The sequence below is a fragment of the Methyloceanibacter sp. genome, from assembly GCF_058506495.1.
In genome coordinates, this window is sequence record NZ_JBZMXT010000007.1 from 1 (window position 1) to 56,449 (window position 56,449).

Sequence of the window (56,449 nt, forward strand, 5' to 3'; positions counted from 1 at the left end):
AGCTCTTGGGCGCGCCACACGAGGAGGGCCAGGAACCAGAAGATAACGATCGGGACGAGAATAGCCGCTGTCGACGATAGAACCGCTGCCGCCGTGCTGCTCGAGTCGGAAATCACGCCGAAGGCGAAGAAGCCTCCGAGAATGAACCAAGCGATTGAAGCACCCAGCGCGATCAGAAACGGCGTGCGCGCAGGACGCTGCTGGAGCGCAAAAATCAGACCGCCTATGGACGGGATGTCGTCGTTCGCAGGTGCTGAAAGCCGACGCTGCGGCGGAGGACCCGCGGGACGCCGCGTCCGAGAGAGATGCTTAGGCGAGGGGGCGGCGCTTGCACCCTTCGTTGCGTCTGCGGTGCCTTCGTCCGATTGAGGTGCCTTGAGCGGCAGCGTCTTCGCCTCTGCTGCGGCCTGCTCCTTATCTTCCGACTCAGGCTCTTCCCGCTTCTTGGCTGCATCGTCTCGCGGCTCATCCCCGCGACGCTGTTCGGCTTTGAGCCGGTCGGCCAGCGAAGAACGGCGGGGCAGTGTCGGCGTATCTTTCTCGTCTTCTTCCGGCACGCCCCCCATCATGGCCTCGAGGGGTTCCGTTGCCTTTTCATTCTCGTCGGTTGTTTCCTTTTCCGGGGCCGACTTCGCTTGTTCCTGCGCCATTACGCGTTCCTCGCAGCACTTGATACTCAAATTAGGAGAAGTTTATGCCTTCCGACACAAAGCACGCCACGTGGCGGGGCATCGCATTCAAGGGAGACTACCTTTCGTCCGGCCTAACCTAACCGCAGGGTCCCCAATGCTTTTTCCCCCTCATGTCAACATCGTTAACGAATTCTTAGCAATAAACAAAGCTGAATCGATTGCTTGGGTTAACGGCCGATAACTCATTATAAAGAAAGAATATTCCGTAGGCCAGCACCGCGAATCGCCTATAGTTAACCCGTGGCCTAATGTTAATGACGCAGACCTCAGTTGCGCAGGGGACACACAGAGTAGCCTTGAAGCAACGAATTTGCGCCAAAAGCTCAACGTTGCTGACGATTTTTGGCAAGTTTCGGTCGTGAGCCACTAGTCAAATGGAGTGTCGCTATGGCGGCTGAGCGTGCGCGATGTGTCTCCTCTGAGGGGTCAGATGCTATTGGCGAGGTCACGCCGGTCGATATGGCGCATCTAGCGCTCTACACGCTGGGGGATGCAGCGCTTGAGCGCGAGGTGCTCGAGTTGTTTTGCACCCAGTCCGTTTCCTATCTCGACCAGCTTCGCGCGGCTACGTCGCACAAGGCATGGTATCAGGCAGCTCATGCGCTGAAGGGATCGGCACGCGCGGTGGGCGCTTGGCGGCTGGCTCGAGCCGCTGAATATATCGAGGCGCTGAGGGAAGATAGTCCGCCAGAGCTGCGCGCGGCGCAGATCCAGGAGCTGGAAGCCTCACTCCAGGAAGCGGCGGCTTTCGTGGCTAGCCTGAGCGATGCAGGCCGCAAATAGCGGACCGGTGCCTTCTTGTCGCAAGTCTCTGGTATCGACAGAACAATTGCCCTATAGAGCACCGTCCGATTACGGGAAGGATATCCCGGGTCGGACAATCTGCCGGGCACAGTGACAATCGACGCCACAGGCCCGAATTCCGAAATGCGACGTCGTCTCCAAGCCCTCCTAACTCATGGCCAAGATTACCTTCATTCAACCGGATGGAACCGAAAACACGGTCGAGGCCGAACCTGGCATGACCTTGATGGAAGCTGCGGTGAAGAATTCGGTGCGGGGAATTGCGGCCGAGTGCGGCGGCGCCTGTTCTTGCGCAACATGCCACGTTTACGTGGAAGAGGCATGGCGTGAGGCGACAGGTGAGCCCGATGCAATGGAAGAAGATATGCTCGATTTCGCATTCGACGTCCGTCCTTCGAGCCGGCTGTCTTGTCAAATCAAGCTGACCGAAAAGCTAGACGGGCTCGCGGTTCGGATTCCAGAAAAGCAATTCTGAGGCATTATGTCAGTAGACGTCATTAAGACCGATGTTGTCATTATCGGTGCGGGGCCAGTCGGGCTCTTCGCCGTGTTCGAGCTTGGACTGCTCGACGTTAAGTGTCACGTTATCGATATTCTCGATCGCCCAGGTGGTCAGTGTGCGGAGCTTTATCCCGAGAAGCCAATATACGATATCCCTGCTATTCCGGTCGTGACTGGCCAGCAGCTCACGGATCAGCTCATGGAGCAAATTGAGCCATTCGGTCCCGAGTTTCACTTTAGCGAGCGAGTCGACGTTATCGAGAAGACCGGAGACGGCTTTCGGCTCGTCACTGACGCCGGAACGCCATTCGAGTGTAAAGTGATCGTTATCGCTGCAGGCGGTGGTTCATTCACACCGAAGCGGCCACCGCTGCCAGGTATAGAAGCCTACGAAGACACATCGGTTTTTTACTCCGTCCGCAAAATGGATGCGTTCAGGAACAAGGACGTTCTCATTGTGGGCGGTGGAGATTCTGCTCTCGACTGGACACTAAACCTACAACCCGTGGCCAAGTCTTTGACGTTGTTGCATCGGCGGTCGGATTTTCGCGCGGCGCCGGCCTCCGTTCAGAAGATGATGGAGCTCGTTGACGGCGGAGATATTTCTTTCAAGCTGGGTCAGGTCACCACGCTCCATGGCGACAACGGCCAATTGACGGGCGTTACGGTGAAATCACCCGACGGTTCCACGTTCGAGCAAGAGACCGAGGTCATGTTGCCATTCTTTGGGCTGACGATGAAACTTGGGCCGGTCGCGAACTGGGGGCTCAATCTCGAAGAGAACCTTATCCCGGTGGACACGGAAAAGTTCGAGACGAGCGAGCAGGGCATCTTCGCCATTGGGGACATCAATACCTACCCAGGTAAGCTAAAGCTGATTTTATCAGGCTTTCACGAGGGAGCGCTGATGGCGCAGGCCGCACATCGCATTATTTTCCCCGACAAGAAGCTCATCTTCCAATACACGACGTCGTCGTCGAGCCTGCAGAAGAAACTTGGTGTGAAATAGAGCCGCTCGGTCGCTTGGAAAGCAGAAAGCCGCTACGCCAAGGACCGGTAAACAGCCACGGTGTGCAGACTCAAAACGCTCAGCTTGATCACATCAACTTGTGTTGGTTCAACCCGCGCGAAAACGCCGCTGGCATCGACTAGGTCGATCGCGATCGGATCGATCAGCACAAGGTAGAGCCGACGGGGCTTCATCCGATAGGCCCTCACGATGTTTTTGAGCACCTCGGCGAAGACTTCACGGTCGAATGGGTTGAAGAAGTAGTGCACCGAAGCTCCTTCAGGCGGACCGACCTGCACAGCGTCGTCCAAAATGCACTCAACATTGCGACATCGCATTTTCGAACGCGGATACTGCGCTATGTTCATCTCCGCATTGTCGTGAAGTTCCTCGGCGAACTCGACACCGGCCACCGCCGCGAAGGGACGCTCTGCAGCCAGTAGCATGGCGCGGCCTTTACCAGCGCCGTAGTCCACAAAGGTGAAACCCGACAGGTCCTCAGGAATCTGATTAAGAGCCCAGTCGAAAACCTGGCAGGGGACTGGACGATAGTCGTGCCCATACGTACGGTTCGGGCTCGCAATCGTCAGAGTTGACAGGGCTTCGGGGTTTTTCGTCGATACAAAGAAAAGTTGTTCCCGTGGAGCGTCGAAGACGCGTTCGTGGAGCTTGCGCAGTAGCGACTGGTGCTCCGCTTTGAGCCTGTCAAATAATTCACTGGCAGTCGGGATCTTTTGCTCAGCTTTGGATTTTGGGGCTGCGGGTGTTGCAGTCTTCTCCACCGGCGCAGAAGGGTTTGGAGGTGTCGCAGCCCTTACCGCGTCATTCGTTGTCGACTGATCCGCATGAGCTGGTTGCGCGGAGCTCGGTATCGGAGGTGGCACTTGAGTCGAGGCTGACACTGGGGGCTGATATCCAGACTTCTGGGCAATTTCCGCCATGCGCTCCGCGAGCCGTCCGCGGATTGTACCTTTCGTAGTGTCGGCAGCCGCAGCTGTTGCTCGCCTCCCGACGGCCGCTGAGTCGACGGTCGTCGCCGCGCCCTGCTCTTGAACAGGCTCAGCAACGCCCCGCTCCGCCGGTTGTGAACCGCGGGTTACGGCCGTCATCAGAAGGACCCCCCTTTCGCGCAAAGATTGGGCAGAGCCGTTTTACAAGCAAGTATTCATGCGGAGTCAAGGTTAACGGTACCCGTCCAAGTTGCCAAAGAAATATGGTATCCTATTGATTCGTTGGGAAGACTCCGGCGCGGCGCTATTTCGAACCGAGGCGTTGAGGATTAAGTCGTGCAGACCGAAGATTTCTATGACTCCATCAAACTCGGCCTTGTTGCGATGGTACCGAGGCTTCAGCGATTCGCCGATGTGCTCGCTGGGGGACGCGATGCAGGGCACGGCCTATTGCGACGGTCCCTGCATCACATGCTTGCGCAGCAACATCGCTATCAGCGCGGGACCTCGCTCGATGTATGGGCCTTTGGTGAGATTTACCATCAATGGCGGCAAGAGCTGAGCGGCGAGTCTGATCCCATGTCGTTAGCCAAGATCGACGACGTCGCATTCGGTGCGCTGTTCGATGACGCCGAAACAGGTTATCGCGACGAACCCATTGTCACCTTTCTCGTTGCATTGCCGCCTCAACAGCGGCTCACACTGCTGCTCGTCTATGGCGAAGGCTTGGAGCATGAGGACGCGGGCCGGATCCTCGATGTTTCGCCGGAGATGATCGCCGCGCGGCTCATTCGTATGAGTACATCCTTGGCGGATCGACTTAGCGATCGCCCGCCAGCACAGGCCGCCGCGATTGTCGAAACGCTATATCCCGAGGGGCATAGAGCTACATCATGACCGAACTCAGCGACGAACTTTTGGTGGCGTACGTGGACGGCCAGCTTGCACGCAAGCAAACACGTGCCATCGACAGGGTTCTTGAAGAGGATGATGTCTTAAACGCGCGTGTGATAGCTTTGAAGCATGCGCACGCGCGGCTCGAAGCGGCGTTTGAGGCTATTCTTGCCGGAGAGGAGGCGGAGATCTCAACGATCGTGGCCGAACCGCTGGATGATGGCTTTTGGGTGCCATGGAGGACATTCAAAATAGCCGCCGCCACGGCTGGGGTCTTGATTGCGCTGGCGCTCGCGGTCCTCGGCTTTGGATGGCCTTTGACGGTACCGAGCATAGGAAGTGCCCCTGGTGTCGGTGCCGTGCCAAGCGTGGCATCGGTTCCTGATCAGGTGGAGATTCAGGTTTCTCCGAAACCAGCGACAAGTCCCTGAGCTTTTGGTCTCTCTGTTGCTACTTAGAACGTCCGGAAATCTCCTGCGAGAAACCGGTTCAATTCTGGACGTATTTCGTCGACGCGTTCTTTTGTGCAGTAGTTGGCGTTTTCCTTGGCGCGGGCGGTCGTCGACTCGAATGAGTAGTCATAAGCCCTCTGGATGTCGTCCATCCTTTTTCGGTTCGCCCCGTAGGATTGCTCGAACAGAAAATAGCTCGCGCGCAATTGCGTTGGATTGAACACAAATCCGCATTGTGAGGCGCGCGCCGAAACCCAGGCAACGCGGGTAGGACGATCGTTCGGACCAGGCTTTTTCGTGAAGCCTGGAAAGCCGTTTTCTTTGCGTCCGCCGCTCCAAAGCCCGCCCATGTTCGTGTCAGTGCCTGCTTCAGGGCCACTATTGCTGCTGCCACCCCCAATGGAACTCGTCGTGCCGCAGCCAGCAAGCGCGCCAAGGATCAACAGGGCCGCGGCCACCCCGGTGAGGCGTCGGGATTGTTTCTTGAACCTCAGATGCATGACGGCGCGATCTTATCGACGGCATGCGAGCAGCTAAAGGGGAGAAAACGAGAGCAGAAACAAGGAAAGGCGGAGCTTTGTCGGCCCCGCCTCCCTGTTGCGATGTCGAACCACCCGCCCGTTCGGGAGGTCTGGTCGGCGCCGCGGGACCTTTCGGCCCCTCGGACACGTTCTCGGCAGCAAGGTTTCCCACGAATGGGCTCCCTTAGAGCCGATGCCGTGCCCTGACCACGGCCCTTATTTATCGTCGCGTTGCTACGACGCGGCTCCCGCTTCGGCCAAGCTAGAGCCATTCAGCGGTGGGATCAGTGGCGCGAAACACTCTGCCGGTATCACCTCACGGTACTGCGGTGACCCCGCCAGACCGTAGAATTTCGCGTCTACCTTTCCCGCCGCCTTCAGCCACCCATGGCCTGGATGACCTCGGGCTTGCCTTGCCCTAACGAGTGTGCCGCCGTTTCCCGGCGCCTTTGGATTTCTCCATCGGCCCCTTCCACAACCGGCCAACCCGCCATATCGAGACTAAACGATTGTTTCCTTGTTGCAGCAGGTCTGAGCGGCTTTTCCCCGCAATCCACTGAGGTTGCCTTAAGCCTTATTGAATCAGCGCTTTAGCAATGCACAGGGAGACCGAGTGTTGCAGCGCTGTCGCTGCTCGCAAAAAATGCTCGCGACCTGTGTACTGCGCCGTTTTTCTGACCTGGTCGCGCCCTTATGCTAGGCTTAAGGCAGGGGGACGTACTAGCGTATGCAGCGGGCTAAGGATAATGCGTTTGCCGAGGCATCGTGCGGGGAAGCTTCGTTCGCGTTCGCAGCGGACCGATCTAAACCTCGGAGTGCGGCAGATCTCAAATGGGCCGAGCGATCGCGAAGGCTGAAACTTCGTGTCAGAATCCTTGGGCTTCGCGCGACAGGTTTAATGCTCCGCTTTATCGGCTTCGCGCTCCGCGCGGTACGGCTTGCGCTCCGAGCTGTCTGGCTTAGCGCCGAAGCCGCGCATTTGCCGCGTATTGCTCCCCGCCTCGTTGCCGCAAGCGCGGTTGTAGTGCTCATGTTGCTCACGCTGTCGCTGCCACGCGGGGACGATGCCCGCATGTTGGCCTCGATAGAGTTGAACCTCGGACATCGCAATGCAGGTGTTACCGCCGACGCAAGTGCAGAAAAGATTCTGATCGAGCGTGCGGTGCCGGCCGTTCCACCGTTAGCTGATGTTGCCGCAGCTACTCCGCTTGTGGAGTCGCCTGAGCCGGAAGCAGCCAAAACAGAACAGCAGGAGGAAGAGCCGAATCTAGCCGGCCTTGCCGATATTCCCGAAAACCTCATTGCAGAGCGGCCCAAGCGAAACGGCGACCGCGATCGCCGCAAACCATCCTTCGCAGCATACTCGGAGACACGTGAGAACCTTCCTTGGAACGCTGTCGAGCCGGTTGTTTTTACCCCGATGGGTCCAGGTCAGCAGCAAAAGGCAGGGAGCCCAGCACCGCAGGCCGTGGTCTCCGCTTCGCCTCAGCCCGCAGTCGCTGATATCGGCAACTGGATGAAGGGAAAGGCAACCAAGATCATGGGGGCGTCACGTACAAAGCCGCTCTACCATTTTGTTGTCTGGGTTGAACCGCCCAAAGCAATGCAAGCGCATGTGGCGGGGGTATCCTATGACTTTAGTTCACCAGCGGTGATGCCTCAGTCTCAAGCATCCAGCGATCGTGACAGCGGGTTCAAGATTAATGCAGCGGGCCTCGCTTGCGCCGATCAGATCACCGTAACGCTGCGCTTCAAGGACGGCCGCGTTGAGAAAACGAGTATCGACGGCTGCGAACTCTTCAATAAGGCATAAGCGTCTAGCTGAGCCCAGCGACTTCGGCGACCAGTTCGCGAAAACGTGGGCGCTGCTGTTCGAGATAGGGCAGAGGACGGCATACGTCGATCGTAGCAATGCCGATCCTTGTCGTCAGTGCTCCGTTGAAAACGCCCTCCCCAAGTTTGCTCGAAAGCCGAGCCGTTAGTCCGTGCCCCACTAGCTGCTGGATGACATCGTCGCCTAGTGCGATTCCGCCAGTCAGTACGATATGGGTCACGACCATGCGCGCAAGTTTCATGAGCGAAAAGAAGCCCGGCCGCGCCCCGTAAAGCGTGGCGAGCTTGCGCAGCATGCGCAAGTTCTGCGCCGCTACGAACAGCATGTCGACGAGCGCATTGGGACTGATCGCGGTAACGACAGAGACACGTTTGGCAGACGAGGCGACGATGCTGCGCGCAACTGGATCGAGTGGCGCGATTAGCGAGCGCTCGCTTAAACGCAAGAGTTCTTCTGCGTCCATGATGTCGTGCTCGTGCCCGGCCAGACGCTGCATGCCCCAAGCCAGATCTTCCCGGCCGCGATAGAATCGCTTGAGGCGCCGTGTCACATCGACAGCAAGCGGTTTGTCGTTTTGACGGGCTGCGCTGTCCGCCTCGTGGCGAATTTTGTCGAGGCGCCCAAGCCGCATGAGACCGACAAGTTCGCGCAGGATGATCATGAGCAGTGCAAGGAGGACCAGGCCCAGCAGGACCACGGCAGCCCAGCCGATCCAATCGTCTCGCGCGATCAAAGCGAGGACATAGTCGTAGAGCCAGATCGATGCGAGGAGGCCTATCAGGCCACCTAAAGCGCTAAGAAAGATGCTACCCCAGCGCAAGCCGCGCTCCAGGCCAGGCAGGCTCGAAATCTCGGCGTCTGTCTTCGTCGCTTTGGGAACATTCTCGGGCTCGGGCGGCATCGCGATCTCGACGTCTTCCACCCGAAACGACGCAGGCTTGCGCCCAGACTCCTTGACTGTCGTCGATGCAGCTTTCGTCATGCCAAACGGTCTCCCAGCAGAACCTGCATGGCGCGGTCTAGTCTGATGTTAGGAAAAGGCGCAAAGCCTCCCGAGGGCAGAGGTTGCGGATCAGGCGGCCGAAACCGAATGAAGCGCACATCGGCGTCTCCGGTCTTCCAGCCGGTCATTGCCATTTCTGGATCCTCGGGCAGGTCGCCTGGAAAAATGGCAAAGGCCTCGGTTCCGTCGAACTTGCGACGCCCCACTTTTTCGCCGGGCAGCGGATAGCCGACAATACAAGGCAGGGTTTCGCCATCCTTCTTAGCTTCGGCCTCACGGGTCGCACGAATGGCGGCCATCGCCAGCACCTTGACGTCGGATCCGCCTCGTTGTGCCGTCTTTAGGGCGTCGTCGGCGAGTAGGGAAAGGATCGCCTCAAGCCGGTCATGACTTTCGTGATGGAGCCGGTCGGCCTTAGTTGCTGCGAGCACGATACGGTCAATGCGCGGATAGAATAGGTTCGACCAGAGGCTGTTTGAGCCGGTTCGGTAGCACTCCAAAATCTCTCGCATGGCCCGCTCCAGCTCCGTCATCGCGGTCGGTCCTCCATTGAGCGCAGAGAGGACGTCCACCAATACGATCTGCCGGTCGAGCCGTGCAAAATGATCGCGAAAGAACGGGCGGATAACGTGCCGCTTGTAGGCTTCGTACCGGCGCTCCATGAGCGACCAAAGTGTATCTCTTCCAAATCCATCTTCTGTCTTCGTATCCAGCGGCGCGAATGTAAGTGCCGGAGAACCTTCCAAGTCGCCGGGCATCAGAAAGCGCCCCGGCGGCATAGTTGACAGGGCGTACTGATCGGCGCGAGCCCCATGAAGATAGGCTTTGAACAACTCCGACAGGGTCGCCGCTTGGCCCTCGTCTGCCGGTCCTGCAGGATCGGCCTGCGACAGAGCTAATTGCCAGTCCTTGGCTGCAGGGTTTCTCTTTACGTCATGTGCGTGTGCCACCGCATCTCTAGACCATTCCGCATAGGAGAGATCGAGCAGCGGCAGATCGAGCAACCACTCCCCAGGGTAGTCGACAATGTCGATATGCAGGCGTTCACGGCCGAATTGACGCTTCCAGAACTTCGTCGACTCATACTCAATTGTAAGCCGCAATTGACTGATGCGGCGCGTACTTTCGGGCCAGGTAGGCGGCGTCGAAGCGAGGTCGGCCAGGTGCTTCTCATATTCGAAGCGAGGAACGATCTCGTCTGGTTGCGGCTCGAGATACGCGCGCAGCAGGCGGCCCTCCGCCGCTGCGTCGAAGAAGGGAAGCCGCCCCCCCGAGATGAGGTTGTGCACGAGTGCGGCTATGAAGACCGTCTTGCCGGATCGCGCCAAGCCGGTTACCCCCAGCCGAATGGTTGGCGTAACGAGGCCGGATGCGTAGTCCCCAAGGTTGCGGACGGCATCGCCAGCGGCATCTGTATAGTTCCAAAGGGGCACGCTTCGGGTTTATCCCTTTATTGCGGTGTCTAGAGCGGCTTGAAGTAACGGGCAACCGGCCATTGTCGATACCCGTGCGACCTATAGATTTGGCGGGCCGGCTCGTGTCCAGCGTCACCGACCGTCTCAACCATGACCATCTTCATCCCACAATCACGAACCTTACACTCTCCGAAAGTCATCAGCATACGTCCAATACCTTGTCGCTGTCGCTGGGGCGATACCGCCAGGATATGGATTTCGCCCATTTCGTCTTCAGGATGAATTCGGATTCCGATAAAGCCAGCAATGTTCTCATGTTGATGCGCCAGCCAGACCGTTTCGGGCTCGTCGTCGAGCAGCGCTTTCACGTCCGCAGTCTGCCGCGCCTTCCACCCACGGGGGTAAAAGGCGTCGTACATGAACCGCGGAACCTCATTTTCCGTTTTTTCGAATACCGGGGCCCACGCGGCGATTGAAAGCCCCACCACCGCATGCCGAAATTCCGGGCGGTAAGCGATGATGTCAAGTTCGCTCATATGTCGGACTCGCTTGGCTGCGCTTTCATCTTTACAGCAGTTGTACAAATCCCGCTAACCACCGTGAGCAGCAAGCCGTCACTGCTCAACAAATGGGCCGGTCATGCATGCGACAGGATTTGTTCGCTCAACGACCGGGTAAGAGCGTCTGCGGCATCAAATTCTGCATCTGTCAACAGCGAGTCCGTCTTGACTTGCCAACGCGGTTCCGTAAATACGGGGCTGTCTGATCGGGGGGTCGACATGATGAGCGAGCGTCAGCTCGAAGACGAAGCCAATTAGAACGGAATGCGCTTGGAATGACTCTAATGGCAGCTGCGAATAAGACTAAGTCCCTCCCGGAAGGCTACGCCCCGTCTGAAGACGAACCGTTCATGAACGATTCGCAGCGGGCCTATTTTCGCCGGAAGCTTCTCGATTGGCGCGATGAAATTATGCGATCGACCAAAGAGACGTTGGAGCATCTCCAGAACGATTCGGAACAGCACGCCGACATAGCAGACAGAGCGACGTCCGAGTCGGAACGCGCATTGGAGCTGCGCGCGCGCGACCGCCAGCGCAAGTTGATCGCGAAGATCGACGAAGCGCTTGGGCGCATTGACGAGGGGACCTACGGCTATTGTGAAGAGACCGGCGAGCCTATCAGCCTCAAACGCCTCGCTGCGCGACCGATCGCGACCCTCAGCGTCGAGGCGCAAGAGCGGCATGAGCGGCGCGAGCGGGTCTACCGCGACGAGTAGGCTTTCACACGGCTGATAGCGGCTTTGTGACACTTTCGAGCGCCTTTCGTTCAGCATCCACGCCGTAGCGCGCCACGACCAACGCCGCCGCCAGCATCAATGCCGCTCCGAACAGATAGCCCCCGAAGAGGCTGAAGCGAGACCCTGTGTCGATCAGGGCACCGAACAGGAAGGGCGCGCTTACACCGCCAATTCCGGTCCCCACCGCATAGAAGAAGGCGATCGCGAGCGCACGAACCTCTAGCGGAAAGGTCTCGCTGACGGTGAGATACGCGGAGCTCGCGGCAGCGGAACCGAAGAAGAAGATCACGGTCCAGGCGAATGTCTGCCACGCGGCAGACAAGATACCTGCGGCGAAGAGTGCGCCCGTCAAGGCAAGCAGCAGGCCAGAAATCGCATAGGTGCCGGCGATCATGGGGCGGCGTCCCACCGTGTCGAATAGGCGCCCTAAGAGCAAGGGACCGAGAAAGTTGCCTGCCGCAAATGGAAGCAGGTACCACCCAACCTGACTTGCTTCGATCCCATAGAAGTCCGTCAGCACCAGTGCATAGGTGAAGAAAATTGCATTGTAGAAGAATGCCTGCGAGGCCATTAGCGTAAGTCCCACAAGCGTCCGCTGCCTGTGCAGGTCAAACAGGGCATGCCAGACTTCGCGAAGCGGGGTATGGCTCCGCGTCTGAATACGAATAGCGGGCTCTTCACCATCCGGGACATTGTGTCCATGACTGCGGTGATGGTCTTCGATCTTGTCGAGGATCGCGTGTGCTTCGTCCGCGCGTCCATGGGTCATCAGCCAACGCGGGGACTCCGGGATCCATCTTCGCATGATGACGATGCCAAGACCGAGAACAGAACCGATAAAGAAGGCCGCGCGCCAGCCTATGTCCGGCGGTAGAAAGTCGGGATCCAGCAAGATGATCGAACCGGCCGCGCCAGCGCCAGCGCCGAGCCAGAAGCTGCCATTGATGGCGAGATCCGTATGGCCTCGATAGCGTGCGGGAATGAATTCTTGGATTGCGGAGGCAATGGCCGTGTACTCGCCGCCGATCCCGGCTCCGGTCAAGAAGCGAAAGAGTGCGAAGCTCCAAAAGTTCCAGGAGAAGGCGGTAGCGGCGGTTGCAACGAGATAGACACCAAGCGTGATCACGAAAAGTCGCTTGCGGCCGAGCCGGTCGGTTAGCCAGCCAAACAAAAGAGCCCCCATTACAGCACCGGCCAGATAGAAGCTGGAGGCAAGGCCGACCTCCGCGTTGCTGAGTTGAAGAACCGGGCTTTCCTTAAGCGCACCGGCCACGGCCCCAGCGACGGTAACCTCTAGCCCGTCGAGGACCCAGGTAATGCCAAGGGCGAGGACAATCAGCGTATGAAAACGGCCCCAGCGCAAGCGGTCGAGCCGTCCGGGTATGGATGTCTCGACAACGCCGTTCTTGGGGCCAGAGCTCATGAATCTTCCGTTGGCTCTGAACTGTTTCCTGGGCGCGGCAGGATCGGAAAGTCGAAATAGGTATCGGGGTAGGGCTCGGGCTGGAACGTGAAGTGCCAGAACTCCTTTGGATAGTTTTGGAAACTATGACGGGCCATCACGTCCAGGAGAAGCTGCCGATTCTGCGCCTCCAGTGGGGTCAGTCCCATCGTGATCGTGTTGGCCTTGAGGTCGAAACAGTCGAATGCTGTACCCATGTCGACGCTGTTGTCGGATGGATCGCTCTCGGTACAAGGCTCAGCTTTGCTGGAGCCATCCGTAACCGGCGAGGGTTCGGAACCGATCGGAATAATGGTCAAGTCCATCGTGGCTCCACGCGAGTGGCCCGATCGGGTGGCGATATATTTCGGGAAAAGGTCGCTCTTTGAAAGATTGGGATAGTGGCTCTGCTTCGCGATTGGGTCGTCCAGTTCTGAGGACCACTCCACGAACGCCGCGACCGCCTGCGCAGGTCTGTAGCAATCGTAGACCTTGAGCGAGTAGCCCATGGTCTTCAACTCCGCTTGGACCGCCCTGAGGGCCTCTGCCGCCTCGCGAACGAGGACGCATTCCGGGGCGTCGTAGCCGGGGACGGGACGACGCGTGAAATTGTTGCGGCCGGCATATCGCATATCTTGTTGGATCGTAGGATCCACGTCGCGCAGATAGACGAAGCTGTCAGGCATAGGGTTCTTTGGCGAACCAGAAGCGCTCATCGTGTTTCCCAAGCCAATGGCGGCCATGGTCAGTAAAACCCGGGCCATACTTTTGTGTCTGAACATCCGACGAGAATTTCAGCCGTCTATGACGGCGTCAATACGCGCAAAAAAACTCCCCGCTGAAGGCGGGGAGTGGAGAGTGTTTGGGGGACTGACAAGACTGGCTTAGCCAGTCGGTGTCGGACCATTAGCAGGGAACTGCCGGCGATCTCACGGTTGACGAATAAAGTTACCGGCGTGGCTAAATTCGCTTGCCCTCATGGGCCGCCGAAGGATCGAGTGTTAACGCTAACGCAAGTGCTGGGGGACCTCAAGGAAAACTCGCCGTTGCAAAACTGCAACAGTCAACAAAAAATATCTATCTAAACCTGAGGGTTGGCCCGAATCCGGCAACGTCCATGGTGCGGTTTTTTCCGGAAATCAGGTAGCCTCGTGGGAGTTGCCTCAGAGCTGAACAGCGGCTGATTCCTGCGCAGGCTGCCGGAACGACAGGGGGGTCACAAATCCTCAGGCTCTTCCGGACCGCACTGGCCCGCTACACGCGGGAGACCGAGGCCAGGTTGGAAGCCCGGGTTGCCGTCTCGCGTTTAAGACAATCTCCGGCCAACCCAACTCGAATCGGTTACTTTCTCACGCCATGTCAGATATCGATGCGCCAATGCGTTACGTGGAACCTATGACGGATCGGCCGAGCCGTGAGGGCAGTATCACGCTCGTTGTGCTGTTGGCGCTGGCTCTTGCCGCCGCTGCAGTTGGGCTTGCTGTGGTCAGCCGCGAGGTTGCCGAGCCCTTCGTGCTTGCAATTCTCGGCGTGCTCGCTGTCGTGGGTGTCTTTTGCCTTTTCGCCGGCGCGGTTGGCATCCTGCATTTTGGCCAGCGCCCAGAGCGGAACGATTTGACCAAGGCCTTCGTGGACAATCTGCCGAACGGAGCATTGATTGGAGATGCTTCGGGGCGCGTCTACTACGCGAACCAGGCCTATCGCGACCTTCTCGGCCTTGATGCCGAGGCGCCGGTCCCGGCGCCCGACCGCGCCTTCGGCGGAAACCCGTATTTGGCCGAACCGATCTTCCGGCTTGCGCGTGCTGCGCAGCAGGGACGCGCGCTAAAGGAAGAATTCCGCCTGCCGCCGCCCGGAGACTTGGAGGACGAAACGAGCATCGAACCGCGCTGGTTCTGCATATCCGTCCAGCCAATGCCGCCGGACTCGGGCTCGGGCAAAAAAGCGCCTCTCACGGTCTGGCAAGTCAACGAGGTGACGCAAGACCGTATTCAAGACGAGCGGAATTTTGAGAAGGTCCAGGCCGCGATCGATTATCTCGACAACGCGCCGGCCGGCTTCTTCACTGCGGATCCGAACGGCCGTGTCGAGTATCTAAATGCGACACTCGCGCGGTGGCTCAAGCTTGATCTAACCGAAATGGCGGGCCGACCGCTCAGGCTCAGCCAGATTATGTCCCAAGACAATGCCGCTCTTTTGGCCAGCGCAGGCCGCGGCGAAAGTCAAGGGACGCCGCAAAGCGGCATAAGGCGTTTTGACATTGATCTGCTCGTGGCCGACGGGATGAAGTTGCCTGTCCGCGTGCTTCATCGTCTGCCGCGGGGCAACCAACTCGCGCATGTTCTGACCCTTAGTCGCGAACAGGAAGAAGCCCAAGACGCGGGTGTTGCCGAGCTGCGGTATACTCGGATCTTCCAGTCGTCGCCATTCGCCATTGCGACCTTGAACGCAAGTGGCGCCGTCACGGGAACCAACACGGCATTCTCGCGGCTGTTCGGCACTGGCGCTGATCCCAGCCCCGGCAAAACGAAGCTCGAAGACCTTGTTGACGAGGGGAACCGGCGGACGGTTCGGCAGGCGCTCGAAGCGGCCATAGCAGGGCAGCGGATGATCGACGCGGTCGATGTGACCTTTGCCGGCTCCCAACCGCGGAGCGGACGCATCTATCTCAGCTCCCTTGCCGGTAGCAACGAAAAGGGCGACGCCGCGATCGCGTATGCGCTGGACACGACCGAACAGCGCGCGCTGGAGGCTCAATTTGCTCAGAGTCAGAAGATGCAGGCGGTGGGCCAGCTTGCCGGCGGTATCGCGCACGACTTCAACAATATGCTCACCGCCATCATTGGTTTCTCAGATTTCCTTTTGATGAACCACCGGCCTACCGATCCGGCGTTCCAGGACATCATGAACATAAAGCAGAACGCGAATCGGGCTGCCGGTCTTGTTCGTCAACTTCTAGCGTTCTCCCGCCAACAGACTCTTCGTCCGCAGGTTTTGCAGCTCGGGGACGTGTTGTCGGACTTGTCTATACTGCTCGACCGGCTGTTGGGCGAGAACGTCGAACTCACCCTGGATACGGCGGGAGATCTTTGGCCAGTCAAGGCGGATCTTCATCAGTTCGAGCAGGTCATCATTAACCTTGCTGTGAATGCCCGCGACGCCATGCCAGAGGGCGGCAAGCTGACGATCCGCACGGCGAACGTGGAAGAGGATCAGTCACGGCAGATCGGCAGCGGCCAAATGCCGGCAGGCGAGTACGTCATGATTGAGGTCCGGGATACCGGCACGGGAATGACCGAGGACGTCAAAGAGAAGATCTTCGAGCCCTTCTTTTCGACAAAGGAAATCGGCCAAGGCACGGGTCTTGGACTGTCCACTGTCTACGGCATCATCAAGCAGACGGGCGGCTACGTGTATGTCGATAGCGAGTTGGGCAAAGGCACGGCGATGCGGGTATATCTGCCACGCTTCGTCGAGGGCGCGGTTGAAGTCGCCCAGGATCCCGTCAAGCTGGACCGCAATGCGGCGGAGAAGCCGAAAGACCTGACCGGGCGGGGAACGCTGCTGCTCGTGGAGGACGAAGACGCTGTGCGGAGCTTCGCGGCGCGGGCTCTTGGAACGCGCGGCTACGAGGTCCTGGAGGCCTCAACCGGTGCCGAGGCTCTTGAGGTTTTCGAGGAGCACAAAGGGAAAGTGGATCTCGTGGTGAGCGATGTCGTGATGCCTGAAATGGACGGGCCAGCGCTCCTGAAGGAACTTCGCCAGAAGAACCCTGGCATCAAAATCATCTTCATGTCCGGATATGCGGAGGACGCCTTCAAGCGCAGCTTGGACGACAATGAAGAGTTCGGGTTCCTTCAGAAGCCGTTCGATCTAAAAACCCTTGCCGCAACGGTAAAGTCGGCTCTCGAGGACTAACCCGCCAGAAGCTGTCCGATTACGCCCGGTGCCAAAGGGGCTTCACTTGGGCCGCAATCGCGTCTAGGACCCCTTATCCACGCCAATCGGGGACAAAAAGCTTGCCAGACTATGAGGTCATGCCGTCTGAAGAAGACGGCGACAAGCGCCGCAAGCGGCACACGAAGAAAAAGATGGGGCTCACCGTCGAGCGCTATGGCGGCCGGCTGCTCTATATGTGGTTCGGCATGCGCTTCATGACGCTGATGCGATTGTTCTGGCGTGGCCGCTTCTCGTTCACTCTGAACTGTGTTCCGGACACGCTCGCGCTTTTCCTCTTTGTACCATGGAATACGCCACTCGCTTGGATCTCAGAGGCGCTCTACGGGAGGAAGGCCAAGAACTTGCCATGGGACAAGCCGCCAGTCTTCGTGGTCGGCCATTGGCGCAGCGGCACGACGTTGATGCACGATCTTTTTTCCGAGGATCCAAACCTCGCCTTTCCCACGACCTACGAATGTTTCGTCCCGCATCATTTCCTGCTGACGGAAGGCACGCTCGATCGTCTCGCAAAGGGGCTCTTGCCCAAGCGCCGTCCTCAAGACGATGTGCCGGTGGGTTTTGACCGGCCCCAGGAGGAAGAGTTTGCGATGCTGATGCTGGGGCAGGGGTCGCCCCTCGTCACAATGGCGTGGCCGCGTCTCGGTCCTCAAGACACAGACTTCGTCGACTTCGAGGGCGTGCCGGAGAAAGAAGTGAAGCGTTGGGCGGATGCCTATATGTGGTTTTACAGGCGTCTAATGGTTAGGCACGGCAAGACGCTGGTGATGAAGACGCCGCCAAATACCGCGCGGATTAAGCTGCTAACGAAACTGTTTCCGGATGCGCGCTGGGTGCATATCTCGCGCAATCCGCTCAAAGTGTTTCCGTCCACGGTAAAATTGTGGCGCGCGCTTTACTCCGCGCAAGGCCTGCATAATCCACCGCACTGCGATGCGTGGCTCGACGACTACGTGCTGGACATGATGGAGCGCGTCACGACCGTTTATCAGCGCGATAAGCACCTTATTCCCAGCAAGAACCTCTACGAAATCCGCTATGAGGATCTTGTGAAGAATCCGATCGATTCAATGCAGGATATCTACAAGAAGCTCCGTATAGGGAGCTTCGACGAAGCCGAAGGGCCAATGCGCGCCTTCCTTGCGGACCGCGCCGACCACAAAGTCTCCAGTTACAAGATGCCGAAGGCGTTGACCAAGCGGATCGCAGATCGCCTCAAGCCCTTTATCGACGCCCATGGCTATCGCGAGGCCGTGGACGCGGCGCTCGCTGAGGCTGATGATGGTCCGCAGGCAGCTCCGCGGAATAAGGCTCCACAGAACGCGCTCTCTTGAGCACCACGAGCGCGGAGACCCGCGGTCAGAGTCACGCGGGGGCAGTTTCGAAGGACGCCGCCTCGTCTAGTTCGTCATGGATGATGAGGCCGAGTAGTTCGTTCGAAGCAAACCCGAGCGACATCGGTGTAAAGACACCAAGCACGACGGCGACATCGTAGAGCTCGGCGATGGCCCCATCGATACGGAACCAGTGGGCACAGAGCCATGTTCCAGGTCTATCACTTGGACGGCTAAGTTGAAGAGCGTTTTCGCAAACGTAGTAGTGCGGTTGGCACCCTATGGCAACGCGCGATCGCTCTGACAGCTTGCTAAGCAAAGCTTAGTCGCAGACGGTGTGCGAAGTTTGCAGCGTCAAGACAACTAAAACTGCAGCAGACGTACTAAAGAGTATGGGGCTGTGTTGTCCGCTCAGGATCGTCCAAATACGTCCTTTACGCGTGCGTCACATGCCGCCGCGTAGGTGTTGCAGGGCTAACTATTGCAGCTTTCTATGTCAGGCGATTGAGTCTGTTTGACCAATCAGCATACAAAAAGCGCCCCGCCGCTCTGGACGGAGCACTTTTCTTCCCCCTAATGCGCGTTCGGACGAGTGGCGTCAGACAGCGTCTTTGGCAGCCTTAACCGGGCGGGCCTTGATTACCTTCCGTGCGGGCTTTGCCTTGAACATCGTCTCTTCACCGGTGAAGGGATTGATGCCCTTGCGTGCCCGAACGGCTGGTTTCTTCGTCACGACGAACTTGGCGAAGCCCGGCAGCATAAACTCGCCGTTCTTCTTCATTTCCTTGTAGCCGACAGTGGCGAGCGTTTCGAGAACGTCTTTGACGTCCTTCTTTGTCATGTCGAGCTCGTCGGCAATAGTCTGGATGAGTGCGGTTTTCGTCAGCATTGATGTGCGCTCCTAAAGATAGAACGGCGCTCGGCAATGCCTGCTTCAACAAGCATCTCTACACCGTCCGAGCCGCCTCTGGCTCTTGATACCCCATGAGGCATGGCCGATTCGCGCGGCTTTGTCTGCACTTTTGCGAAACGAGCTGTGTGTATTTTGATCGAGGATTGTAGGCGCATTCGCGCTTTTGGATGCCCTAGGCCTCGTCTTCCGGAGCCGTATGCGCCCCCGCGGGGGCGCTTTGAGCGGCCTTATCCTCGTCGCCTTCTGCACGGGCTGCGATGTCCCAAACAGCGATAAACAAGGCTGCGATCAAGGGCCCAACGACCAATCCGTTCAGGCCCAGAAGGGCGATTCCACCCAAGGTGGACAGCAAGACAACGTAGTCAGGTAGCGCCGTGTCCTTCCCCACGAGATAGGGCCGCAACAAGTTGTCCACGAGTCCGATCACGCCAGCGCCGAAGGCGATCAGGATTAGGCCTTTGCCGATCGCGCCCGTGGCGATGAGATAAACCGCGACGGGGAACCAGACAATCGAGGCGCCGACCGCTGGCAGCAAGGAAAGAAAGGCCATTACAACACCCCAGAGTACGGGGGCATGGATCCCGAGCGCCCAAAAGATCAGCCCGCCCAGAAAGCCCTGCACGACGGCGACAAGGATCGTGCCTTTGACCATGGCACGGACCACAACCGCGATCTTGTGGAACAAGGCATCTTTGTATTCGCCAGCGAGAGGCACTGCCTTAATGACCGTCTGTGAGAGCTTGGCTCCGTCACGCAGCAGGAAGTAGAGAAGGTATAGCATGATGGCGACGCCAAGAAGGACATTGGCCGTCCCTTGCCCGACAAGGATGGCTTGTGTCGCGAAGAACTGACTGCCTTCAGCAAGCAGCGAGATAACACGCGCCTGCATGTCGGCTACATCCGTCACGCCAAATTTGTTGAGAACGTTGAGCGCCCAGTTTGGCAGGGAGTCAAGGAAGCGTTGTAGGAACGCGCCGAGGTCGAGATCCCCCGACTGGATGTTCTCGTAGAGCGTGGTTGCCTCGTTGACGATCGAAGCGGTTGTGACCGCCACGGGGATCAGCACAATCCCGACAATGAAGAGTAGCGTTAGGAAGGCTGCCGCGTTGGGCTGATTGGGGAGCCGGGCGTTGAACCACCGCTGTACGGGCGCAAAAACCAGAGCCAAGATCACGCCCCAGAGAACCGCGCTGTAAAAGGGCAAAAGGATCCAGGCAAAGGCGAGGGACACCAGCACCAGAAGCAAGACAAACACCTTGTCTTCTAGCGCGCCCTTGTTGCCGTCTTGGCTCATGCCGTCCCCACCGTCCTTCGCTGACGCGCCAATCATAGTGATTCAACTCGCGCCAAGAAGTGCTTTTCCCGCGTCGGATCAAGCTACCCGCAACAAGCTGGTAAAACTGCAGCCCGCAATAAAGAACATATTGCGAACATAGAACAAAGCGTGTACATTTATCACTCTGAAATCAAGCCTGGCACACGTATGCCCAACCGGGTGTGGACGAGGGCCCTTACGGCCCCGTGCTGCCATTTACGCAAGCCCTAAGGCTGTGAAATAAGGAGATTCGTCAATGTCGAACGCCGCGCTGCGCCTTGTTGAGGCAGGAGGAGAAATGGATAGAGAAAAGGCGCTGGAAGCCGCGGTCTCCCAGATCGAGCGGTCTTGCGGCAAGGGCTCGATTATGCGTCTGGGTCAAAACGAGACCGCCGTGGAGGTCGAAGCCATTCCAACGGGCTCCCTTGGGCTCGACATCGCGCTTGGTATCGGCGGTCTACCGCGGGGTCGGGTCATCGAGATCTACGGCCCAGAATCGTCGGGTAAGACAACTCTGGCCCTTCACGTGGTTGCAGAAGCTCAGAAGAAGGGCGGGGTTTGCGCCTTTGTCGACGCTGAGCATGCGCTGGACACGATTTACGCGCGGAAACTTGGGGTCGATCTTGAGAATGTTCTGATCTCTCAACCCGACACGGGCGAGCAGGCCCTAGAGATCGCCGACACGCTGGTACGCTCCGGTGCAATTGATGTGCTGGTTGTGGATTCGGTGGCCGCGCTGACGCCGAAGGCCGAACTCGAAGGCGAGATGGGTGACTCTCTTCCGGGTCTGCAGGCGCGGCTCATGAGCCAGGCGCTCCGGAAACTGACCGGTTCGATCTCGAAGTCGCGTTGCATGGTGATCTTCATCAATCAGATTCGGATGAAGATCGGCGTAATGTTTGGATCGCCCGAGACCACGAGTGGCGGTAATGCATTGAAGTTCTACTCTTCTGTGCGCCTCGATATTCGCCGCATCGGCGCTATCAAGGAGCGGGATGAGGTCGTGGGCAACCAGACGCGGATCAAGGTAGTCAAGAACAAGGTGGCGCCGCCATTCAAGCAAGTTGAGTTCGACATCATGTACGGCGAGGGCGTTTCCAAGATGGGCGAGCTGATCGATCTCGGAGTCAAGGAGGGTATCGTTGAGAAATCCGGATCGTGGTTCTCGTTCGATAGCGAGCGCATCGGTCAGGGTCGTGAGAACGCTAAGAACTTTCTCAAAGAGCATCCGGACATGGCAGAGCGGATCGAACTGGCCATTCGGCAGAGCGCAGGACTGCTTGCCGATCAAATTCTCGAGGGTGAAGACCCTGAGGAGGCAGGAGAGGACAGCGCCGCTTCGTCCGAGGCGGAAACCGTAACGTCCATTTCGAGCGGTGGCCGCAAAAGCAAACGGGGCTGAGGACACCAGATCTGAAGGGTCATCTTGGAGCTTTGTTGGTTGCTGCAGACACGCCATAGATTGCGCGCGCGGTTTTTGCGGACCTCAGGTGAGCGTCGAGCCTGCAAGCGGCCGAAAGATAAATGAGCAAGGGTGTCCCGCTACTGCGGGGCGCCCTTTCTTGTGGCGTTTGCTGGACAGCGGAGGAGCGAAACCCTATGTCTGCGAAGACCGCATTCCGCGCGGGTACAGCGTGAATGGGGCGTGGTAAGAACACAGGTCTCGCAGAATCGGATATCGTTCGGTAGGCGAGTTGGATCGTACCTCGTAGTGGACATCAGCGAGCCGGTTCCAGCGTCTGTTGGCCTCGTGGAAGTGGGTGTTGGCAGATTGAGTGCTGCTGACGTGATCGCGGGAAATTCCGGGAAGACAATGGCCAAGAAGGCGGGTGCACATCCGGCGAGAGCGCACGAGGTTCCGGCGCGTACGAACGAATTGCGCGCCTCATTCCTGCAGTTTTTCGCCGACAACGATCATGTGGTGGAGCCGTCGTCGCCGCTGGTTCCTCGCCACGATCCGTCCCTAATGTTCACGAACGCGGGTATGGTCCCCTTCAAGAATGTTTTTACAGGGCAGGAGAAGCCTAGAGCGCTTCGGGCAGTGTCCTCGCAGAAATGCGTACGTGCAGGCGGCAAGCACAACGATCTCGACAATGTGGGCTTCACAGCTCGGCATCACACTTTTTTCGAGATGCTCGGCAACTTCTCGTTCGGCGATTACTTTAAGGAAGAGGCTATAACGCTTGCGTGGTCGTTTCTGACCGGCACGCTGGCGCTGCCAAAGGAAAAGTTGCTTATCACCGTGTATGTGGACGATGACGAAGCGGCAGACTTGTGGAAGAAGATCTCGGGGTTTGGCGACGACAAGATCCTGAGAATTGCTGGTTCAGATAACTTTTGGTCCATGGCGGATACAGGGCCTTGCGGACCAAGTTCAGAGATCTTCTACGATCACGGTTCGCACTTGCCAGGTGGTCCGCCAGGCAGCGCCGATCAGGACGGTGACCGCTTTGTCGAAGTTTGGAACCTCGTTTTCATGCAGTTCGAGCAGCATGCCGATGGCAATCGCATTGATTTGCCACGCCCGTCGATTGACACGGGAATGGGGCTTGAGCGAATCGCAGCTGTCATGCAAGGGACCCATGACAACTTCGAGATCGACCTTTTCAAATCGCTGATCTCCGCATCTGTTGATCTCACGGGCTTACCGGCGCAAGGTGCGCAAGCGGCGAGCCATCGCATCATTGCGGACCATCTCAGGGCATCGTCGTTCCTAATTGCAGACGGAGTCCTGCCGTCCAATGAGGGGCGGGGCTACGTGCTGCGCCGTATCATGCGGCGTGCAATGCGACATGCGCATATGCTGGGTACGGAGGATCCGCTTTTGCATCGGCTTGTCCCAACTTTAGTGAGCGAGATGGGACGCGCCTTCCCGGAGCTACAGCGAGGGGAGGCTCTGATCGACGAGACCCTAAAGCTCGAAGAGACTCGCTTCCGGGAGACTTTGGATCGCGGATTGCGGCTGCTGGATGAAGCGGTCGAGGGCTTGTCATCGGGCGAGACACTATCCGGGGAAGTTGCTTTCAAACTTTACGATACCTACGGCTTTCCGTTCGACCTGACAGAAGACGCACTGAAGGCCAAAGACATTGGCGTCGATGAAGCTGGATTCCAGTCTGCAATGGAGCGTCAGCGAGCCGAGGCAAGAAAGTCCTGGTCGGGATCGGGCGAGGCAGCGACGGATAGTCTCTGGTTCGAGCTTAAGGAGGAATTGGGCGCTACCGAGTTTCTTGGATATGAGACCGAGAACGCATCGGGTGACATCGTCGCGTTGGTGAAAGATGGCGAGCGCGTCGAAAAACTGGACGAAGGCGACGAGGGAGTCGTCATTGTCAACCAGACACCCTTTTATGCGGAGTCAGGTGGGCAGGTCGGTGATCGAGGTACCCTGTCTATTGCCGACGATGCTTTGTTCGCGGTGTCAGATACACAGAAAAAGTTGCATGGCCTGTTCCTTCATCACGGTGCGGTTGAGAAGGGCAAGTTGCTGCGTGGCCAGACAGTCTCGTTGTCGGTTGACCATGCGCGCCGCACTGCAACCCGTGCCCATCACTCCGCGACGCACCTTCTGCACGAAGCTCTGCGCCAAGTCCTAGGGACTCATGTGGCGCAAAAGGGATCGCTTGTTGAGCCCGGACGCCTGCGATTTGACTTCTCTCATCCCAAGCCCTTGAGCATGGATGAACTCAAAGCCGTGGAAGATATGGCGAACGCGTTGATCCTGCAGAACAGCGCCGTTGAAACCCATTTGATGACGCCGGACGAAGCCATCGCGCGCGGTGCACTCGCCTTGTTTGGCGAGAAGTACGGCGACGAGGTGCGGGTTGTTTCCATGGGCGTGACGCCCGAAAGCGAAAAAGCGGGCAATGCCTACTCGGTTGAACTCTGCGGCGGGACCCATGTGGCGCGCACTGGCGAAATTGGTCTCTTGAAGGTGGTGGGCGAGAGCGCGGTGGCGGCCGGCGTGCGCCGTGTGGAGGCGCTCACGGGAGAGCCGGCGCGCAGCTACCTGGCGGCCCAGGATAGTCGGGTCCGGCAAGCAGCTGAGATTCTGAAAGTTCCGCCGGACGAGATGCTCGATCGGCTCGCGTCAATCGTTGAGGAACGACGCAAGCTAGAGCGGCAGCTAACGGACGCAAAGCGTGAGCTTGCGCTCCGGCCCGCAGGTGCAGCCGGAGCGGACAGCTCTCCTGTCCGTAACATTGGCGGCACAAAGCTACTGGCTCGGGTGGTCCACAGTGTTGCGCCAAAAGATCTGCGCGGTCTCGTAGACGAAGCAAAGCAACAAATCGGGTCAGGCGTCGTTGCTGTCGTTGGCGTGAGCGACGAAGGCAAGGCTGGGCTCGTTGTGGGCGTGACCGACGACCTCACGTCTTCCCACAGTGCCGTTGACCTCGTGCGCGTCGGAGCAGCAATCCTCGGCGGCAAGGGCGGAGGCGGTCGGCCCGATCTGGCTCAAGCCGGTGGGCCGGATGGCGCAAAAGCCGACGAGGCGCTGGAGGCTATCGCGGCGCAACTGGGATCGTCTTCCGAAAACGAGCAATCGGTCTCAGCTGCAGGACGCGCAGGGTCCGCCTAGTCTAGGGCTCTCGCGCTTGATGCCGTTGTTGCCGAGAGAGGATGTTCGAACCCGTGAGGGTGCCAGCCTATGCGGCCGCGACATCGCCTGAAACGGCCGCACGCATATTCTCATCGATCTTGTCGATAAATCCTTCAGTCGAGAGCCAAGCTTGGTCTGCGCCCACGAGCAAAGCCAGATCCTTGGTCATGAAGCCCGACTCGATCGTGTCGATAGAGACGGTCTCGATGGTTCGCGCAAAGCGGGCGAGTGCCTCGTTGTTGTCTAGCTTGGCACGATGCTTCAGCGCGCCGGCCCATGCGAAGATCGAGGCCATGGAGTTTGTCGACGTGGCGCGGCCCTCTTGGTGCTGGCGGAAATGGCGGGTGACAGTCCCGTGCGCCGCCTCGGCGAGGACCTTCTTTCCATCTGGTGTCATGAGCACCGATGTCATCAAACCAAGCGATCCGAACCCTTGGGCCACCGTGTCGGACTGCACGTCGCCGTCGTAGTTCTTGCAAGCCCATACGTACCCACCGGACCATTTCAGCGCCGCGGCGACCATGTCGTCGATCAGTCGATGCTCGTAGGTGAGGCCGGCTTTCTCGAACGCCTCCTTGAATTCCGTCTCGAAGATCTCCGCAAACAGATCCTTGAACCGACCGTCATAGGCCTTGAGGATTGTGTTCTTGGTCGAAAGGTAGACAGGCATATTCCGCGCTAGCCCGTAGTTCATCGAGGCACGCGCAAAATCGCGGATTGAGCTGTCTAGATTGAACATGCCCAACGCGACGCCCGACCCTTCGAACACGTGCACTTCCCTTTCGATGGTTTCGCCGTCCTCACCTTCGAAGGTGATGGTCAGTTTGCCTTTCCCGGGCACGAGGAAATCCTGCGCGCGATAGATATCGCCATAGGCATGACGGCCAATCACAATCGGCTTGGTCCAGCCAGGGACGAGACGAGGTACGTTGTTGCAAATGATAGGTTCGCGGAAGATGACACCGCCTAGAATGTTACGGATGGTACCATTCGGCGATCGGTACATTCTCTTGAGCCCGAACTCCTCAACACGAGCCTCGTCAGGCGTGATCGTTGCGCATTTGACGCCGACGCCGAATTCCTGGATCGCATGGGCGGCATCAACCGTTACCTGATCGTCGGTCGCGTCCCGATGTTCGATGCCGAGGTCGAAGGTCACGAGTTCAACATCGAGATAAGGTTCGATGAGCTTTTCCTTGATCATGTCCCATATGACGCGGGTCATCTCGTCGCCATGTAAGTCAGCGATCGGATTCTGAACCTTGATCTTGTCCACGCAGCAATCTCCAATTTGGGGCATCATAAAAGCTTCGACGCTATCGAGCGCTGCCCATTGCAGGCCAAGGCCCCCTGTAGCATCGTCCGGCCATGAAAGAAACCGATGACGCCGCTGGTCACCTGACGCCTGAGGATGCCGGCTTGACGGCCCCCGCGATCGTCCTGATGGAGCCGCAACTCGGCGAAAACATTGGCTTTGCCGCTCGCGCCATGGGGAACTTCGGCCTGCGGGACCTAAGACTCGTTTCGCCGCGCGATGGCTGGCCCAATGAGAAAGCCCTTGCCGCTGCAGCGGTCGCCAAGCCCATCGCGGGCTCGGCGCAGGTTTTCGATACCCTCGAGGCTGCTCTGGCAGACTGCCACTATGTCGTTGCGACGACAGCGCGGCCACGCGAAATGGTGAAAACGGTCTTCAGTCCGGAAACCGCAGCAACAGGGCTTCGGCGCCGGATGCAATCATCGGAGCGATGCGCTGTGGTCTTTGGCGCCGAGCGCAATGGACTCGACAACGACTCGATTGCATTGGCCGACGCAATTCTCACCGCGCCCGTCGATCCGGCCTACGCCTCACTCAGCCTGCCCCAAGCCGTGTTGCTGTTTTCGTACGAGTGGATGCAGAGCGCCAACCCAGAGGTTCTTGGCCGTGTCACCGCCTTCGATGGTCCTGTCCGTGAAGGGCTTACAACGCCCGGCACCATCCCTGCTAGCCGGGCGGAGCTTTTTGGGTTGTTTGAGCATATGGAGGGCGCGCTGGATCGGGCCGGATTCTTGAGGCCGCCAGAAAAAAGACCGGCCATGGTTCGCTCGATCCGCAACATGTTTCACCGTATGGAATGCACGGAACAAGATGTCCGAACCTGGCGGGGAATTGTGTCGGCATTTACCCGGCGGTCAACAGTCTCAAAGGGTTAGCAGCATTTCTTGTTGTCACAGTTCCGCCCTGTTTCTCCTGTTGCGATGACCCCCAAGAATGGTAGCTTCCGCCAGAATGAGGAGAGGGGCGTTCGATGAGACATGCGTGGGCGAAGTTTGGAGGCGTAATTTGCTTTGGTCTGGTGTTTGTCTTTGCTGGGCCCATCGGCTTGGCGGCGCAGACCCATGACAGCCCCTCGGGCATGACGATCCTTGCGGCCGAAGAGCTCACGCAGCGCAGTAAGCAGCCCGCCCCGACTAAAAGCGGCGGCATGAGCGATCGCGGCGTCCGTACGATGACCTCCTACGCCTCTTGGCTGCTCCCCGACGAAATCAAAGGACCGGATGGAAACCCGGTAAAGGTCGATAAGTCGGATCCGGCAAAGTTTGTGATTCCGATCGATTCCGCGCGTCGCGCGATTCGAGCCGCTACCCGGTCCGCCTATGCGGATGTCTGCGGCCTGCCGGAGCTCGCACAAGCGAACTTCCAAACGATGATGGCTAACGAGCGGTCTCAGTACAGCAATTTGACACAGGAGCAGATCTTGATGCTCGAGACGCTGCATGTGTTTGCGACAAGTTTCTTTGCTGGCAGGGCTGCCGTGCCGATTGAAGCCGGTTCGGCCCCCGCCGGATGGCAAGACAAGCTTCTGGACGAGGGGGACGGGGCACCCCAGCAGTTGAAGGCCCCTCCGGCGCCGGAATGCCCGCCGGAGCGTAAGCAGCAAGTTGAGGCGGCAATCAAAGCCTATGTGGCCAACGCACAGTCACAGTAATTGGCGGAAGACAGCCCAAAGGGCGATAGCGGAATTGACATTTTCCAGGCATTCCGTGTAACAGAGCGGTCTAAATCGGCCGCTTGGGGCCGAAAGCGGCCTGCCGGAGCGTTCCGGCGGTCCCCGATCAATCAAAATCGACGGTTTTTTGCGGCAGACGCGGGCATGCGAACCGCCCGCGGAAAGCTTCATTTGGCTTTGGAGTCTTGAAGAATGACGAAACGCATTCACGCCAAGCATAAGATCGACCGGCGGCTTGGCGAGAATATCTGGGGTCGGCCGAAGAGCCCCCAGAACAAACGCGAGTACGGACCTGGCGAACATGGCCAGCGCCGCCGCGGCAAGCTATCCGATTATGGCCAGCAGCTGCGCGCCAAGCAGAAGCTGAAAGGCTATTACGGCAACATCACCGAGAAGCAGTTCAAGTCCATCTATCACGAGGCGTCACGCCAGAAGGGCGATACCTCCGAGCGTCTCATTGGGTTGCTCGAGCGTCGTCTCGACGCGGTTGTGTACCGGGCCAAGTTTGTCCCGACGGTCTTCGCTGCCCGCCAGTTTATTTCGCATGGTCATGTGAAGGTGAACGGTCGCCGCGTCACAATCCCGTCCTATCGCGTGAAGGAAGGCGATTTGATCGAGGTGCGTGAGAAGTCGAAGGAACTCGGGATGGTTCTGGAAGCTGCGCAGAGCGGTGAGCGCGACGTTCCGGATTATGTCGATGTGGACCACGGAAAGATGATTGCCACATTCACGCGGGTCCCGACGCTTTCCGACGTGCCTTATCCAGTGATGATGGAACCGAACCTCGTTGTCGAGTTCTATTCGCGCTAAGCGCGGACTTACGTTTATGACGCTGATGCGGCCTGCCTCCAGTTTCCTGGGGCGGGCCGTAATCATTTGTCAGGCCGCAATGATTAGGGCTGCGCCACCGGCGATCAATATAATGGACAGGGCTCCTGCAAGACCGACGCCAAAAGGGGCAAGCTTTTCAAGCGCAACAAAGAGCGACAGGCCGGCAATCCAAATCAGGTTCATTACCCCACCAACGAACAGCAGCAGCATCAGAACCGCACAACAGCCGACGCAATAAGCGCCATGTTCCAGTCCCATGCGCCACGCACCTGCTGTGCCCGGTCGCCAATGCTCGGCGAGATAAGTCGCGGGGCTGCGGCAATGTTTGAGGCAGGCGGACTTCAGGGGCGTGAGTTGATAAACGCCGGCGGCAATCAGAAGCGCGCCAGACAGTGTCGCGCTGCGCGAGTTCATCATGATCGTCATAAGCCCAGCCCGCTCCAGTGCGAACTGAAGGACGACAGCTAGCACGCTGAATAGAATCCATAAGGTCAGATAGCCTCCGGCAAACGCCGCGATACACGACGGTGCCTCCACGGTGTCAGCTTGCGCATCAGCCTGCCGGACGACCCTGGCATAGAGGAGGATCATGGGAGCTGCCGAGGGCAGCATCATGGCCACCATCATCACCGCCCACATGACGAAAGCGATTGCCCAGTAGTAGGCATTCCAGGGCCAGCTCTCGCCAGCGGGAAGCGACATCGGTAGCCACCAGCCGCTCATGGCCGTGACGCTCATGCCAGTCCCGGCTCCCGCCAAAAGTGCGAGCCAGGCCAGTATGATCAGGGCGAACAGCGCGCCCGCAACAACCGCGTTTTCACGCCGGATTAGTGCTTCGAGCATCTTCGGCGCGACTGCGTTAGGGGTGCACGACGCCTGAATTGGTCAGGTGGAGATAGGCGAATTGTCCATAGCTGTTCTCGAGCTCCATCGCGATAGGCCCTTTTGAGATCGACGATCCGGTTCCCATCTCAGCGACCGAGTACTCAAACCCATTGGGCAGATCTATCCGCGCCCGATGCTTCTCGCCCGTCACCGGATTTCGGATCGGTTCTCCAAGCATCTCGATGAGCCCGTCGACCCTTACGGTGCCTGTTCTCTCCTCAACATCGATCTCGATATGGATAGGTCGGATCTCGGGCGGCAGTACTTCGGCAAAGGTCGCCGCGAACACGTTCCAGACGGTCTTCCCTGGCTCGGTGTGCTCGCCGGAAAAGATGGAGAGCAGTGCGTTTCGCTGCGCCTCGCTCGCTCGCTCGTCAACAATCAGAAACGCTCGCCCGTCACCCTCGTGTATGGCCTTCGGCCAGGAGTAAACGCTAATGACATTGAGCTCACTTAGATCGATGTCGCCGAAGCGGCCGTCGTCGAAGCGGTAGGCACCAATTGCACGGCAATCCCCATAAGTCGGGCGTGCGTTGAACTGGCAGGGGCAACCGTAGTCGCAGTTACAATTGACGAACTCTGCGCCCTTCAACTCCCAGCTGATCACAACGATGGCCTCCTCGATCTATGCCAAATCCGACGGAACCTAAGGATAGGCTGGTTGCGGACGGGATCAAGCAGGACAGCCACCACCTGAGCCGAGCCATGAGCTTCGCGACAAGAACCCTAGGGCCGGGGCTCTAGGCGCACGGACAAACGGTAGCTCGTCTGGTCGGCTACGCCGTCCGCGTATCCGAATTGTTGGCAATGCCCTTGTCTTTGAGCATGTCCTGCAACTCGCCGGCCTGGAACATCTCGCGCACGATATCGCAACCGCCCACGAACTCGCCTTTGACGTAAAGCTGCGGGATGGTCGGCCAGTTGGAGAAGCTTTTTATGCCTTCACGCACACCCATGTCCTCAAGGACATTGATGTCTTCGTAATCCACACCGAGGTGATTTAGAATTTGCGCGACCTGCATGGAGAAGCCGCATTGCGGCATTGTCTTCGTGCCCTTCATGAAGAGCACGATATCGTTGTTCGCGATTTTCTTTGTGATCCAGTCGTTGACATCTTGGTCGGTCATGGCTGGTGTCCTCTCTCTATCAATTACTGCTCGGGGGCGGACGTCTTCAACGCAAGCGCGTGTAGCACGCCGCCCATGTTTCCTTTGAGGGCTTCATACACCATTTGGTGCTGCTGAACGCGTGACTTGCCGCGAAACTCTTCTGTGACCACGGATGCCGAGTAGTGATCGCCGTCACCAGCCAAGTCTTCAATTTCGACCTTCGCGTCCGGAAAACGTTCCAAGATCAACCGCTCGATATCTGCGGCGGCCATCGCCATTTCAGTCACTCCTATCTGAGGTACAGTTCGACTTAGCCACGTGTCATATAGCGTGGCAACCAATCCTCATACGCCGCGCGAAGCATGCCAAGTGGCAGCGGTGCTTCGCCTGGTAGCGTCACCTTGTCGCCTCTCACAGTTCCGAGCACGCGAACCGGTACGTTATATATGGTTGCGACATCTTTGATCGTACCAACCTTATCCTCTGTCGCCGCGACCACGTAACGAGCCTGATCCTCGCCGAACCAAACTGCGTGTTTGGCCATACCGTCCGGCGCTGCCTCCAGGTCAACGCCGCGCCGTCCGGCGAGCGCCATCTCAGCGACTGCCACGAGTAGGCCGCCGTCGCCGACGTCGTGAACCGCATTGAGTGTTTTCGCCTTGATCAGTCCGCGGACCAGGTCGCCAACAATGCGTTCGCTCGCGAGGTCGACGGGTGGTGGCGCACCGTCAAGCCGATCCTCCATCACCGACATATAGATCGACTGTCCGAGATGGCCAGACTCCTGTCCTAGGAGCAAGATCACATCCCCGTCAGATTTCAGCGCCATGTCGGCCATCTCATTGATGTTAGCGATCAAGCCGACGCCACCTACGGCAGGAGTTGGGGGGATCGCTACGCCGTTGGTCTCGTTGTAGAGGGACACATTTCCGGAGACGACCGGGAAATGGAGAACCTGGCAAGCCTGCGCCATGCCTTCGATGGCAGCAACAAATTCGCCCATAATCTCGGGACGTTCAGGGTTGCCGAAATTCAAGCAATCGGTGATGGCAAGAGGCTTCGCGCCCGTTGCGGTGAGATTACGCCAGCATTCTGCGACAGCCTGTTTTCCGCCTTCGAAGGGATCGGCTGCGCAATAGCGAGGGGTGACGTCGCAAGAGACAGCAAGCCCCTTATCGGTGCCGTGCACACGAACGACGCCGGCATCGCCGCCAGGGCGCTGCACCGTATCCGCCATAACCATGTGGTCGTACTGTTCGTAAATCCAGCGTCGCGACGAAAGATGCGGCGAGCCAAGAAGACGCTCCAAGGTGCTCAAGATGCTGGGAGGCGCCATGACGTCCTCAGCTGCTACGATCGGCAGAGGGTCACGCTTGGTGTATGGGCGCTCGTAAACTGGCGCCGCATGCGCAAGCGCAGGCAACGGAATATCGGCCTCTACCACGCCGCGGTGTCGCGCTACGAAATGGCCAGTGTCTGTCGTCTTACCGATTACGGCGAAGTCGAGCTCCCACTTATTGAAGATTCGCTCCGCTATTGGTTCTGTCCCAGGCTTTAGAACCATGAGCATCCGTTCTTGGCTTTCGGACAGCAGCATCTCGTAGGCCGTCATTCCCTCTTCGCGCATGGGGACCCGATCGAGGTCGAGATCAATGCCGACACCGCCCTTATCGGACATCTCGACCGACGAAGAGGTAAGGCCAGCCGCTCCCATATCCTGAATGGCGATGATGACGTCTTCGTTCATCAACTCGAGGCACGCCTCTAGGAGCAGCTTCTCCGTGAACGGATCGCCGACCTGAACGGTGGGACGCTTCTCCTCCGAACTCTCGTCGAACTCAGCCGAAGCCATTGTGGCGCCGTGAATGCCGTCACGGCCGGTCTTCGAGCCCACATACACGACAGGCAGGCCAACGCCTTTTGCCGCAGACTTGAAGATGCGGTTTGCGTCCACGAGGCCGACACACATCGCGTTGACGAGAATGTTGTCGTTGTAGCGCGGATCGAAATTGGTTTCGCCGCCAATCGTCGGCACGCCCATACAGTTTCCGTAGTCGCCAATGCCGGAGACCACGCCTGCCACGAGATGACGGGTTTTCGGGTGGCTGGAGCTCCCAAACCGAAGCGCGTTCATATTGGCGACGGGGCGGGCGCCCATGGTGAAGACATCCCGCATGATGCCGCCAACGCCGGTTGCCGCGCCTTGGTACGGTTCGATGTACGAGGGGTGGTTGTGGCTCTCCATCTTGAAGACCGCCGCCTGACCATCACCCAGGCTGACCACACCCGCATTCTCGCCGGGGCCCTGGATTACTTGCGGACCGGAGGTCGGGAGCTTCTTCAACCAAACGCGCGAGGACTTATACGAACAGTGCTCGGACCACATGACGGAGAAAACACCCAGTTCCGTCAGCGTGGGTTCGCGTCCGAGTTCTTGGAGGAGGCGCTCATACTCGTCCGGGCCTATGCCGTGTTCAGCAATGAGTTGCTCTGAGAGTTGTGGCCCCTCTGTTGCCGCATCCGCCGCCCCGCTCAATGGAGAGTCTCCACGAGGGAGGAGAACATCTTGGCGCCGTCCGTGCCGGATTGAGCCGGGTCAATCAGCCGCTCTGGATGCGGCATCATGCCGAGCACCGTTCCCGTCTCGTTATAGATTCCAGCGATATTGCCGGAGGAACCGTTCGGGTTTGCAACATCGGTGATCGCACCGTCCGCCTCACAGTATCGAAAGGCGATGCGGTTCTCGTTCTCCAGGAGATGCAACGTACCTGGATCAGCAAAATAGCAACCGTCCTTGTGAGCAATTGGAATTCGCACAACTTGGTCTTTCTTGTAGTGACCAGTGAACGCCGTATCGTCACGCTCGACGCGCAAGCTGACGTCTTTGCAGATAAACCGCAGTGTCGCGTTACGCATCAGAACCCCTGGAAGAAGGCCAGCCTCCGTGAGGACCTGGAACCCGTTGCAGATTCCGAGGACCGGCGTACCGCTCTTAGCCCGCCGCACGACTTCGCGCATGATGGGGGAATGTGCCGCCATGGCGCCGGACCGCAGATAATCGCCGTAGGAGAATCCACCTGGGAGCAAGATCAGATCGCTGTCGGGAAGCTCGGAGTCCCCGTGCCATACCATTTTTGGCTTGGCGCCCAAGATGCCGATAGCGTCTGAAGTGTTCATGGCGTGCTGTAGAGCGACCGCCGCATCGCGGTCGCAGTTCGATCCTGGAAAAACGATAACGCTCGCTCTCATGAGTCTCCGGTTGCCTCTCTGTTCCTAGAGAGGGCCTGTTGCGCGTGCGACGCCGGCCCGTCACGCAGCATCGAGCTCATAGGCGTAGTTCTCAATGATCGTATTGGCGAGAAGCTGTTTACACATGCGCTCGATTTCCTCGCGGGCAAGTGCTGGATCACTCTCCGCGACCTGGACTTCGATGAATTTGCCCTGCCGAACGCCTTCGACGCCGCCGAAACCCAGCGCATGAAGCGCGCCTTCAATGGCCTTGCCTTGCGGATCAAGCACACCTGGTTTCAGCGTGATGGTAATGCGTGCCTTCATGGCTTCCTTCGCGGTGATTGGCCCAGAGGTTCGGGCGCCTATTTGGATTGCACTAGAACAGGACCGCTTCGACCGGCCGATGGGTTCTCGGTAAAGAGCCCAAGCCGGCGAGCAACTTCCTGGTAGGCCTCGACGAGACCTCCCATATCGCGGCGGAACCGGTCCTTGTCGAGCTTGTCTTGGGTGTCGATGTCCCAAAGTCGGCAACAGTCTGGCGAAATCTCGTCGGCGAGCACGATGCGCATCTGGTCGCCCTCCCACAGGCGTCCGAACTCCATTTTGAAGTCCACCAAGCGGATCCCTACGCCATAGAAGAGGCCTGTCAGGAAGTCGTTGATACGCAATGCGAGCGACATGATGTCGTCCAACTCCGGCGGTGAGGCCCAGCCGAAGGCTGTGATGTGCTCCTCTGAGACCATCGGATCGTTCAGCTCATCGGCCTTATAATAGAATTCAACGATCGAGCGGGGCAACGCGGTCCCTTCTTCGAGGCCCAGCCGTTTCGACAATGAGCCTGCGGCGACATTCCGAATCACCACTTCAAGCGGAATAATCTCGACTTCGCGAATAAGCTGCTCCCGCATATTCAAGCGCTTCATGAAGTGGGTCGGCACACCGATCTCGTTCAACCGCTCGAAGATGTATTCTGAGATTCGGTTGTTGAGGACGCCCTTGCCCTCGATACGGTCGTGCTTCTTATTATTGAAAGCGGTTGCATCGTCCTTGAAATGTTGGACGAGCGTGCCAGGCTCTGGTCCCTCGTAAAGTATCTTGGCCTTGCCTTCGTAAACGCGCCGGCGACGGTTCATCTTCTTGTCCTCGTTGAGCTGCTTACGACTGTCAAACGCGTATTGCGCGGGAAACGGGTGACTCTCACGAGTTCACCCCAAAGCCGCGCGCCACGTCTCAAATCGCCATCGCTGGAATCAATATGGAAATTTCTTTCCGAGACTAGCCTATGGGGTGAGGGGGTACAACGGGCCGAAGTGCCACGCAATGCCTTTCGGTGCCTCCCGGCATTTGTTGATTTGGCCGGTCATCTTGGGTATCACGCGCCCTTGAAAGCCGGGTTTCCCCTCATAATTTAAAGTTGGCGCTCCGCGCTTGGCGGGGCTTTGGAGGTTGCGCCGATGACGAGCTTTGACGATCGCGAAAAGAGTTACGAAAAGAAATTCGCCCTCGACGAGGAATTGCAGTTCAAGTCCAATGCCCGCCGGAACAAGCTTCTCGGCCTCTGGGCAGCGGAAAAGCTGGGTATGTCCGGTGATGACGCCCAAGCCTACGCCCGAGAGGTCGTGAAAGCAGACCTCGAAGAGCCAGGGGAGGAAGACGTTTTCCGTAAGATTCGGGGCGATTTCGACGGCAAGGGCGTAGAGCAATCGGACCATCAGATTCGCCGCGCAATGGCGGACCTCATGGCCGAGGCCGTCCGTCAAATTGAGGCGGAAGCCAAGGCGTAGCAGCTGTTCGGCACATCAGGACCGTCCGACCCACCGAGCCAAGCATGCCCAAAGACCTATTCCGGAGTGCAGCCCGGAGACACAAGACGCTCTTCAACGCCTGGCTGACTATGAACAACCCGCTCGCCATCGAGCTGATTGGCGATACGGGCTGGGACTGCGTCACAATCGATCAGCAGCATGGTGCAGGGGGCAACGACACGATGCTGTCCTGCTTGACGGCTGCGCGGGCCGCTGGGCTGCCCGCAATCGTCCGCGTTGCAAACAACGACCACGGCCTCGTTGGCCGAGCCTTGGATGCGGGTGCGCAGGGCATCATGTGTCCACTTATCGAGAATGTTGGCCAAGCGGAGAGTTTTGTTCAGGCCGTCAAGTATCCACCACGGGGTCGTCGCAGCTGGGGTCCATACAGGGCCAAGATCGGGGTCTCAGGCGACTATTTCAAAATCGCCAATCGTTTTACGATCGCCTGCCCGCAAATCGAGACCAAAGGCGCGCTTTCTGATCTCGATTCGATCCTTGGGTTGAAGGGTGTGGACATGGTCTGTTTTGGACCAAACGATCTTTCGGTAGCGCTGACCGGGAAGCTCGATATTTGGGTGAAGGAGGTCCAAGAGGCTATGGCTGAGGTCCTCGCCAAATCCCGCGAGCACGGCGTGATGACCCTCATATTCTGCAACGACACGGAGTTCGCGAAACCGCGAATCAAAGAGGGCTGGGACGTGGTTGCCATCGGCACGGATACCGGCTGGCTCACGGCGGGGGCGGCAAGCGCACTAGCCGCTGTTGGATCGTCGTCTTAAGGCCGAGGCGCCGGTCACTTTGACCGATTCGCTGAATCCACCGCTCGCAAGCCCTGCTCAAACCGTTGCATCCTTGCACCAGTAGGGGCGCCATATTCATGGCTAGCCCTTGGAAAGGCTGTATCTCAAGGCGGCGTATGCCACTATCAGCGCTCACGCGTACAGGGGGTGCGCGAAGAACAGGTGCTTCGAATGGGCTACGTGGTCCGGATTGTCTTTGCTGGTTTGTTTGGCCTTCTGGTGAGTGCCGGGACTGCTGAGGCAAAGAAGGCAACAACGGCCACCGCGCTAAACCTGCGCGACGGCCCGGGTACGGCCTACGCCAAGATTGCCACGATGCCTGCTGGCGCTTCCGTCAAGGTCAAGGGCTGCCGCCAGGGTTGGTGCGGCGTGATCTGGCGCGGGCGGAAGGGCTATGCTAGCCAGCAGGGCTTGGCGCTCGGCTATGCCGACTATGCGGAGTTGGTCGAGCCGGAGGTCTGGCCGATCTTCCCCGCCTATCCTTACCGGGCAGGGCACTACGCGACGGCCGACTGGTACTTCGACATGCCGCCCTATACGGCGATCTCCCCGAAGTTCTACCGCAAACGGTTTCTCATGATGGCTCAGGAGCGAAACCGCTATCGCTTCGTGCCCCACATATTCCGCGGAACCATGGGCTATGACAGTGGCCCCATCGGGTACATCAACACGCAGGCAGCTGCGGCAAGCCTGAGAGATCCCGAGTAGAGTTCCTGTAGAGCTTCTGCAGGATGCGTTGCTAGCTCTCGAAAACGCGGGAGAAGATGTCGTCGACGTGCTTCGTGTGATAGCCGAGATCGAATTGATCGCAGATCGTTTGCTCCGGCAGCGCCGACCTTACGTCCGGATCGGACAGGAGCTCCGTTAGGAAATCCTTGTTGTCTTGCCACACCTTCATCGCGTTGCGCTGGACGAGACGATAAGCGTCTTCTCGTGACACGCCGGCGTTTGTGAGCGCCAGCAGAACTCGCTGCGAGTGGATGAGACCGCCCAGCCGATCCATGTTGGCTTGCATGCGCTCGGGATAGACGACCAATCCCTCAATGACGCCTGTGAGGCGGGCCAGCGCGAAGTCGAGGGTTACGGTGGCGTCTGGGCCGATCATCCGCTCGACCGAGGAGTGGGAGATGTCCCGCTCGTGCCAGAGCGCGACATTCTCTAGGGCAGGCACAGCATAGCCGCGCACGATTCGGGCAAGCCCCGTTAGATTTTCAGAGAGGACAGGGTTCCGCTTGTGAGGCATGGCGGATGAGCCCTTCTGACCTTCCGAGAAGAACTCCTCGGCCTCGAGGACCTCAGTCCGTTGCAAATGACGGATTTCCGTCGCGAGCCGTTCTACTGAGCTGGCGATCACCGCAAGCGTAGCGAAGAAGGCCGCGTGACGGTCACGAGGGATCACTTGCGTGGAGATAGGCTCGGGGCGGAGGCCAAGCTTTTCTGCGACATAGGCCTCAACGCGCGGATCGACATGAGCGAAAGTGCCCACAGCGCCGGAAATGGCACACGTGGCAACTTCCTCTCGCGCTCGGATCATGCGTTCGCGGTTGCGGGCAAACTCCGCATAAGCTTGAGCGAGCTTCAGGCCGAACGTCGTGGGCTCGGCATGGATCCCATGACTGCGGCCCACCGTGATCGTGTGCTTGTGCTCAAGCGCGCGGGTCTTTAGGGCCGCAAGAAGCGCATCGAGATCGGCTATTAGGATGTCCGCGGCCTCGGTAAGCTGGACGTTGAAGCACGTGTCGAGGACATCAGATGATGTGAGACCCGCATGGAGGTAGCGGGCCTCGGGTCCAACATGCTCAGCGACCGACGTCAGGAAGGCGATGACGTCGTGCTTTACTTCGCGTTCGATCTCGTCAATCCGGTCGATATCGAAGCCACCACGTGCTCTCGCGGCCTCGGCAGCCTCTTTGGGGATGAGGCTAAGCTCTGCCATGGCCTCAGCGGCTGTGACTTCGATCTTGAGCCAAATTCGGAATTTGTTCTCCGGCTCCCAGATGTCGGTCATCTGGGAGCGGCTGTAGCGCGGGATCATAGAGACTTGGCCTTTCTCAGGTCCCGCCGGCCAGCCATTGAGGCCGACCCAGGGGCCGAGTGCGTTTTACGTTCTAAAGCTCAACGGTCCGGGGCTCGCGGATGCCGAAGAGAGCAATGTAGATGGCGGCGCCAAATGCCAGGGCCACAAAGCCCAGTCGTGGCGGCAGCAGCATATCGAGCAGGAACGTGTAGAAATCATTCAGCGAGGAGGCATAGAGGCCACCTAGGGACCAATCCACTTGGCTCGGATACGTCACGTGGATGTAGGTAAAGCGCAGAAAGCCCCCGAAGCTGCAGAACGCCACCAGGAAGATGAAAAGCGCGAACAGCATACGGACCAAGAAGCCGCGATGGGCAACGAAGCGCTGGCACCACCAGGCCACCAAGGCGGCCAGCAAGCCCGCGAAACCCACGACGCGAACGGAGCGCTGGGTCTGCTCATTGATGAGGTTCGTGTCCATGTAGTCCCCGACCATCAGGGCCCAGGTGGACACGCCAATCGTGATGGCGAAAGCCGTCGCGAGAATGAACCCGACCACTTTGCTGAATGTCAGCTTTTCCATAACAGCTTCCCCTCCGTGCGCTCGGTTGCTGGGGGAATATGCAAGGGAAACGACCGGACTGCAATGGATGCGGGCGCCTAGGCTTGCTGCATGTTGTGGTTTGTGGTCCGATCCGCTTCCACAAAAAGAGAAAGGCGACAAGCTCATGGCATTCGAGGACCTCAAGGCGGAAATCGCGCTCCTGCTCAATCAGATGGAAAACCAGCCGGAGGATCGCCATGAGCTCTACCTGCAAGTCCGCGAGAAGCTCAATGAGATGCGCGCCTTCGGGATGCCGGTACCGGAGGATCTCGTGCGGCTCGAGGAGGAGTTGGAGGCGGAGTTCACCGCCGAGAAGAAGTCCGCGGACAGTTGAGCCAACCGCGCTTAAGCTTTGAGCAGCGGCCCGCTTTACCGGGATCAGGTCCTAAGAGTTTTCGTCGATCTGCTGGTAGGTTCCGTCCGCCCAGCGATAGACGGCGTAGGGGGGCAGGGTCGGATCGCCTTTATCGTCGAACTTGAAATCGCCGATCACCGAATCAATCATGCTGTCGTTAAGTGCATCAACGACAGCTGGAGCGTCGGTCGTGCCCGCCTTTTCGGCTGCCTGCGCCCAAGCTTGGATCGCGGCGTAGGTGTATAGGACGTATCCCTCGGGTGAAATGCCGCGCGCCTCTAGCCGTTTGACGACATCAGCAGCGGCAGGGTTTTTCCTGGGGTCGGGTGAGAAGGTCATCAATGTTCCTTCGCCGGCCGGGCCCGTGATCGACCAATACTCCTGGGTTACGAGCGCATCTCCGCCCATAAGCACCGTATCCATTTCCTGGTCACGCATCTGTCGAAGGATGAGGCCCGCCTCGGTGTGGTAGCCGCCCAAGAACAGCGCATCCGCGTCCGCGCGTTTGAGCTTCGAAACAAGGGCCGAGTAATCCTTCTCGCCCGCCGTGATGGATTCCCTGAAGACCTCTTGAACGCCAGCGGCATTCAGCGCCTTCTTTACCTCGTTTGCCAGGCCGCGGCCGTAGGCCGTCTTGTCGTCAAGGATGGCGATGTTCTTGTCGCCAAAATGCGTGGCGAGGTAAGCGCCGGCGACTTCTCCCTGCTTGTCGTCTCGGCCGCAGACGCGATAGATGTTTGGTCCGGCGCGTTTGTCGGTCAGCGCAGGGTTCGTAGAGGCGGGCGAGATCATGACGAGGTTGGTCTCCGCATAAACGTTCGACGCAGGTATTGACGAACCCGAGCAGAAGTGTCCGGCTACGAGCGCCACGTTGTCACCGGCCATCTGGTTGGCTATTGCGACTGCTTGCTTCGGGTCGCAAGCATCGTCGCCGACTTGCAGCTTAAGCTTTTTGCCAAGCACCCCACCGGCTGCGTTGATATCTGCGACAGCCGTTTCACCACCCGTCGACATTTGGGTGCCGAGCGATGCGTACTGTCCTGTCTGAGGACCGGCGACGGCGACTTTGATCACGTCTGGATCTTCCTCGCCGCGACAGCCCATGAGAGCAAGCGCACAGGTGGCAATGACGATCAGTCCAGTCAAACGCATTATGCCGGTCTCCCTTTAATGTAACCGCTCGTAAGGTAGGTGGGCGTGGGACGACAGCCAAGCCTTCGAACGCACCAAACTACCGATCTTTCCAAGTCAGGGGACTCGTTCGTTCGAAGAGCCAGTAGTACTGCGTGACCATTTGCGTGGTGCGCATCATCCGAAAGCCGAGCACCCCGGCGGCCAGCAAAACCGCGTATGTCACGGCGTAGTAGTAGGGGGAGAGCAGGCTGCCATCGAACAAGGCGTAGTGGAAGAAGCGGACCGCTCCGGCCAGCAGCGCCAGATAGAAGAAAAGCCGCCAAATCGGGCGCCATCCCCGAGCAAGGCCGCGCCCAGCGAGAAAGGCAGCGCCGCCGCCAATGATAAGCGTGAGCACGACGAAGACCCGTATGCCGTCATCGGTGATCCAAGGAGCAACGGTCTGCGCGAATGTGTTCATGAGGCCGTCGGCTCCTGCGCGGGGGGTGCTGCACCCTCGAGGTAGGCATCGCGGACGTCATCTGAGGCTAGCAGTTCTTCGCCTGTGCCAGTCAGTGTAATGCGGCCGTTGACCATGACGTAGCCGCGGTCGGCAAGCTTGAGGGCGTGATAGGCGTTCTGCTCTACGAGAAAGACCGTGAGTCCAAGTTCGTTGAGCGCACTAATCGCGTCGAAGATCTGCTTCACCACGAGTGGCGCAAGGCCGAGCGACGGCTCGTCGAGTAACAGCAGCCTCGGACGCCCCATGAGTGCGCGCGCAATCGCAAGCATCTGTTGCTCTCCGCCCGAAAGCGTCCCGCCGCGCTGATCCGATCGGTCTCTTAAGCGTGGAAAAAGCTCAAATACGCGGGCGATATCCTCGTCAAAGCCGTCGGGCGCGTTTGCAACGATGGCGCCCATTTGGAGATTCTCCATAACTGTCATGCGCCCGAAGATTCGCCGGCCTTCGGGTGACTGGCATATGCCAAGCCGGGCGATCTCGTGAGTAGGGCGCGCGGTGATGTCCAAGCCGTCAAAAATCACGCGGCCATGGGATGCGCGCGGTCGGCCGCAAATCGTCATCATAGTGGTCGACTTGCCCGCGCCGTTTGCACCAATCAGGGAAACGATCTCGCCCGGCTGAACATGGATGCTCACATTGTGCAAAACCGGGAGGCGCCCGTAGGCCGCAACCACGTTCTCGAGAGCCAGGAGCGGTTTTGTGCCGGATGACGACGAAGCGGGAACGCTCATGGCCTACCCTCCAAGGCAGCCGCATCGTCGTCCGATACGCCAAGATAGGCGGCGATAACACTCGGATCGTTTCGGACTTCGTCGGGCGTTCCGTCAGATATCTTTCTCCCATAGTCGAGCACGATGACATGGTCCGATAGGCGCATGACGACGCTCATATCGTGTTCGATGAGGAATATCGCCGTGCCATCCTCGTTTCGAATGGATTTCAGAAGCGTGTTGAGCGCCTCGCTCTCGCGGGCGTTTAGGCCAGCCGCCGGCTCGTCGAGACATAGGAGTCTGGGGCGCGTGCACATCGCTCTCGCGATCTCAAGCCGTCGTTGGTCGCCGTAGGGGAGTGCGCCGGCGGCCTCGTCTGCGCGCGATAGCAGTCCAATCTTATCCAACCACGACGTGGCCAAATGCAAAGCGTCGTTCTCGGCGCGCCCGAAATCGCCGAGCCCCAGCATTGCGCCGATCGCAAATCCTGATGCCCGCGAAAGCACGTTGTGCTGCGCGACCATGAGATTCTCCAGAACGGTCATGCCGGGAAACAGGCGGATGTTCTGGAACGTCCGCGCTACGCGCGCATGGGCGTTGATCTCATGATCGGTGAGGCGCTCCAAATAGAATGGCGTACCGTCGCTTCCATTGAGCGTTATCATGCCTTCTGTCGGCTTGTAGAACCCAGTGATGCAGTTGAAGACGGTCGTCTTACCGGCGCCGTTGGGGCCGATCAGCGCAGTGATATCTCTTGCGCCCACAGAAAAGGACACGTCCTCCACAGCCACGAGCCCGCCAAACCGCATGGTTAGGTGTTCGACCTGCAGGAGGGGATCGGTATCCCACCGTCTGGCGTTATCGTCGCTCATCCGCGTCCCTGCCTAACGAGGTCTCCGGAGATGCTCCCGCCATCGGAATGCGTAATTGTGGGTGCGCGCGAGGACACGAGCCCCCGAGGCCGCCAAACCATGATGCCGACCATCGCGAATCCGAAGAGAAGCATTCGGTAGAGCGCCGGATCGAAGTCCTGTCCGAAGATCGCTTGCAGCCCTTCGGTGTGTCGTAAGGCCTCGAACCCGCCGATCATCACCACGGCCGCGATGGCAACCCCAACTTGACTGCCCATCCCGCCAAGAACAACGATGGCGAGAATAATCGCCGACTCGATGAACGTGAAACTCTCTGGACTGACGAAACCCTGACGCGTCGCGAAAAAACAGCCCGCAAGACCGCCGAACAGAGCACCGGTCGCAAACGCGCTGAGTTTCGTCAGGGTCGTGTTTATGCCAAGCGAGCGGCAGGCGATCTCGTCCTCGCGCATGGCTTCCCAAGCCCGGCCGACGGGCAGTCGTCGCAAACGCAAAGTCACGAGGTTGGTTACGAGCGCGAGGACGAGAATGAGATAGTAAAGAAAGATCAGAGCATGCAGACCATTGTAGGGAATGCCGAAAAACTTGCTGAAGGTCATCCCTTCGGCGAATGGTGAAAACGGGAGGCCGAAGAAGCTCGGCTTAGGGATCCCTGCGATGCCGTTTGGGCCGCCTGTTACGTCAGTCCAATTAAGGAGAACGATGCGGATGATTTCCCCGAAAGCCAACGTCACGATTGCGAGATAGTCACCGCGAAGTCGCAACACGGGAAAACCGAGAATGATGCCCCAAAGCGCCGCTGCCGCGCCGGCGATTGGAAGACACGCCCAGAAGCCGAGACCGAGATGCGTTGCTAGCAGCGCGAACGTGTAGGCGCCCACGGCATAGAAGGCGACGTAGCCAAGGTCGAGTAGCCCTGCGAGTCCCACAACAATGTTGAGCCCCCATCCAAGCATAACGTAGGTGAGGATGAGGATCGATAAATCGAACCAGTAGCGCAGTGGCAGCCCGAGTCGGAATACGGACTCGAGCGCATAGGAAACGATCGGAAAGAAGAGGGCAAAGAGAACGCCGCCAGCGATAAAGATCTGAGCGTAGGGGAGGTTCGGGAAGCGCTGGACGATCGCGCGCCGTGCAATACCGAGACCGACGAACAGGAGCAATACGATGCCGAGTAGCTCATACGCGGCCTTGTCCAACAGTAGGCCCGTGGCCAGGCAGCCGGCGCCTAATGCGAGAGCCATGCAGAGTGTTGTGAGATCGCGTTTGTTGAACGGTTCTGAGTTGAAGAGCTTCGCAAAGGGTGTGGTGAGCGGGTACTGGGCGTGCCAAACGAAAAGGTTCAAAGCCAGACGCCCGAAGAACACGATTGCCACGACAGTGATCAACAAGCCCGGCCGCGGCTCAAGCGAGAGGCCCGTTCGGCCGTCGACAGTCCTAAGTCCAAGGACCAACGAGAACAGTGCGAAGGCAATGATTGCGGCGAGAAGAGAGTCGGTCAGTGCCGGTACAAGTTTGTGGTCACTGGATTTGCTGGTTTCGGCCAAACGTCACACCTTTTCGACCTCGGGCCGACCGAGCAGACCCGTTGGGAAGAAGATGAGGACAATAGCCAGCATCGAGAACGCGGCGACGTCCTTGTACTCAATCGAAAAGTAGGCCGACCAGAACGTCTCGATGAGCCCGATGATGAGTCCGCCCAGCATTGCGCCGGGAATGGAGCCGATGCCTCCGAACACCGCAGCGGTGAACGCCTTGATACCGACGATGAAGCCGATGAAAAAGTCGATCACGCCGTAGTAGAGGAGGTAGAGCAGCCCTGCGACGGCAGCGAGACCAGCCCCCAGTACAAAAGTCAAAGATATCGTTCGGTCCACGTTTACGCCCGACAGCTCAGCCATCAGGCGGTCCTGCTCGCAGGCCCGTTGCGACCGGCCTAGCGCGGTCCGCGTAATCAGGAACCAGAAACCGGTCATCATGAGCACAGTGGTCACGACGATCAGGATCTGGATGTTCGAAACGATAACCGTGAATGAGCCCTGCTGAAAGAGTTCGTACCCGCCGGTCACCACGGGCTGCAGTGGCTTCACTCTCGCGCCTTGTGCAATCTGAATGAAGTTCTGCAGCACGATCGACATGCCGATCGCCGTGATGAGGGGAGCAAGGCGGAAGGACTCGCGCAGCGGCCGATAGGCGACGCGCTCCACCGTCCAGCCCCATACGGCTGTCAGTCCAATGGCAAGGATGAGGACTAGAAGCAACGCAAGCGGGATGGCCGTGACGCCGATGGCCGTGAGCGCCAACAACGCGATCAAGGCGATGAACGCGCCGACCATGAAAATATCGCCATGAGCGAAATTAATCATGCCGATGATGCCGTAGACCATCGTGTATCCGATGGCGATCAGGCCGTAGATGGAGCCGAGCGTTACGCCATTTATGAGCTGCTGCAGGAAATAAGCCATGCGTGCCTGCTGTGCCTTCCCCCGTTTGGCTATGCAGACTGAGAGGACGGTGTGCGAGGCAGGGCCACGCGAGCCGCCTGGCGAGCCGAGCGCTCACCCTTACCTCAGTTCCCTATCTATTTAGCAAGAAGGTTGCGGCCTGTGCATGCCCAAATTCAGAGCAGAAGATGGGATCCGTCGCAAAATGGCGGATCGCCGGTATCCTTGCAGCCGCACAGCAGCGCCGTTTCCGTGCGTTCTGCAGTGAACATGAGGGGTTCGATGCCTGTGCCAGAATGCGAGCCGTCGCAAAAGGGCTGGTTCTTGCTGCGCCCACAGGCGCACCATGCGTAACGTTTGCCCTCTTCAAGCTCAACTTGGTAGGGGTTGAGCTGCGGGCGTTCGGGCTCGTCGGTCATTTGATTATCCCAGCTTTGTCATCCAACCAGTAGCCACGCTCTGCTTAGCCAATTCAGCATTGTGTGACAAGGAAGCGGTCCTCGGCCGATCTGACAGGTAACTCGGTTCTCTAGCTCCAAGGCTCCGACGAGACGGTCGATTCGGCGAAATGCCGCACGAGCACGATTTTTTTGAAGACCCCTTGAGTCCTAGGCGTATCCGCATCATAGAGGGCATGTCGCTGCTTCCTCCGTATTTTGGCTCGACTCTTGTGTCACTACGAGCCCGTGGAGGACGCGAGACGTTGCAGCGGGGGCATTGTTACTGTGGAGGCCACGTGTGGCTGAACTGATCTTTGCTCTATTGGCGCTGGCGCTTTTTTTTGCGCTTGCAATGAACCGGGCATCTTTCCGGACTTGGTCCATTGCGAGCGCGATCTATACCCTCGCGCTCCAAATTGCTTTCGGGTTTCCGCTTTGGTCCTTCACAGGCTGGCTGCTGGCCGGGCTCCTCTACGCTTGCAGCTTGGAGACCGTTAAGCGCAGCTACATCACCAAGCCCGTATTTCGCACTTTGAAGGGCGCAATGCCTTCTATCTCGGACACCGAGCGTGAGTCGATCGAAGCGGGCACCGCTGGCTGGGACGCGGAGCTTTTCAGCGGTCGTCCCGACTTCTCAAAACTTCGCCGGATAGCTCCAATCACACTCACCGACGAGGAGCAGGCCTTTCTCGACGGGCCAACGGAAGAGCTTTGCAAGAAGCTCGACGACTGGCGCATTCGAAATGAACTGCGCGACGTTCCAGACGAGATTTGGGAATTCGTTTGTGAGAACGGCTTCCTTGGCATGCTCATTTCTAAGGAGCATGGGGGACTTGGTTTTTCCGCGCAGGCTCAGTCGCTGGTGTTGGGCAAGATTTCCACCAAGAGTCCGGACGCGTGCATTATCGTGATGGTGCCCAATTCCCTCGGGCCCGGCGAACTGATCGAGAAATACGGCTCCGACGAACAGAAGGCCCATTATCTCCCAAGGCTTGCCAAGGGCGCAGAGATTCCCTGTTTTGCGCTCACCGGCCCCTTCTCGGGATCTGATGCGGCCTCTATGCGCGATGTCGGCATCGTCACGAAGGGTATGCATGCAGGCGTCGAGACCCTCGGCGTCAGGCTCACCTGGGACAAGCGCTACATTACGCTGGCACCGAAGGCGACGTTACTCGGCCTCGCGTTCCGACTCTTAGATCCGGAAAACCATCTGGGGCAGGGTGAGGAGGTTGGCATTACCCTGGCGCTTATCCCGACGGATCATCCAGGTGTCGAGACCGGGCACCGTCATCTACCATCGGGCGCCGCCTTCCCCAATGGGCCCACGCGCGGCCGCGACGTCTTTGTTCCGATGGAGTGGATAATCGGTGGCCCTGAACGCGCGGGCCAGGGCTGGCGCATGCTCATGAACTGTCTCGCCGCCGGGCGTGCGGTCTCGCTGCCAGCGACGAGCGCCGCGGCGGTCAAGGCCGTGGCGCGCCACAGCACCGCGTATGCACGCGTTCGCAAACAGTTCGGGTTGCCAATTGGCTTCATGGAGGGTGTCGAGGAGCCGTTGGCACGGCTTGTCGAGAATGCCTATGGCCTAGAGGCCGCGCGTGCCGTCACGTGCTCCATGGTGTCCGCAGGCGAGAAACCAGCAGTGATTTCCGCCTTGTTGAAGTACCTATCGACCACCCGTATGCGAGATAGCGTGAACGACGCGCTGGACATTCATGGCGGACGTGGCATTTGCGATGGCCCGTCCAACTACTTGCAGAGCGCCTATCAGATGGTGCCCGTCGGCATCACCGTGGAGGGCGCCAATATCCTGACCCGCTCACTCATTGCCTTTGCGCAAGGTGCGCTACGCAGCCACCCTTACCTGCTTTCGGAAATCGAAGCTTTGAGCGATGAGGACCGTGCGCAAGGGCTCGAGCGCTTCGAGGCGGTGTTCGACGATCATCGAGCGTTTCTCTTCTCGAACGCTACAGGTGCGCTGTTCCACAACATGACGTTTGGCAAGTTTGCCGCTGCCCCGCTCGACGCCGGTGAGATGACTCGTTGGTGGAAACAGTTGTCGCGCGCGTCGCGCTCCTTTGCGCTGGTCGCTGATCTAACCGTAGCACTGCTCGGTGGTGGTCTAAAGACCAAGCAGAAAATTACAGGCCGCATGGCAGACGCTCTCGCAGAGCTTTACCTGCTTTCGTCGATCCTAAAGCGCTACCAGGACGACGGACGACAATGGGCAGACCGGAAGTTAGTCGGCTATTGCGCGCAGAACTGCTTAGCGCGTTTCGATGCAGCGATGCGCGGGGTGCTTGACAACTTTCCGGTGCGTTGGGCGGCTTGGATTATGGGGCCGCTCGTGTTGCCGTTCGGGGTTCGGCGCGCAGCATCGGACAAGGACGCAAAGACGATTGTGCGCCAGGCTTTGCAACCCGGTGTCTTTCGGGATCGTCTCACGCGGGACATCTACGTGCCAAACGATGCGCGCGAGTCGCTTGGACTCTTGGAAGTTGCTCTCGAAAAGACGATCGCCAACGAGGACGCAGAGAAAAAGTTGGAACGCGCAATCCGGAAGGGAGAGATCCAACGGTTCCACGATCGCGATTGGATCCAGCAAGCCGAGACAAAGGGTGTTCTGACATCCGAAGAAGCCCGCGAGCTGGCGGAGTTGCGGGACTTGGTTGCGCGCGTTATCGCGGTTGACGACTTCTCGCCCGACGACCTTGCTCGCAAACCCCAGCCGGGCCATAGCGCCTCCAGTTCCAATCAGCATATCGCCGCCGAGTAGAACCGTACGAATGCCAATAACCATTCCCGAACTTAGAGATTGGACGCTATCGATCGACTTCGAGCGGATCGCCTGGGCGGTTGCAGACCGCGAGGGCGAGAGCATGAACGCGCTTGGGCGCCGCCCAATGGAAGAACTCGAGAAGATTGTCTCCGTCGTCGAGGGTGCCGAGGCGGGCGAGATTAAGGGTCTCGTTCTTATCAGCGCCAAGGATACGAGCTTCATCGCGGGCGCAGACATCAATGAGTTTGATGGCTACGACACTGAGGACAAAATTAAAGACGCCGTCACCCAGACGCTGGGATTGTTCGACCGTATCGAGAAGCTCCCGGTTCCCGTTGTTGCAGCAATACACGGCTACTGCTTGGGTGGCGGGTTGGAACTGGCGCTGGCCTGCCATTACCGAATTGCCGACCGTGAGGACGGGACGCGTCTTGGCTTCCCCGAGGTCAAGCTCGGCATCTTCCCCGGTTTGAACGGGACAGTCCGCGCTATTCGCGCTGCAGGCCCGGTCGATGGCATGACTGCAATGCTCACGGGGAAGATGTATCGGCCAACAGCGGCGCGAGCCATGGGGCTTGTCGATCAACTTGTCCCTACACGACATAATTTGCGTTGGGCCGCGCGCAAGGCCGTCCTCAAGAAGCTCCGCTCAAAGGGGGCGCCCTGGTGGAAAAAACTCATGGCGAAGCAGCCCGTGCGGGGCATTCTGGCGAAGCAGATGCGCGAGAAGACAAGCGCAAAAGTGCGTGAGGAGCATTACCCGGCCCCCTTCCGGCTGATCGATTTGTTTGAGACCACGGGCGACGATCCGGACGCCATGCGCTTGGCCGAGACGGAGATGTTTGCGCCGCTCATGGTCAGCGATACGTCACGCAATCTTCGTCGTGTCTTCAAGCTCTCCGAGATGCTGAAAGCGGCAGCGCCAAAGGACTCGTTCAAACCACGTAAGGTTCACGTCGTTGGTGCTGGCACAATGGGCGGCGACATTGCTGCATGGTGTGTGGCGCGCGGGATGCAGGCCAGCCTCCAGGATCTCGACGAGGAGCAAATCGAGAAGGCGCTGTCACGCGCCAAGAAGCTCTTCAAAAAGCGTATGCGCGGCAAGACTGCCTTCGACTCGGCCGTTGCCCGTCTAATTGCTGACCCTCAAGGTAGACACATCAAGCATGCCGATGTCGTTATCGAGGCCGTGGCAGAGAAACTCGCGGTGAAACAAAACCTATTCGCCGAGCTTGAAGGCAAGGTGAAACCTGGTGCGGTCTTGGCGACGAACACCTCGTCGCTGAAGCTCGAAGAAATTGCGGCACCTCTGAAGGATCCCAGCCGCTTGGTCGGCATCCATTTCTTCAATCCGGTGGCGCTGCTTCCACTTGTCGAGGTCGTCCGCGGCGATGGAACGAGTGAAGAGGAGGTCGGCAAGGCTTGCGCCTTTGTAACGGCGATCGACAAGTTCCCACTGGTCGTAAAGAGCTGCCCCGGCTTTCTCGTGAACCGCGTCCTGGCGCCTTACATGATGGAGGCCGTTCGGCTTTACCAGGAGGGGCAGCCTCGTGAGAAGATCGATCAAGCCGCGTTGAAATTCGGTATGCCAATGGGCCCGATGGAGCTCATGGACATGGTTGGTCTCGATATTTGCAACAAGGTGGGCGAGGAGTTATCGCTCACGCCGGAAGGCGAGGGCTCTCGTGACAACGTCCTGTCCAGTCTCGTTCAGCAGGGCAAGCTCGGCAAAAAGACAGGCCGGGGCTTCTACCAATGGGAGGACGGAAAGCCTAAGCGCGAGCCCATGGACTTCTCCAATACCGAACTGATGCGGTTGGGCGAAAAGCTCATAGCCCCGCTTCTCGCTGAGGCGGCACGCGCAGAGGCGGAAGGCATCGTCGCCGATGCCGATCATGTGGACGCTGGCGTTATTTTCGGGACGGGCTTCGCGCCGTTCCGGGGCGGCCCACTGCATTACACCAAGACGAAGGATGCCTCTGCGGACCGGGCTGCAGCATGACCTTTCGCGGCCGGAAGGAACTTGGATGAAAGAGATGAACTTGCGTCGTGTCGCGGTGTTGGGCGGCGTCAGAACGCCATTTTGCCGGTCGCACACGGCGTTTGCAGAGCTCTCCAATCTCAGCATGCTGACCACGGCGCTGACCGGGCTAGCAGAGCGTTTTTCGCTCGAGGGATCGCATATCGACGAGGTCGTGGGCGGCGCCGTTGTGACGCACGCGAAGGACTGGAACCTCGCACGCGAGGCTGTCATCGGGAGTCCGTTGGCTGCGACAACGCCAGGCATAACGATGATGCAAGCTTGCGGCACCAGCCTTCAGGGTGCGCTGGGTCTTGCTGCTAAGATTGCGTCGGGTCAGATCGAATGCGGGATCGCGATGGGCACCGACACCACATCTGATGCGCCGATTGTCTTCCAGAAGAAGTTCGCCAAGCGTCTCATAGAGGCCTCTCGCGCTAAGAGCTGGAGCGAACGCCTCAGTGCGTTTAGGGGGATGAGTCCAGGCGAACTCGCACCGGTTCCACCAGATACGCGAGAGCCGCGTACGGGACTCGGCATGGGTGAGCACTGCGAGCTCATGGCGAAGGAATGGGGTATCACGCGCGAGGACCAAGACCTGCTGGCCTTTGAGAGCCACAGGAAGGCCGAAGCCGCTTATGACGAGGGCTTTATGGACGACCTCGTAATTCCGTGCGCGGGTGTTTTCAAGGACAACAATATCCGAGAGGAAATCTCGCTCGAAAAAATGGCCGAGCTGAAGCCGGTATTCGACAAGAAAAGTGGGACCATTACGGCCGCGAATTCCACGCCATTAACCGATGGCGCTGCCACAGTGCTTCTTGCGAGCGAAGAATGGTCAGTTTCCAAGGGAATACCAATTCAGGCTTATTTAACTTTGGGTCGTACTTCTGCCGTAGACTACGTCGAAGGTGAGGGTCTCTTGATGGCGCCGACTGTCGCTGTGAGCGATCTGCTACAGCAGGCAGGACTTGCTCTTCAAGATTTTGACTACTACGAGGTGCACGAAGCATTCGCTGCACAGGTACTTGCAACGCTGAAGGCATGGGAATCGGTGGACTATTGCCGAGAGCGATTAGGGCGGGAGGAACCCTTGGGATCGATCGACAGGTCCAAGCTGAACGTCGCGGGCTCGTCGATCGCGATTGGGCATCCTTTTGCCGCTACAGGGGCGCGAATCCTGGCAGTCTTAGCCAAACTCCTCCATAATAGGGGTGGCAAAAAAGGTTTGATTTCAGTGTGTACCGCTGGCGGTATGGGCGTAACGGCGATCCTTGAAGGGGTCGAAAAGTCCTAGCAAGCGGATGCGGTTTTAATGAGGGCGCAGATCAAGCAGATCAATAAGTGCTCCGCCGCCGGATCGAGTGCCGGGTCCAACGGACCCGTCGGGGACAGGGAGTAAGTGTGACACTGCCGAGGCGCTGCCTACTTGGCGCGTCTGACCCATGACGGAGGTTCTTATGCGGCACCATATTTTCTCAGCGGCAATGGGCATTGCCATCGCGGCCGTGCTTGTTCCGGTGAGCGCCACAACCGCACGGGCTGGCGACCCCACGGGTTACTGGCGAAAAGCAGACCAAGGCCAGTTTCCGGCGAAGATGCAGCTCTACCGTTGTGGGGGCCGTGGTATCTGCGTGAAGATCGTCTGGTTGCAGAACCCACGCGACAGTCAGGGTCGCGTTCTACAGGACGTGCGCAATGTGAACCCAGCCTTGCGTAAGCGCACCATCGAAGGCCTGCACATCATCAGGGGCATGAAGCAGGTGAGTGCCAATCAGTGGAAGGGCACAGTCTACAACCCTGAAGATGGCAAGACCTACTCGGCGACGGTCACCCTAGCGTCGTCCAGAAAGATTGTTCTCAAGGGCTGTGTTTCCTTCTTTTGCCGTGAGCAGGTTTGGCTAAAGACCTCCGCGCCTCCGCCTCGCGAAGAGGAGAAGCCGGAGCCGACAGTTGAGGCAAAGGCGGAGCCAGAGGCAGCGCCAGCAGTTGCAGCTGCCCCCGCGGCGGCAGTCAAGCCTGCGGCCACCGCCGCTGCGCCAACTCCGGCCTCGACCGGAATGGATGAGGATACTCTCGCGAAGGCGGTGAAATCGGCGTCCGCGCAAGGACAGGACGCCGCATCGCTGGGAACGGCTTATGCCGGGGAAGCGCGATGGATCCAGATGCCAACAAGCTATACCGGGGACAGCGTATCGAGCATCTTTGCAATGGCGACGCCGCTTCCCACAAGCCAGCCACAGGCCACGCCTCAGGCAGCGCCTGCGGCACCTGCCCAAGTCTCAGCGAGACCGGAAGCCCCGACAGCGCCCGATGCTCGGCAGGCCTCGGTTCAGCCTGAGTCAGCTCAGCCCGCATCAGCCCAGCCGGAGCCAGTGCAGCCTGACGCCGCTGCGCCGCCTGAGGCAGCTGCTGCGGATCAGGCCCAAGCCGCACCCTCGGCAGCAGAGAGCCAAAGGCTGACACGGCGGGAGCGCCGTCAGCAGCGACGCCAACAGCGGCTCAAGGAACTGCAGCAGCAGGGTCAGAACTTCGTTCCTTGGATGAGCCGGTAGCTAGTCGGGTTCGACTTCAGCATCCGCGGCTGTCTTGGAGAGGCGCCTTGCCTATGGGCTAACAGCGCGTCTCCGCGCGCAGTGCCTTCTTCGACAGCTTGCCGATCATTGTCTTCGGCAACTCGTCGCGGAACTCAATAGCAACCGGCAATTCGAGCTTTGAAAGCTTGGGCCTCAGGAACGTCATGAGGTCCACCGCAGTTTCTTTGCGGTCTTCGTGAAGACGAACAAAGGCCTTTGGAGCTTCACCACGATAGGAGTCTGGGATGCCGACGACGCAGCATTCGGCTACAGCGGGGTGTTCGTACAGTGCGTCTTCGACTCGGCGCGGATAGACCTTGAAGCCCGCGCTGTTGATCATGTCCTTGATGCGATCAACAATAAAAATGAACCCATCTTGGTCCATATAGCCGACGTCGCCTGTACGAAGATAACGCCCAACAAAAACGGCTGCCGTTTCGTCCGCCTTGTTCCAATATCCGCTCATGACCTGGGGACCGGCGATGCAGATTTCCCCCGGCTCTCCAAGGGGCATCTCCGTTGCGGGGTTCTCTAGCGATCGGATCGTAATGTCGGTCTGCGGCAGTGGTAGCCCGATCGAGCCGTCTTTGTGCCCATCGAAGGGATTGCAGGTCGCAACGGGCGACGTCTCGCTCAGGCCGTAGCCCTCCACAAGGGACCCGCCTATGAGCTTTTCAAACCCTTTCTTGACCTCCATGGGCAGCGCCGCGCCGCCGGAAATGCAAAACTGCAAGGAGGAAAGGTCAAAACTCTCGATGTGGCGATGATGTAGCATTGCCTGGAACAGTGTGGGCACACCCGGCATCACCGTTGGCCTCGCCGAGACAATAAGCTTCAGCGTCCGGCCGAGATCAAATTTCGGCATGAGAATGATCTCCATGCCGCTTGCGATCCCGAAGGTCATGACCGTGGTCATTGCGAAAACGTGGAAAAGCGGCAAGACGCCTAAGATTCGGTCCGCTGCTTCGCGGGGCCGCTGACCCCACATCCGGACCTGAGCGGTGTTGATAAAGATGTTGGCATGGCTGAGCATCGCCCCTTTGGGCGTGCCCGTAGTGCCGCCTGTGTACTGCAGAACAGCGACAGCCTCTGGCTTGATTTCGGGGCGGACAAAGCGGCCGTTATTAGCGAGGAGGTCGCGCTCGCGAACAATCTTCTTCCGCTGGCGTGAGAAACCGATGTTGGCGCGTCGAACCTTCCGCGTGAGCTTAAGCCCGATCTGCTTCAGTTTCGGCAGTAGTGCCGCGAAATCGGCGACTACTGCGCGTCCGAGGGTCCCGTCTGCCAGGAGGGGTTCGACCTTCTCGAACAGAAGCTGGAGATCGAGCGTGACCATGATCTGCGTCCCGCTGTCCCGGATCTGGAACGCGATCTCCTCGACGCTGTAAAGCGGATTGAAATTAACGACGGTGCCGCCCGCTTTGAGAATACCGAAGTAATAAATGATGTGGGTGGGAGAGTTCGGGAGCAGCAGTCCGACCCTAACCCCCTTTCGGACACCGAGGGCCGCAAGACCCTTCGCCGCTCGATCCGAGAGAGCGCCGATCTCGTCGTATGACAAGGTCTTGCCTTCAAAAACGGTACACTTTCTCGGGCCGAAGCGTTCTACGGCCTCGTCGAGGAGGCCATGCACGAGGCCCGGTTTGACCTCGGCGGACCAGGACAATCCGGCAGGGTAGGATCTAAGCCAGGGTCGATTCTCCGTGCCGGTTGCGGCTTGCATTGAGGCTGGGTTTGCCTGAACAGCCATTTCGTAAAGTGTTGTCTACCTCAAATTTGCGTTGCAATTCGGTATCTTAGCGGCGCTAGGCATCTCGCTTGGGGAGGCAATTCGCCGCAAGCTCCGATTCTCATATTATTGTACCACGGGAGTGGCTTTGCGGGTGCCGCAGGGCGTATGACGCGCCCAGATTATGCTAAAACGAAGGCAACCTCAGGCGCAAAAACGCCCATTTTGTTAGCGATTAGAGCGTATAGTGTCTTGAATCGAGCAAGCGTGGGGCGGCTGGACTCGACCTATTTTTAAGTCTATTCCATTGCCTGACTTGCCCTCGAACTCGCTATGTTTTAGCCAGGGAACATTGATATACGGACCCCTCAACGGGGCAGGAGAGTGATATGGACGAGGTGGCCACCAAGATCATTGAGATTCTGCGGAAGAATATGAAGGATCCCTCTAAAGAGGTTACGCTCGAGACGCCTCTGAGCGACCTGGAGATTGAGTCCCTCGATCTGGCAGTAATCGTCTTTGATATTGAGGATACCTTCGGAATCGAAATTCCTTATAATGCAAACGAAGAAGTCGAGGCATTTGCGACGGTCGGCTCGGTTGTCGATCGTGTGAAGGGAATCATTGCAGACTCGAAAGCTTCGGGCGCGGCAGCATAGACCAGCCCTACCGTTCGGGAGCTTTCCGGGGTATCGGCCAGGCTTGGAGTTACGGCTTAGCACTACATGACACACTCTAACGGACGCAGGCGCGTCGTGGTCACGGGCCAGGGCGTTGTTACGCCTTTGGGTACGGGCGTTGAAAAGTTCTGGTCGGGGCTCAAGTCGGGCACTTGCGGTATTCGCGAGGTGCAGAACTTCGAGACCGACGAGCTTTACATCACGATTGCCGGTGAAGTCCCGGATTTTGATCCAAGGGAACGCGATCTGAGCAAGCAGCTGCTCATGGCCGACAAGTACTCGCAGTATGCGGGCTGCGCGGCGCGCGAGGCCGTGGAGCAATCAGGCCTGGAGACACCCATCAGTGATGAGGATGCGTACCGTACGGCATGCATTATCGGATCTGGCGTTGGCGGACTGACCACGCTCGAATTCTCCTACAAGATGCTGTTCAAGGAGAACAAGCGCGCGACCCATCCGCTGACCCTTTTGAAGGCGATCGGATCGTCAGCTTCGGCACATGTGAGCATCGAATACGGGATCAAGGGTCCGACATTCGGTGTTGTTAGTGCGTGCTCCACCGCGACCCACTCCATTGGCGTCGTCTACCAGATGATACGGAGCGGCTTGGTTGACACAGGGATCGCCGGCGCCGCGGAGGCGTCGTTGAACTGGGGGGCGACCCGGGCTTGGCAGGCCATGCGCGTGCTAAGCCCCGACGGACTGTTTCCTTTCTCGAAAACGCGCAACGGTACGGTTCTGGCCGAGGGGTCCGGCGTTCTGGTGCTGGAAGAATACGAGAAGGCCAGGGCGCGAGGTGCACCGATCCTTGCCGAGCTCATGGGCTTCGGCATGACTGCCGACGCAGCCGACATGGTCAACCCCTCGATCGAGGGCGCCGCGACTGCCATGAAGATTGCGCTAGACGAGGCGGAATTGGCGCCGTCCGACATCGACTACGTCAACGCGCATGGCACGGCGACGGCAGTCAACGATGTCAACGAGACGCGTGCGATCAAGCACGT

The 56,449-nt window shown here is 58.7% G+C and carries 53 protein-coding genes and 1 pseudogene (1 of these 54 cut by a window edge); 24 read left to right on the forward strand and 30 right to left on the reverse strand.

What is annotated here, in order from left to right; all coding sequences use genetic code 11:
- Positions 1-650 (reverse strand): annotated as a pseudogene (locus tag AC33YF_RS02780) (hypothetical protein); the annotation flags it as partial.
- Between the two features lie 429 nt (positions 651-1,079).
- Here AC33YF_RS02780 and AC33YF_RS02785 point away from each other — a divergent pair.
- The 3 genes from AC33YF_RS02785 (at position 1,080) to AC33YF_RS02795 (ending at position 3,006) form a co-directional block, all read left to right on the forward strand.
- Positions 1,080-1,475, forward strand: a complete 396-nt coding sequence (locus tag AC33YF_RS02785) for an Hpt domain-containing protein (protein WP_491775676.1) — start codon at positions 1,080-1,082, stop codon at positions 1,473-1,475.
- Between the two features lie 175 nt (positions 1,476-1,650).
- The gene (locus tag AC33YF_RS02790; RefSeq protein WP_491775677.1) at positions 1,651-1,971 is read left to right on the forward strand and encodes a 2Fe-2S iron-sulfur cluster-binding protein; all 321 of its coding nucleotides are present in this window, start codon (positions 1,651-1,653) and stop codon (positions 1,969-1,971) included.
- Positions 1,972-1,977: 6 nt separating this feature from the next.
- Positions 1,978-3,006, forward strand: coding sequence for an NAD(P)/FAD-dependent oxidoreductase (locus AC33YF_RS02795; RefSeq protein ID WP_491775678.1), 1,029 nt, complete (start codon positions 1,978-1,980; stop codon positions 3,004-3,006).
- A gap of 32 nt (positions 3,007-3,038) precedes the next feature.
- Here the strand turns inward: AC33YF_RS02795 and AC33YF_RS02800 are convergent, their stop codons facing one another.
- A complete protein-coding gene (locus AC33YF_RS02800) occupies positions 3,039-4,115 on the reverse strand; it encodes a hypothetical protein (RefSeq protein WP_491775679.1) in 1,077 nt (358 codons plus the stop codon).
- 177 nt (positions 4,116-4,292) lie between these two features.
- On the opposite strand from AC33YF_RS02800, the gene AC33YF_RS02805 reads away from it, so the two are divergent.
- A complete protein-coding gene (locus tag AC33YF_RS02805) occupies positions 4,293-4,853 on the forward strand; it encodes a sigma factor-like helix-turn-helix DNA-binding protein (RefSeq protein WP_491775680.1) in 561 nt (186 codons plus the stop codon).
- Positions 4,850-5,281 (forward strand): anti-sigma factor family protein, encoded by a 432-nt coding sequence (locus tag AC33YF_RS02810; protein ID WP_491775681.1) that lies wholly within the window; start codon positions 4,850-4,852, stop codon positions 5,279-5,281. Before AC33YF_RS02805 ends, AC33YF_RS02810 begins: the two co-directional genes overlap by 4 nt.
- Before the next feature lie 23 nt (positions 5,282-5,304).
- Here AC33YF_RS02810 and AC33YF_RS02815 read toward each other — a convergent pair whose 3' ends face one another.
- On the reverse strand, positions 5,305-5,802 hold the full coding sequence (locus tag AC33YF_RS02815) for a hypothetical protein (RefSeq protein ID WP_491775682.1): 498 nt from the start codon (positions 5,800-5,802) through the stop codon (positions 5,305-5,307).
- Between the two features lie 919 nt (positions 5,803-6,721).
- Here AC33YF_RS02815 and AC33YF_RS02820 point away from each other — a divergent pair.
- The gene (locus tag AC33YF_RS02820; RefSeq protein ID WP_491775683.1) at positions 6,722-7,636 is read left to right on the forward strand and encodes a hypothetical protein; all 915 of its coding nucleotides are present in this window, start codon (positions 6,722-6,724) and stop codon (positions 7,634-7,636) included.
- A 4-nt stretch (positions 7,637-7,640) separates the two neighbouring features.
- On the opposite strand, the gene AC33YF_RS02825 is transcribed toward AC33YF_RS02820, so the two are convergent.
- Genes AC33YF_RS02825 through AC33YF_RS02835 form a run of 3 tightly spaced genes read right to left on the reverse strand, consistent with a single transcriptional unit; the run spans position 7,641 to position 10,611 of the window.
- Positions 7,641-8,639: a YcjF family protein gene (locus AC33YF_RS02825; protein ID WP_491775684.1), complete on the reverse strand. Its 999-nt coding sequence runs from the start codon at positions 8,637-8,639 to the stop codon at positions 7,641-7,643.
- Positions 8,636-10,093, reverse strand: coding sequence for a YcjX family GTP-binding protein (locus AC33YF_RS02830; protein WP_491775685.1), 1,458 nt, complete (start codon positions 10,091-10,093; stop codon positions 8,636-8,638). The genes AC33YF_RS02825 and AC33YF_RS02830 overlap by 4 nt, the downstream gene beginning before the upstream one ends.
- Positions 10,094-10,122: 29 nt before the next feature.
- The gene (locus tag AC33YF_RS02835) at positions 10,123-10,611 is read right to left on the reverse strand and encodes a GNAT family N-acetyltransferase (RefSeq protein ID WP_491775686.1); all 489 of its coding nucleotides are present in this window, start codon (positions 10,609-10,611) and stop codon (positions 10,123-10,125) included.
- Positions 10,612-10,919: 308 nt separating this feature from the next.
- Between AC33YF_RS02835 and dksA the strand changes: the two genes are divergently transcribed.
- Positions 10,920-11,351, forward strand: coding sequence for an RNA polymerase-binding protein DksA (gene dksA / locus AC33YF_RS02840; protein ID WP_491775687.1), 432 nt, complete (start codon positions 10,920-10,922; stop codon positions 11,349-11,351).
- Positions 11,352-11,355: 4 nt separating this feature from the next.
- Here dksA and AC33YF_RS02845 read toward each other — a convergent pair whose 3' ends face one another.
- Complete coding sequence (locus AC33YF_RS02845; protein ID WP_491775688.1) at positions 11,356-12,795, reverse strand: MFS transporter; 1,440 nt, start codon at positions 12,793-12,795, stop codon at positions 11,356-11,358.
- A complete protein-coding gene (locus tag AC33YF_RS02850) occupies positions 12,792-13,529 on the reverse strand; it encodes a M15 family metallopeptidase (RefSeq protein WP_491775689.1) in 738 nt (245 codons plus the stop codon). Before AC33YF_RS02850 ends, AC33YF_RS02845 begins: the two co-directional genes overlap by 4 nt.
- Positions 13,530-14,169: 640 nt before the next feature.
- Here AC33YF_RS02850 and cckA point away from each other — a divergent pair.
- Positions 14,170-16,731, forward strand: coding sequence for a cell cycle histidine kinase CckA (gene cckA, locus AC33YF_RS02855; protein ID WP_491775690.1), 2,562 nt, complete (start codon positions 14,170-14,172; stop codon positions 16,729-16,731).
- Between the two features lie 119 nt (positions 16,732-16,850).
- Positions 16,851-18,104 carry a sulfotransferase family protein gene (locus AC33YF_RS02860; RefSeq protein ID WP_491775691.1) on the forward strand — a complete coding sequence of 418 codons (1,254 nt, stop codon included), beginning with the start codon at positions 16,851-16,853 and terminating at the stop codon, positions 18,102-18,104.
- 31 nt (positions 18,105-18,135) lie between these two features.
- Here AC33YF_RS02860 and AC33YF_RS02865 read toward each other — a convergent pair whose 3' ends face one another.
- The 3 genes from AC33YF_RS02865 to AC33YF_RS02875 all read right to left on the reverse strand — a co-directional run bounded on the left by AC33YF_RS02865 (position 18,136) and on the right by AC33YF_RS02875 (position 20,347).
- The gene (locus tag AC33YF_RS02865) at positions 18,136-18,423 is read right to left on the reverse strand and encodes a hypothetical protein (RefSeq protein WP_491775692.1); all 288 of its coding nucleotides are present in this window, start codon (positions 18,421-18,423) and stop codon (positions 18,136-18,138) included.
- A gap of 279 nt (positions 18,424-18,702) precedes the next feature.
- Positions 18,703-18,993, reverse strand: a complete 291-nt coding sequence (locus tag AC33YF_RS02870; protein WP_491775693.1) for an HU family DNA-binding protein — start codon at positions 18,991-18,993, stop codon at positions 18,703-18,705.
- A 196-nt stretch (positions 18,994-19,189) separates the two neighbouring features.
- Entirely contained in the window at positions 19,190-20,347 is a 1,158-nt protein-coding gene (locus tag AC33YF_RS02875; protein ID WP_491775694.1) for an AI-2E family transporter, read from the reverse strand.
- Positions 20,348-20,588: 241 nt separating this feature from the next.
- Here AC33YF_RS02875 and recA point away from each other — a divergent pair, with 241 nt between their 5' ends.
- Complete coding sequence (gene recA / locus AC33YF_RS02880; protein ID WP_491775695.1) at positions 20,589-21,734, forward strand: recombinase RecA; 1,146 nt, start codon at positions 20,589-20,591, stop codon at positions 21,732-21,734.
- Positions 21,735-22,145: 411 nt separating this feature from the next.
- Positions 22,146-24,911 carry an alanine--tRNA ligase gene (gene alaS, locus AC33YF_RS02885; protein WP_491775733.1) on the forward strand — a complete coding sequence of 922 codons (2,766 nt, stop codon included), beginning with the start codon at positions 22,146-22,148 and terminating at the stop codon, positions 24,909-24,911.
- 67 nt (positions 24,912-24,978) lie between these two features.
- On the opposite strand, the gene AC33YF_RS02890 is transcribed toward alaS, so the two are convergent.
- Complete coding sequence (locus tag AC33YF_RS02890) at positions 24,979-26,208, reverse strand: NADP-dependent isocitrate dehydrogenase (protein WP_491775696.1); 1,230 nt, start codon at positions 26,206-26,208, stop codon at positions 24,979-24,981.
- Positions 26,209-26,300: 92 nt separating this feature from the next.
- On the opposite strand from AC33YF_RS02890, the gene AC33YF_RS02895 reads away from it, so the two are divergent.
- From AC33YF_RS02895 to rpsD, 3 genes are all read left to right on the forward strand, one after another.
- Positions 26,301-27,122 (forward strand): RNA methyltransferase, encoded by an 822-nt coding sequence (locus tag AC33YF_RS02895; protein ID WP_491775697.1) that lies wholly within the window; start codon positions 26,301-26,303, stop codon positions 27,120-27,122.
- Between the two features lie 95 nt (positions 27,123-27,217).
- Positions 27,218-27,898: a hypothetical protein gene (locus tag AC33YF_RS02900; RefSeq protein ID WP_491775698.1), complete on the forward strand. Its 681-nt coding sequence runs from the start codon at positions 27,218-27,220 to the stop codon at positions 27,896-27,898.
- A 213-nt stretch (positions 27,899-28,111) separates the two neighbouring features.
- Positions 28,112-28,729, forward strand: coding sequence for a 30S ribosomal protein S4 (gene rpsD, locus AC33YF_RS02905; RefSeq protein ID WP_491775699.1), 618 nt, complete (start codon positions 28,112-28,114; stop codon positions 28,727-28,729).
- 69 nt (positions 28,730-28,798) lie between these two features.
- Here rpsD and AC33YF_RS02910 read toward each other — a convergent pair whose 3' ends face one another.
- The 8 genes from AC33YF_RS02910 to purC all read right to left on the reverse strand — a co-directional run bounded on the left by AC33YF_RS02910 (position 28,799) and on the right by purC (position 35,108).
- Complete coding sequence (locus AC33YF_RS02910; RefSeq protein ID WP_491775700.1) at positions 28,799-29,593, reverse strand: DUF2182 domain-containing protein; 795 nt, start codon at positions 29,591-29,593, stop codon at positions 28,799-28,801.
- A gap of 16 nt (positions 29,594-29,609) precedes the next feature.
- Positions 29,610-30,242, reverse strand: a complete 633-nt coding sequence (locus AC33YF_RS02915) for a DUF1326 domain-containing protein (RefSeq protein ID WP_491775701.1) — start codon at positions 30,240-30,242, stop codon at positions 29,610-29,612.
- A gap of 169 nt (positions 30,243-30,411) precedes the next feature.
- A complete protein-coding gene (gene grxD, locus AC33YF_RS02920) occupies positions 30,412-30,762 on the reverse strand; it encodes a Grx4 family monothiol glutaredoxin (protein WP_491775702.1) in 351 nt (116 codons plus the stop codon).
- Between the two features lie 23 nt (positions 30,763-30,785).
- Positions 30,786-31,022 carry a BolA family protein gene (locus tag AC33YF_RS02925; RefSeq protein WP_491775703.1) on the reverse strand — a complete coding sequence of 79 codons (237 nt, stop codon included), beginning with the start codon at positions 31,020-31,022 and terminating at the stop codon, positions 30,786-30,788.
- A gap of 32 nt (positions 31,023-31,054) precedes the next feature.
- A complete protein-coding gene (gene purL, locus AC33YF_RS02930) occupies positions 31,055-33,280 on the reverse strand; it encodes a phosphoribosylformylglycinamidine synthase subunit PurL (protein ID WP_491775704.1) in 2,226 nt (741 codons plus the stop codon).
- The gene (gene purQ / locus AC33YF_RS02935; protein ID WP_491775705.1) at positions 33,277-33,993 is read right to left on the reverse strand and encodes a phosphoribosylformylglycinamidine synthase subunit PurQ; all 717 of its coding nucleotides are present in this window, start codon (positions 33,991-33,993) and stop codon (positions 33,277-33,279) included. The genes purL and purQ overlap by 4 nt, the downstream gene beginning before the upstream one ends.
- A 60-nt stretch (positions 33,994-34,053) precedes the next feature.
- Positions 34,054-34,299, reverse strand: a complete 246-nt coding sequence (gene purS, locus AC33YF_RS02940) for a phosphoribosylformylglycinamidine synthase subunit PurS (RefSeq protein WP_491775706.1) — start codon at positions 34,297-34,299, stop codon at positions 34,054-34,056.
- A gap of 38 nt (positions 34,300-34,337) precedes the next feature.
- A complete protein-coding gene (gene purC / locus AC33YF_RS02945; protein WP_491775707.1) occupies positions 34,338-35,108 on the reverse strand; it encodes a phosphoribosylaminoimidazolesuccinocarboxamide synthase in 771 nt (256 codons plus the stop codon).
- 321 nt (positions 35,109-35,429) lie between these two features.
- Between purC and AC33YF_RS02950 the strand changes: the two genes are divergently transcribed.
- From AC33YF_RS02950 to AC33YF_RS02960, 3 genes are all read left to right on the forward strand, one after another.
- Entirely contained in the window at positions 35,430-35,759 is a 330-nt protein-coding gene (locus AC33YF_RS02950) for a DUF1476 domain-containing protein (RefSeq protein ID WP_491775708.1), read from the forward strand.
- Positions 35,760-35,869: 110 nt separating this feature from the next.
- A complete protein-coding gene (locus AC33YF_RS02955) occupies positions 35,870-36,562 on the forward strand; it encodes an HpcH/HpaI aldolase family protein (protein ID WP_491775709.1) in 693 nt (230 codons plus the stop codon).
- Between the two features lie 168 nt (positions 36,563-36,730).
- Positions 36,731-37,291: an SH3 domain-containing protein gene (locus AC33YF_RS02960; RefSeq protein ID WP_491775710.1), complete on the forward strand. Its 561-nt coding sequence runs from the start codon at positions 36,731-36,733 to the stop codon at positions 37,289-37,291.
- 31 nt (positions 37,292-37,322) lie between these two features.
- Here AC33YF_RS02960 and purB read toward each other — a convergent pair whose 3' ends face one another.
- Together purB and AC33YF_RS02970 are read right to left on the reverse strand one after the other, a co-directional pair.
- Positions 37,323-38,618, reverse strand: coding sequence for an adenylosuccinate lyase (purB, locus tag AC33YF_RS02965; RefSeq protein WP_491775711.1), 1,296 nt, complete (start codon positions 38,616-38,618; stop codon positions 37,323-37,325).
- A 73-nt stretch (positions 38,619-38,691) separates the two neighbouring features.
- Entirely contained in the window at positions 38,692-39,183 is a 492-nt protein-coding gene (locus tag AC33YF_RS02970) for a hypothetical protein (RefSeq protein ID WP_491775712.1), read from the reverse strand.
- A gap of 145 nt (positions 39,184-39,328) precedes the next feature.
- Between AC33YF_RS02970 and AC33YF_RS02975 the strand changes: the two genes are divergently transcribed.
- Positions 39,329-39,538, forward strand: a complete 210-nt coding sequence (locus tag AC33YF_RS02975) for a hypothetical protein (protein ID WP_491775713.1) — start codon at positions 39,329-39,331, stop codon at positions 39,536-39,538.
- Positions 39,539-39,589: 51 nt separating this feature from the next.
- On the opposite strand, the gene AC33YF_RS02980 is transcribed toward AC33YF_RS02975, so the two are convergent.
- The 7 genes from AC33YF_RS02980 to AC33YF_RS03010 form a co-directional block, all read right to left on the reverse strand.
- Complete coding sequence (locus AC33YF_RS02980; RefSeq protein WP_491775714.1) at positions 39,590-40,711, reverse strand: branched-chain amino acid ABC transporter substrate-binding protein; 1,122 nt, start codon at positions 40,709-40,711, stop codon at positions 39,590-39,592.
- Positions 40,712-40,790: 79 nt separating this feature from the next.
- Complete coding sequence (locus AC33YF_RS02985) at positions 40,791-41,153, reverse strand: DUF6867 family protein (protein ID WP_491775715.1); 363 nt, start codon at positions 41,151-41,153, stop codon at positions 40,791-40,793.
- Entirely contained in the window at positions 41,150-41,926 is a 777-nt protein-coding gene (locus AC33YF_RS02990; RefSeq protein WP_491775716.1) for an ABC transporter ATP-binding protein, read from the reverse strand. Before AC33YF_RS02990 ends, AC33YF_RS02985 begins: the two co-directional genes overlap by 4 nt.
- Positions 41,923-42,777 (reverse strand): ABC transporter ATP-binding protein, encoded by an 855-nt coding sequence (locus AC33YF_RS02995; protein WP_491775717.1) that lies wholly within the window; start codon positions 42,775-42,777, stop codon positions 41,923-41,925. Before AC33YF_RS02995 ends, AC33YF_RS02990 begins: the two co-directional genes overlap by 4 nt.
- The gene (livM, locus tag AC33YF_RS03000) at positions 42,774-44,279 is read right to left on the reverse strand and encodes a high-affinity branched-chain amino acid ABC transporter permease LivM (RefSeq protein ID WP_491775734.1); all 1,506 of its coding nucleotides are present in this window, start codon (positions 44,277-44,279) and stop codon (positions 42,774-42,776) included. The genes AC33YF_RS02995 and livM overlap by 4 nt, the downstream gene beginning before the upstream one ends.
- Positions 44,280-44,327: 48 nt before the next feature.
- The gene (locus AC33YF_RS03005; RefSeq protein WP_491775718.1) at positions 44,328-45,242 is read right to left on the reverse strand and encodes an ABC transporter permease subunit; all 915 of its coding nucleotides are present in this window, start codon (positions 45,240-45,242) and stop codon (positions 44,328-44,330) included.
- Between the two features lie 155 nt (positions 45,243-45,397).
- Positions 45,398-45,640: a CDGSH iron-sulfur domain-containing protein gene (locus tag AC33YF_RS03010; RefSeq protein WP_491775719.1), complete on the reverse strand. Its 243-nt coding sequence runs from the start codon at positions 45,638-45,640 to the stop codon at positions 45,398-45,400.
- 319 nt (positions 45,641-45,959) lie between these two features.
- Between AC33YF_RS03010 and AC33YF_RS03015 the strand changes: the two genes are divergently transcribed.
- From AC33YF_RS03015 to AC33YF_RS03030, 4 genes are all read left to right on the forward strand, one after another.
- A complete protein-coding gene (locus tag AC33YF_RS03015; protein ID WP_491775720.1) occupies positions 45,960-48,437 on the forward strand; it encodes an acyl-CoA dehydrogenase in 2,478 nt (825 codons plus the stop codon).
- A gap of 10 nt (positions 48,438-48,447) precedes the next feature.
- Positions 48,448-50,442, forward strand: a complete 1,995-nt coding sequence (locus tag AC33YF_RS03020; RefSeq protein ID WP_491775721.1) for a 3-hydroxyacyl-CoA dehydrogenase NAD-binding domain-containing protein — start codon at positions 48,448-48,450, stop codon at positions 50,440-50,442.
- A gap of 25 nt (positions 50,443-50,467) precedes the next feature.
- A complete protein-coding gene (locus AC33YF_RS03025; protein WP_491775722.1) occupies positions 50,468-51,757 on the forward strand; it encodes an acetyl-CoA C-acetyltransferase in 1,290 nt (429 codons plus the stop codon).
- Between the two features lie 148 nt (positions 51,758-51,905).
- Positions 51,906-53,015, forward strand: coding sequence for a DUF2147 domain-containing protein (locus tag AC33YF_RS03030; protein WP_491775723.1), 1,110 nt, complete (start codon positions 51,906-51,908; stop codon positions 53,013-53,015).
- A gap of 58 nt (positions 53,016-53,073) precedes the next feature.
- Here the strand turns inward: AC33YF_RS03030 and AC33YF_RS03035 are convergent, their stop codons facing one another.
- Positions 53,074-54,759: a long-chain-fatty-acid--CoA ligase gene (locus tag AC33YF_RS03035; protein WP_491775724.1), complete on the reverse strand. Its 1,686-nt coding sequence runs from the start codon at positions 54,757-54,759 to the stop codon at positions 53,074-53,076.
- Between the two features lie 395 nt (positions 54,760-55,154).
- Between AC33YF_RS03035 and AC33YF_RS03040 the strand changes: the two genes are divergently transcribed.
- Together AC33YF_RS03040 and AC33YF_RS03045 are read left to right on the forward strand one after the other, a co-directional pair.
- A complete protein-coding gene (locus AC33YF_RS03040) occupies positions 55,155-55,424 on the forward strand; it encodes an acyl carrier protein (protein WP_491775725.1) in 270 nt (89 codons plus the stop codon).
- A gap of 66 nt (positions 55,425-55,490) precedes the next feature.
- Positions 55,491-56,449, forward strand: partial view of a beta-ketoacyl-[acyl-carrier-protein] synthase family protein gene (locus tag AC33YF_RS03045; RefSeq protein WP_491775726.1) — the 5' portion only. It continues 280 nt past the right edge of the window; 959 of the gene's 1,239 nt are visible here — the first part of the coding sequence; it begins with the start codon at positions 55,491-55,493; its stop codon lies beyond the right edge, outside the window.

Excerpts from the sequence above, each read along its gene's own strand:
- AC33YF_RS02995 (WP_491775717.1), bottom strand. The coding sequence starts at position 42,777 with ATGAGCGACGATAACGCCAGACGGTGGGATACCGATCCCCTCCTGCAG.
- recA (WP_491775695.1), top strand. The coding sequence starts at position 20,589 with ATGTCGAACGCCGCGCTGCGCCTTGTTGAGGCAGGAGGAGAAATGGAT.
- dksA (WP_491775687.1), top strand. The coding sequence starts at position 10,920 with ATGGCAGCTGCGAATAAGACTAAGTCCCTCCCGGAAGGCTACGCCCCG.
- AC33YF_RS02925 (WP_491775703.1), bottom strand. The coding sequence starts at position 31,022 with ATGGCGATGGCCGCCGCAGATATCGAGCGGTTGATCTTGGAACGTTTT.
- AC33YF_RS02860 (WP_491775691.1), top strand. The coding sequence starts at position 16,851 with ATGCCGTCTGAAGAAGACGGCGACAAGCGCCGCAAGCGGCACACGAAG.
- purQ (WP_491775705.1), bottom strand. The coding sequence starts at position 33,993 with ATGAGAGCGAGCGTTATCGTTTTTCCAGGATCGAACTGCGACCGCGAT.
- AC33YF_RS02950 (WP_491775708.1), top strand. The coding sequence starts at position 35,430 with ATGACGAGCTTTGACGATCGCGAAAAGAGTTACGAAAAGAAATTCGCC.
- AC33YF_RS02835 (WP_491775686.1), bottom strand. The coding sequence starts at position 10,611 with ATGAGCGAACTTGACATCATCGCTTACCGCCCGGAATTTCGGCATGCG.
- AC33YF_RS02870 (WP_491775693.1), bottom strand. The coding sequence starts at position 18,993 with ATGCTGACGAAAACCGCACTCATCCAGACTATTGCCGACGAGCTCGAC.
- AC33YF_RS03010 (WP_491775719.1), bottom strand. The coding sequence starts at position 45,640 with ATGACCGACGAGCCCGAACGCCCGCAGCTCAACCCCTACCAAGTTGAG.
- AC33YF_RS03025 (WP_491775722.1), top strand. The coding sequence starts at position 50,468 with ATGAAAGAGATGAACTTGCGTCGTGTCGCGGTGTTGGGCGGCGTCAGA.
- AC33YF_RS02790 (WP_491775677.1), top strand. The coding sequence starts at position 1,651 with ATGGCCAAGATTACCTTCATTCAACCGGATGGAACCGAAAACACGGTC.
- AC33YF_RS02845 (WP_491775688.1), bottom strand. The coding sequence starts at position 12,795 with ATGAGCTCTGGCCCCAAGAACGGCGTTGTCGAGACATCCATACCCGGA.
- AC33YF_RS03035 (WP_491775724.1), bottom strand. The coding sequence starts at position 54,759 with ATGCAAGCCGCAACCGGCACGGAGAATCGACCCTGGCTTAGATCCTAC.
- purS (WP_491775706.1), bottom strand. The coding sequence starts at position 34,299 with ATGAAGGCACGCATTACCATCACGCTGAAACCAGGTGTGCTTGATCCG.
- AC33YF_RS02980 (WP_491775714.1), bottom strand. The coding sequence starts at position 40,711 with ATGCGTTTGACTGGACTGATCGTCATTGCCACCTGTGCGCTTGCTCTC.
- AC33YF_RS02795 (WP_491775678.1), top strand. The coding sequence starts at position 1,978 with ATGTCAGTAGACGTCATTAAGACCGATGTTGTCATTATCGGTGCGGGG.
- purB (WP_491775711.1), bottom strand. The coding sequence starts at position 38,618 with ATGATCCCGCGCTACAGCCGCTCCCAGATGACCGACATCTGGGAGCCG.
- AC33YF_RS03005 (WP_491775718.1), bottom strand. The coding sequence starts at position 45,242 with ATGGCTTATTTCCTGCAGCAGCTCATAAATGGCGTAACGCTCGGCTCC.
- AC33YF_RS02800 (WP_491775679.1), bottom strand. The coding sequence starts at position 4,115 with ATGACGGCCGTAACCCGCGGTTCACAACCGGCGGAGCGGGGCGTTGCT.
- cckA (WP_491775690.1), top strand. The coding sequence starts at position 14,170 with ATGTCAGATATCGATGCGCCAATGCGTTACGTGGAACCTATGACGGAT.
- AC33YF_RS02820 (WP_491775683.1), top strand. The coding sequence starts at position 6,722 with ATGCTCCGCTTTATCGGCTTCGCGCTCCGCGCGGTACGGCTTGCGCTC.
- AC33YF_RS03020 (WP_491775721.1), top strand. The coding sequence starts at position 48,448 with ATGCCAATAACCATTCCCGAACTTAGAGATTGGACGCTATCGATCGAC.
- AC33YF_RS02910 (WP_491775700.1), bottom strand. The coding sequence starts at position 29,593 with ATGCTCGAAGCACTAATCCGGCGTGAAAACGCGGTTGTTGCGGGCGCG.
- AC33YF_RS02955 (WP_491775709.1), top strand. The coding sequence starts at position 35,870 with ATGAACAACCCGCTCGCCATCGAGCTGATTGGCGATACGGGCTGGGAC.
- AC33YF_RS02825 (WP_491775684.1), bottom strand. The coding sequence starts at position 8,639 with ATGACGAAAGCTGCATCGACGACAGTCAAGGAGTCTGGGCGCAAGCCT.
- purC (WP_491775707.1), bottom strand. The coding sequence starts at position 35,108 with ATGAACCGTCGCCGGCGCGTTTACGAAGGCAAGGCCAAGATACTTTAC.
- AC33YF_RS02895 (WP_491775697.1), top strand. The coding sequence starts at position 26,301 with ATGAAAGAAACCGATGACGCCGCTGGTCACCTGACGCCTGAGGATGCC.
- AC33YF_RS02785 (WP_491775676.1), top strand. The coding sequence starts at position 1,080 with ATGGCGGCTGAGCGTGCGCGATGTGTCTCCTCTGAGGGGTCAGATGCT.
- AC33YF_RS02875 (WP_491775694.1), bottom strand. The coding sequence starts at position 20,347 with ATGATTGGCGCGTCAGCGAAGGACGGTGGGGACGGCATGAGCCAAGAC.
- rpsD (WP_491775699.1), top strand. The coding sequence starts at position 28,112 with ATGACGAAACGCATTCACGCCAAGCATAAGATCGACCGGCGGCTTGGC.
- AC33YF_RS02975 (WP_491775713.1), top strand. The coding sequence starts at position 39,329 with ATGGCATTCGAGGACCTCAAGGCGGAAATCGCGCTCCTGCTCAATCAG.
- AC33YF_RS02815 (WP_491775682.1), bottom strand. The coding sequence starts at position 5,802 with ATGCATCTGAGGTTCAAGAAACAATCCCGACGCCTCACCGGGGTGGCC.
- AC33YF_RS02850 (WP_491775689.1), bottom strand. The coding sequence starts at position 13,529 with ATGAGCGCTTCTGGTTCGCCAAAGAACCCTATGCCTGACAGCTTCGTC.
- grxD (WP_491775702.1), bottom strand. The coding sequence starts at position 30,762 with ATGACCGACCAAGATGTCAACGACTGGATCACAAAGAAAATCGCGAAC.
- AC33YF_RS02985 (WP_491775715.1), bottom strand. The coding sequence starts at position 41,153 with ATGAACACATTCGCGCAGACCGTTGCTCCTTGGATCACCGATGACGGC.
- AC33YF_RS03030 (WP_491775723.1), top strand. The coding sequence starts at position 51,906 with ATGACGGAGGTTCTTATGCGGCACCATATTTTCTCAGCGGCAATGGGC.
- AC33YF_RS03040 (WP_491775725.1), top strand. The coding sequence starts at position 55,155 with ATGGACGAGGTGGCCACCAAGATCATTGAGATTCTGCGGAAGAATATG.
- AC33YF_RS02970 (WP_491775712.1), bottom strand. The coding sequence starts at position 39,183 with ATGGAAAAGCTGACATTCAGCAAAGTGGTCGGGTTCATTCTCGCGACG.
- alaS (WP_491775733.1), top strand. The coding sequence starts at position 22,146 with ATGGCCAAGAAGGCGGGTGCACATCCGGCGAGAGCGCACGAGGTTCCG.
- AC33YF_RS02900 (WP_491775698.1), top strand. The coding sequence starts at position 27,218 with ATGAGACATGCGTGGGCGAAGTTTGGAGGCGTAATTTGCTTTGGTCTG.
- AC33YF_RS02810 (WP_491775681.1), top strand. The coding sequence starts at position 4,850 with ATGACCGAACTCAGCGACGAACTTTTGGTGGCGTACGTGGACGGCCAG.
- AC33YF_RS02990 (WP_491775716.1), bottom strand. The coding sequence starts at position 41,926 with ATGAGCGTTCCCGCTTCGTCGTCATCCGGCACAAAACCGCTCCTGGCT.